This is a genomic window from Ferrimicrobium sp. (assembly GCF_027319265.1).
GTDB lineage: Bacteria > Actinomycetota > Acidimicrobiia > Acidimicrobiales > Acidimicrobiaceae > Ferrimicrobium.
In genome coordinates, this window is record NZ_DAHVNP010000007.1 from 1 (window position 1) to 52,548 (window position 52,548).

The window sequence follows — 52,548 nt, forward strand, 5'->3', positions numbered from 1 at the left end:
TTGAGCCTACAACGTAGCCAGCACCGATTTCGAGGACACCTCCCTGCCCGACCAGATGTGAGAAGGGGACTGCAATCGCATAGCCCAGTGGGAGTAGCGCGGAACTAGCCAGCCAGTCAAAGCTGGTGACTTTCGACATGACCTCGGGTGGAACGTGGTTCTGCATGAGCGTACCCCACAGTGAGGAGAAGTACTCAAGACCCATCCCGGACAGTGCCCCGGCGACGAGAACGTACCCGATCGATAGATGAAAGGCAAGAGCGAGGAGAATTGAGACCGTTGAGAACAGTGCCAGCAAACCAAGCCGCAGGGGTCGACGACTTCTACTCCGAAAGGCCCATAGCCCCCCAGCGACACCACCGACAGCGACGCTTCCCCAGATCAAGCCCCAGCCACCGGGACCGTGATAGTAGCGGATGGCCAGTACCGGTCCCAAGACCACCAACGGCGCATAAGCAACGACGTGCCATAGTGCGAACTGGAGATCGACCGTCCAAATCCAAGTCCGGTGCCAGAACGCACCCCAGCCTTCGACGATATCTTGGCGAAACGTCGAAACGCTTCGTTCCTGATGCGTCAGATCGGGAGGAAGACCTGCAAAGATGACGACCGTGCCGAGTGGCAAAAGACCTGAGAGCAAGAGTGCCCAACCAGGAAAGACCAGTGCTGCAAGAAAGCCGGCGATCGCGGGACCAAGAATGTTGCCGGTGTTCCAGTAGATGCTCCGGAGTGCATTGGCCTGTTGTCGATACTCCATTGGGATGACAGCCTGGAACCATCCCTCAAAGGCTGGAAAGAACAGTGAGTATGCAAACCCTACGATGAGCTGGGCTACCAGGTAAATCCAAAGTTCTTGCAATGCCAAGAGGGCAGCAAGCGCCATTACGATCCGCATCAGCCCAATGATCATGTCCGAGCCCATTACTAAGGGCTTACGCGCAACGCGATCGCCGATCACTCCGGCAAAGAAGAGCACCGCGACTGTGGCTATCGCCTGAGCCCCTAGTACATATCCGTAATCACTGGCCGAGTGAAAACGGTCCAGAATAGTGAAGCTCAACGCCACTGGCAACATGCCGGAACCGAATGAGGCCAGCGAGCGGGCAATGACAAGCCTTCGCACCACGCGATTGCCCCAGACTTCGCGCGCCGACGCCACCTTCACCCCTCATGAATTGTTCAGGAATCCTCAATCTCCAGGCTAGCCATCAAGCCTGACGGTCACGTGCAGCCGAAGCTGTGAAAGGGTGTAGACCAGGGGCGAAATGGCGAATGAGTGGTATCCATCGCGGTACCTCGCGCCCCTCACCAGAATTGTTTGACATAAGGGGAGTTGACTCCTTTCCGTCCAGTTGGCCTTGTCGGTATCTATTCTGGGAGGCTGGTGATGCATCCGCAACTGGGTCAACGGGGGAGTCGCGTGGAGTTCATTAATACTACCGGACGCCCGATTCGTTAGCATGTCGCGCTCACCATGAGAGGTGCGAAGCGGTAGGCAGCCCTCTTCCATGTGACAACGCTCTCCTTGCCCAGCTGCGTTGCGCTTACCAATGCCATACCGGTTTGGTGTCCGCCACTATGCAATTGTTTGTCCGCCACTGCACGGTTGCGCGTGTTTGTCAAGAGCTGCAACCCTATCGTTGCCGAGGCTGCTGGTGTGGATCAACTCTGTCGTCTATCAACCATTCAAACTCTTAAGCGAGCATGTTGTGAAACTGCCTCTTATAATTCCGATAGATGGTCGGATTGCCTTGCTCTAAGGCGGTGCCCCTCATGTTCGGCTTGGTGCTGTGCCGCTGGACGTAGGCAGTGACCCGGTTGGCAGCCAGCCTTCATTGAGTAACGCCAGAAGCTTCCTGTTTCACGGTCGCAGCCATTGGTGTAGCGCGTCGCTCGTGAAGAACACTTCGGGACTTATCGTTGTCGTCATACTCTCTGGGACGGTTCTTGTCGTTTGTGGTCACAGGACGTCGCAGGGGGCGAACTGGCGACAGGGTTCAGTAATGACACACGTTCCAAACCCGCCAGATTCTTGTTCCTTGTCCCTGCCAGAGCTACTCGGGCGGTGGTTGAGGAGATGAAGATGGTGGTGGGTCAGGGGGTTGTGGAGACAGCCTCGCTGAGTAGATGGAGCGTAAGTCGAAGCGCCGCGAGATGAGGGTTGCTCCAACGGCGGCAATGAGGATCGGTGCAGTGATGGCGATCGTGCGCGTGAGTTCGATAGTCATCGCGATACCAGTGAGGGGTGCCTCTATGGCGCCAGCCAGTAGCGCTGCTGCTCCGATCACGGCGAAGGCTGCGACTGATGGTCCTGGCCACATGAGCAACCAAAGGTGGCCAATAAGTGCACCGAAAATTGCGCCGAAGCTCATGGTTGGGGTGAAGAGGCCACCGGACGCTCCGCTGCGCAGACAGGCAGCGGTGGCTACCGGTTTGAGTGCCGCAAGTGCGAGAAGAACCAACAGACCAGCGCTGGCCGAGCCGGTGAAAGCATATTGCGCGAGATCGACACCGTTACCCAGTAGAAGTGGGTACGAGATCGCGACGAAACCTAATGCGGTGAAGACGAGCACTGGTTGGATGAAGAGAAGTCGCCCCTTGGGCCGGTGATCACTCGCCCAGGTGATGATCTTGACATAACCAGCAGACGCAAGACCCATGACTGGTCCAATAACGATGGCGAAGACGATCAGTGAGGTGGTGGGGTTCGCCAGTTTGGGCACGAAGTACACGGTGTGAGCGGGGAGAGTAATCCACGATACAACTACCGCAATTCCTGATGTCAATAAGGCGGGAAGCACAAGTGGCAGCGACATCGTGCCGAGGTAGATCTCGAGCGCAAAGAGTGCTCCGGCGAGGGGGACGTTGTAGACCGCGCCGAGTCCGGCACCTGCTCCACAGGCAATCAGGAGCGATCGTTGTTCTGGGGGGAGTGAGAACCTTCGTGCCAGAAAGCTACCGGTGGCAGCGCCCGTGCGTTGGGGTGCCGCTTCGCGCCCTATGGACCCTCCCATCGCAACGGTGATCTCCGAGAGCACCCCCGTAGCGAGCGTTCGAATGAGCGACAGGTTTCCTGTTCGTGACCATACGACCTCGGTTGGCTCGCCTCCGGTGCTGCCGGTAAAGCGGCGCAGTGCCCACAGCCCGAGGCCGGTGACCATACCACCGATGGCGAGTACAACGACGAGTCGTAAGGCGCTGTGGGCTGCGACGGCGTTTGAGAACTCGCCCGAGTGGTAATCAAACGCGATGTGTTGCACGGTTCGGAGGACTCCCATCATCACCATCGCTCCGATACCTGCCCCGACGCCGGTGAGCAGTACCAACACCCAGAAGCGCGGTGGAAGGTCCGCAAGTCGGGGTGGGACATTCGCCTGTTCGGCTCCTCGTGAATCCGAGTTGTGACCTGTTTGGTTTAGTCGACCAAAGAAGCGGTGAATCAGTCGTTGGAGACGACGGAGTAGATCATTCAACGTGCGAACGACCTTTGATCCATAGCGCGCCATAGGCGGGTATATTGGCATCTCATCAGAGGCAGCGGCTTACCATACCTCTCTCCGAGGGCGGTCAACGCCCTCCTACTGGACCGACGCCACCCGGTGAACTTCTTTACGCGGACTTGATGAGTCATGGTTGAGATAGCTCCGTTCCACGTTGATGATTGGTGAGTCTATCTGGTGCACGTGGGAACGATAGGGGCCTTCCAGCGTTATCCAAGCGTTCGCATCACTCTAACCATGGGGGTATCCATGAAGATAGAGTTTCCTAACGTTGATGGGCAAGGTGCGCAAGGATAGTGCCGGGGCTCTTCCTACCTGGGAAATGCGCGATAGTTCGCTGATGGGTCTCCTTGATGGCGACCAGCTTTCGATGTCAAGGTGATCGTTCTTGGGAAACGCTGATGGAGCAGAACGCGTGATGAGTGATTACTGAAGATGTCGTTGCGCTCTCTTTGGTCACTCGGACATCAGGGTGTGATACGGGTGCCGAGCATCTCGATGCGGAGGAGCTGCGCCGATTGGAGATGAAGGGTGGGCCGCAGGCTCACTGCCCCGTGGCCCTTGCTAGACAAGAGCGCTGTCGATAACGTCCGCCATGGTCTCACGACCGACATACCCAACGCCAACGAGCGGAGTTTATCGTGGTGGTGAGAATACTGGTGATCCAAAGACGCCTGTCGCACTAGATCGGCACAACGAGCGGATCAGCGGTGCGGAGCTGGTGGAGATAGGTTTCAGCACCTGCAAGGAAGATCCAGTTCATCGCTCCTGCAGCGAGTATAAAGGTCAAGATCAGGATAAAGATGAGACCAAATGATTGCATCTGGGTGGCTATGCCGCCGATGATGAAGGTGGCAAAGCTGGCGGCGAATGTTGCAATCGATCCTCCAGTTGAGAGGCGTTGCCCCCATGTCTGGGGTGCACTCCTTGGAAAGTACGCCAATGCCATGAGCACGACGGTGGCGTCTGCTAGCCCGAGGGTGGCGGCAATTGCCCCCGACAGCAGTGCACGCGTGGGGTCCCCGTGGAGAGTGGCCAAAAAGACAGCCACGAAGAGTAGCACGCCGATCGCCACCCACCACAAGGTGAAAAGATAGGCGAAGGTCGTACGCGTTATCGGTGTCACCAGAAGCGGTCGGAAACGGTCAAATCCCCACAGTGCGGCAATGCGTGCGACACCCATTGCCATCTGTGCCCCAAAGAAGAGAAGTAGACCCAGGTTTAAGCCACCCCTGCCAAGGCCTAAGAGGATCAACAGCGGCACGACCGTGGAAAAGATGAGCGTACCGACCAGATTCTCCCGGATCAGGAGGCGCAGCAGGATGCGGCTAAGCGTGATCGCCTCTGACCAGGGACCAGGACTTGGCTGGCGGCGGATCATGGAAAGGCCTGCTGTCCCTTGCCAATCGGAATCCTCGTTCTCCGCTAGTTCCTTGGTTGCTGGTTCTGAGAGTGACGGTGCCGGTAGGTGAGGTGTCAAGGCAACAGCGTTCTGTCGCTTCACAGCACCCTCTTTGCGGGGTTGCGCGACGATCCGCCAACCCCCATAGCCGACCAGACCTGCAACGAGGAGTTCGACGAAGATACCAATCGCGAATGGAACTGGTGCTCGTTGTGTCATTGGGGTGAAGATGCCTCCAGGCAATGCCAGTGCTGCCAGGCGGATCGTCGCTCCAGACGTCATGTGGATGATCGTCCGGCTCAACTGTTGGTGGTCTAAGGTGATTGAGGCAATGACCAGGATAAGAAAAGGGTTCCCCAAGATTGCGATGATCCACTTGTGCACGGAGGTGGGAAGGAATCGCACCATGCCCCCTCCCGCGATCAGCGTCAATCCAATCGCGATGGCCATTGATTCAATCGCTGCGATGATGCAGAGCAGATATTCGATGAAGTTGCCATGAATCAACGAGACGATGAGCAGTTCCATCAGGAACGTTACGACCGCAGCGCTAGCGAACGTAGCGATGTTTGCGGCAACGAAGGAGGTGAGGATATCCGCGCTCTGTCGGACGGGTAGCAGTCTTGCCACTCGTTGGCTACTCTTGCTTGCGAGCACGATCGAGAGGGTCCCAATGCCACCCAAGACTAGAAAGATCGCCAGAAGATTAGCGGCCACAACTAGGAAGGGGATCGTCGCTGTGGCGTTGCCTGGGAAGAACCGATGTTCGGTGCCAACTATGGCCGCAAAGATCACGAGGGTAAAGATCAACATGATCCCGGTGCTCAACATCACCCTTGGCCACACACGCGCGTTTGGTAGGCCCTTATTGGTGACGCGATACCGAGCCTTGATGCTCGCAACAAGGAGGAGCCAGGTAACGGTCCTTGCTCTAGCTGGTTGAGGTCGCATCGGGGTGGTCCTGGTGGTCAGTCAGGGCGAAAAAGACCTCCTCGAGGTCGGCTCCCTCCTGGAGCACTGCCTTTGATCGGAGTTCAGAAAGTGCTCCGGATGCTAGTACGCGTCCATTGGACAGAATGGTAGCTCGTTGCACCACCGATTCCACCAGCTCAAGCAGGTGGCTCGAGAAGATGATGGTCTTGCCCTGGCTGGCCAGTTCGGTGATGAGCTCACGGACACGACGGATCCAGCGCGGATCGAGCCCGACGGTGGGTTCATCGAGGAGGAGTACCAAAGGGTCGGGCACCAGGGCGAGGGCGAGGGCGAAACGTTTTTTCATACCGCGTGAGAATCCGGCCACTCGCTCATCAGCGTGTTCATTCAACCCCACGAGCTCAAGGAGTTCAACGGTTCGCCTGGGTAGTTCCTGCTGATAACCAAAGGCGTGGGCAAAAAGATCAAGGTGTTCACGGGCGGTCAGCTGGGAGAGGAAGATTGGTTCGTCAGCAACGTAACCGATGAGGTTCCTTATGGCAGTGGGGTCCGGCCAGACCGATTTCCCATCGATCAGTACCTGCCCACTCACCGGGGGAACGAGTCCTGCAAGGATGTTGAGAGTAGTCGTCTTGCCTGCACCGTTGGATCCAAGTAGTCCATGCACTTCGCCCATCGGAATTGAGAGAGAGAGGTCAAAAAGCACCTGTCGTTCCCGAAACGCCTGTACCAAGTCGGTCGCAACGAGAATCGGACTGGTCTCAGGCAGAGGATCACTCATAGGATGTCACTGTAGTAGTTATGGATCATTGTTCGGCACCATTTCCCGGATCAATGCCTGATGGATTTGAGCCACAACCGTGCTCACCTGGCGAGTTGGGAGGCGGTGCGTCGGGTCTGCCAAAGGGAGGGCTTCTGGCGGCAATCCTCAGTCAGTCACGGTTTGCCCTGTTGGTGAGTTCTGACATTTGGGTTCAATGTCATGAGGTGGGCGATCTTGGCTACGCGGTGAACAGCGACGATTCGGCCAGGCGTGGCCAGCTTTGAGGCAATGTGTCTCATTGAGGGTCTGTTGCGCCGCACCAGCATCGTGGGCCGCGAAGGCAGGGAGGCTAGCCATGTCTGGGACCCGGTGGTTCGTTGCCGGTGAGTGTTCATTGGACTAGCGCGAGGTAGGTGGATAGGCGGCGGCATCCACCGCTTGGGCACGCCTCTTGTTGGCGGGAAGAATCAGCCACTGCACGCTGGGGTGGACGACGTTGGGCCAGAGATTCACGCTCACGAAGAGGATAACGACAAAGGGAACGAACCCGCCGATTAGGAGGCCGAGAAGACCGTGATTGAAGTGCTGTACCCAGGCCAGTTTGGTGGCGTGGGCGACGAAACCAATGGATATTCGAATGAGTCCCAGAAGTATACCACTGATGAGGATCTGGAGCCAAGGATCGAAGTACCGACGCAGCAACCTCATTGACATAGGGTAGCAGACAGGCGATTGATTTGTCAAACGTTCGGAACAGATCGTCAGACCACGCATGAGCTGCTGAGCTCGACGTGCTGCATGGGTGCTTTGATGATTGGGGGGGTACTCATCGTCTGGTGTCGTTTCTCTTTACGCCCCTGTCGGTACCAGCTTGTGGCTAGAACCATGTCATGCGCTGGCAGTACATCACCACATCGCAAACAAGGAAGCCTTCGTGTGTGATGAGGGATCTGCGTCAAAGTTTTTTAGCAAAATGCTATACAAGCCATCTCTCGAGAGAGTATTCTCGAGAGATGGCTCTTGAGAAAACCGCTGTAAATCCCGAAACAAAGAGATTGACCGACGCTCAGACGATGCGGGCACTGACGCATCCGGTCAGGATTGCTCTCCTCGAGGTGCTCGCTGTCCACCAGAGTTTGACGGCAACGCAGGCGGGTGAGTTGCTCCAAGAGACCCCTACTACGTGCTCCTTTCACCTCAGGCAGCTGGCTAAATACGGGTTTGTAGAGGAGGCCACGCCAGGTAAAGGGAAGGGGCGCCAGCGACCATGGAAGCTGGTGCATATGGGCTTTACGATCCAAGGAGAGGATCTTGATGCCGAGGGTCATATCGCGGCGGATGTGCTGACCCAGATGTTCTTCCGCAGGGCGTTGGGGCGATTTGAACACTGGCAACGTATCCATGGATCCTACCCAGGAGAATGGGACCGAGCGAGTGCGGCTGACCAAACCGGCTTGTTCGTGACGGCGACGGAGCTCGCCGAGGTCAATGCCAAAGTGAGGGAGGTGCTTGCAACCTACCGGGACCGTCTGGTCGATCCAAGCCTGCGACCGAACGACGCTCGGCTGATTGAGGTTCTGTACTTGGCCTACCCAGTGGAGCTTGACGGCACCGTTGCCCAGAACATCGCTTCTGAGGAGCAGTGATGAGATCCCGCAACGCTCTTGCCTACCTGATCGGTACGCTCTTGTCAGGTTTTGGCGATAAAGTGCTCTTCATCGCAGCCGGGATCTGGGTCCGCGAGCTCACGGGATCCAATGCCGCTTCAGGCCTGACGTTCTTCTTCTACATCGCACCCACTATGGTCATTGGACCTCTGGCCGGGTTGATCGTCGATCGTTTTCCTCGGCGCAGGGTCTTGATCGCCGCGAACACCTTGAGTGCACTGTCACTTCTCGGTCTCATCGGCGTGCATAGCGCATCGGGTCTTTGGCGCATCTATCTCGTGATGGTTATCTATGGTGCCTTGGCGACCGTTGGTAGTGCGGCTGACGTCGGGTTGCGTACATCGGTCTTTGATCCAGAGCAGTTTGGATCAGTCAATGGTCTCTTGTCAACGGTGTCAGAGGGCCTTCGTCTTGTGGTCCCGCTCATCGGGGCAGGGCTTTTTGTGCTTGCAGGAGCGATGGCGGTGGTCGGCGTCGACATCGCGACCTACGCACTCGCAATCAGCCTGCTCCTCCTCATCCGCGTGCAAGAACATCATGAGGCGACGTCGCCTCAACACTGGCGAGCCCAGGCCTTGGCTGGCGTTCGACACATCTTTGCTTCGCCGCTTCAGCGTCGGTTGACCTGGGCGTTAACGGTGTTGCTTGGTACGGTCGGCTTTTTTGAGACGGCCATGTTCGCGGTTGCAACGGATGGTCTTCGGCGATCTGCCGCCTTCGTGGGGGTGTTTGTTGCCTTTCAGGGAGTTGGGGCAATTCTCGGAGGCGTCGCGTCAGCATCGCTGATGCGTAGGTTCGGTGAGCTCAAGACCGCAGCGCTTGGCATGGTTGCCATCGCGCTTGGGTCCGCTATTGTGCTGGTCGGTACGCAACCGCACTCGCTCGTCGCCGTGCTCATCGTCTGTGGTGGTATCGTCTTGCTCGGAGTTGGCATCACGCTGCTCTTGGTTGCTGTGAACACGGCCATCCAACGCAGCACTCCCCGTCGGCTGATGGGACGGGTGGATGCTGCCTTTAATGTCATCTTCAACGGGGTTCAGAGCATCTCGATTGCGCTCGGCGCTGGCTTGGTGGCGCTGGTGGGGTTCGATATTCCCATCCTCCTCATCGCGTTGAGTGCACTGATCGGGACCGTCATCCTGGGGTACCGGACGCCCGCAATGGAGTTGGAGTCGGAGGTGGAGTGATGAGTGAAGTCGTATGCCGTCAGGGATAGCCTCGGCCAATGCGTGAGATTGCCTGACGTGTGGTCGATACCCGTCCGTGGGAGTCGTGTCGAGAAGGTTGATGGACCTTGCCCCAACGACAGGGTCGTGCGCAACTGGGCGCTCACGCAAAAGGACTCCAGCCCTTGATCGAAGATGGTGATGAACGGGACCGTCTGTCATCGTGGCGATAACAACGACCCAATCAGCGATGTTCCCCCATGCACCAGAGGAGTTTCACGGTGCGACCCGTGGCCCAACCGACTTGCGGGTTCTCGACCCCGTCAGGTTGGGTGCTTGCGGCCGGGTTAGTGTGAATAAGAGGCCTCGAGGGCGGCGAAAAAGGCCTGTTGGCTAATGATCCCTGAGGTTGGGGCCTTTACGGCTGGGAAGGTCGCTCCGTAGCGCGTCAGATCTACTTGCATCGAGATGGTGACAGGGATGGCGGCAGATCCCTTCTGGATGACGGAGATATCGAGATGGACGAGCTCCTGTCGTAGTAGTCCGTTGGTGCCGATCCAGAACTTGATCATGAGTGGACTATCGAAATTCAGCGCAGACAGCGCCTTGGCGAGGGCCTGCGCGTGAACGGTCGACTCCAACGTGTGGAGGAAGTTGGCCCCGCTGATGTTAGCGGAGTACTCTGTGGTTGCGTGTCCGTTGACGGTGGCGGCTCCGACAGTAGTGATCTGAGTTTTTAGACGTCGCGCGATAGCCGCCAAAACTGAGGTTGGATTCGTTGATCCTGCCTGGCCAAGCGGATTAGTCAGCGCCGTCGATGGTCCTACGAGTGTCGACTGGATCCAGCGCGCACCGCTGAGCGTTGTGAGACCGAGCTCATTACTCGGGATGCCTAGGTAGACGGTGTTGCCAATCACGCGCTCTGTCGAGGAGACGTTCTGGTGACTCGATGGGACAAAACCGTTGTTGGTGAGCTCGGCGTCGATACTGATGGGATTTGAGCCAGTCTGATAGACGTAGCCGCTGGTGCGACTCTGCTGAGAGCCACCTATGGTCGTGATGTTCTCGACCGTTGAGATCGCGAACGACCGTTCCTTCTGGGTGGTTCGATACGCCGTCAACAGTGCACTGTGGCCTCCAAGGTGAACGCTTGGTGCTGATGAGGAACTCGAGGCGCCACAGGCTGCAAGCAGTATGGCAGAGAGCGAGAGTGGAGCAACGACACGGACTCCATGGCGTAATTTTTGCCTTGTGCCAGATAGCATAGCGTACCTCCCGTCTAGACCACAATTCTTATACTAGCACTCGCGATGAGTACCTGCAAGACATGAGTCACTCGAACATGATTGCAAGAAACATTGCGATTGAGTGTCTGATGCAATAATGCAGTTCAGGAGTGGTCTGGTCCTCTACAGGCATTCGCAGTGCATCAGTCGTGCCTTGGGTTCTCTGGTCAGCGTGACGTGATTCCAAGCGATGGAGTAACCAACGGTGTGCTCTAGCGCACAAGGGACCTCAAGAGGGACAAACCCTGTTGCTGGGGGAGCGAGCTCACGTGGTCTCGTTGCGGGGACCTTGCACTGGGCATCGGCACAAAACGTGGCGATCCTGGTGACGGCGCTATGGTGATCCAGCTTCGTGGGCTACGAGGGGATACTGCACGACAACGTTGCTCTGGTCGACGAGAGCTAACCTAGAGGTTGTGCGAGCGTGGTTTCGAGGATTGAGGGACAACCCGTGGTGACCGTAGCTGTACCTTGGCGAGACGATGCCAACTAGGCGGTTAAGTATCACCGTCGAGGATGTTGAGGTAGAGGTGATCCTGAAGGCGATCAAGCACGCGCATATTCGTGTGAGCCCACCTCACGGGACGGTGCATGTCTCCGCACCACTCGGCACCACGGTAGGTGAGGTGCGCAGTATCCTCTTGTCACGATTGGGTTGGATCCGCACGCACCAGGCCCGATTCGCAGCATCGACAACCTTCGTGGCTCCAATGATGAAGACCGGTGAGCTGCATTATTGTTGGGGTCAACCGTATCCACTGCTCGTGCGGGAGGTCGCAAATCGTGCTAGGGCGGAGTTGCGTGATGGGCAGTTGGTGCTTGCAGTACCGGCTGGCTCGTCCAAGGATGAGCGGGAGCGGTTGCTTGACCGGTGGTATCGACGACAGCTACAACTGGCGATTCCCTCAGTTCTGGCACACTGGGAGCCGGTGGTCGGGGTGCAGTCCTCGCAATGGGGAGTGCGCAAGATGCGAACGCTTTGGGGATCCTGTAACATCAAAGCCGCACGGGTATGGTTCAATCTCGACCTGGCCAAGAAACACCCGGAGAGTCTTGACTACGTGGTTGTCCATGAGTTGACCCACCTCCTTGAGCCAAGTCATGGTTCTCGATTTGCGGAGTTGGTGGCGCGCGCCATGCCCGACTGGGAGGGGCGACACGAGCGTATGTCGCAATCGATCTTTGACCCCGGCATCTGGGCCCGCCGCTGAGCAAGGATCCTCTCGCTAGAGATGCTTGCGTCTGCCCAATGGTATGCGTGGTGAACCCAATCCTCCTTGGTTTGCCAAGTGCTCGAGTGTATGATCGCAACATGGTCCATCGAATCCAGGTAATCGAATCCATGCAATCGAATCCAGGCAATCGAGTCCAGATGCTAGGCGTGCCAACTGCTTGCAGGATGAGACAGTAGCCACAAGGAATGAACCAGACTTGCGTTGAGCGCTTTGCATCGCCGCATGATCCGCATCCTGTTTGTCCATGCTCTTGGTGGGGACTAGGGCGGGGCGGAAGGGTTTGTTGGCTGAGCCTATTATCTGGTCGCCATATTTGTTCTATCCATCGCTGATCTCCATGGACTGTTAACAGCGGTGATTACGTGTGGACGGTCGCAAGAGCAATACCTCCTGGCCCCATCCTCGACCCAGGCCGTGTAAAGCGAGTGGACGGGTGATGGTCTAGAGTGAACGGCATGCGGGTAGCGGTGGGCCAAGTCAGTCTGCAGGTGGGGGACCTTGAAGGCAATCGCGCCAGAAGCACCGATGCGATCTTGGCCGCAGCCGCCGATGGTGCCGATCTCGTTGTGCTTCCTGAGTTGAGCGATAGTGGCTACGTTTTTGCCTCGACTGAGGAGGCGAGCTCGCTTGGGGCGCCCATCTTGGGTAACCCAACGCTACAGCGGTGGAGCGAGTTGGCGAATCAGCACCGCATCACGATCGCTGGTGGCTTCTCGGAACTTGGAGAAGATGGAGCACTCTATAACTCTGCTGCGCTGATCGCTCCAGATCAGAATCCTCTTACCTATCGGAAGGTCCATCTCTGGGATGGGGAGAAGGAATTCTTTACACCGGGCGATGCTTTGAGCACCGTTACCGAGATCAACGGCGTGCGAGTCGGTCTCGCAATCTGTTATGACCTTGAGTTTCCAGAGCTCGTACGGGCGCTTGCGATCATGGGTGTGGAGCTCCTGGTGGTGCCCACGAACTGGCCGCTATCGCCATTCCCGCAAGCGGAGCGGCCGATGGAGTTTGTCAAGGCACAAGCGAGTGCAGCGACGAATGGCATCTGGATTGCCATAGCGGATCGTTGCGGCAAGGAGCGAGGTGTTGACTGGGTCGGCTACTCCAGCCTCCTTGATCCAAGTGGTTATCCCACCTTTGCGCCAATTCCCTTCGGAGTTGCCGGGGTGGCAGTAGGGGAGGTCGATCCTGCACGGGCCCGCAACAAGATGATCTCATCCAAGAATCACCTCTTGGATGATCGTCGAAGCGATCTCTATCGGGTGATCGCTCGATCGGTGTCGACGGCGCAGGTTTGGGACAACGGTGATCCGCCTCCCTGGTAGGAGCCACTGGTAGGCCCGAAGTGTCCTTGGCGAATGATCTCAGATTCTGAGGGCAACTCACGTTTCGTTCTCGAATCTCTTCGTGTCGCGGAATGCGCCTGTTCGTGTCCTCAAGACGTTGATCGTGCTCACGAATGACGGAGGTGAGACGTTCGGGTTGGCACGTTCGAAGTTCGGGTACGTCATCTAGACGAAAAGTGCTCAGCCAACCACGCAACCAATTCGCTCTTCACCAATCCCCGACGGAAGGGTGGGGTGTCTGCGGTCGTGTTCGCTCGCCGCACTCTAGCGAGGGCGAGTTGCCAGATCGCCTTGGAATAGACAGCGATGCCGACCATGTCAGGTTGGATGGTAGCTCACAGGATTGGATAGGACCGTGTTCGTTTGCTCCATCGGTGGTGATCGAACGTGGTCGCATTCCTTGCGGTGTAGTGGGAATCTGACGCCGCGAGCACCTTCTCGATGCCCGGCTCGTGTGGTTTGCACGAACTAGCATGAGGCAAAGATATCGGTCGTCGTAGGGCGCCGAGGGTATGGGAGGTGGTTGGTTTGGCGGTTGTTGGTGCCACGCTCCTTTTCGTGCTCGCTCTCGCCGCGGCATTGGTCAGCGGCTCGAATGACGGCGCGACCCTGGTGGCCCTGAACACCAGGACCACGACGATTGCACCACTTCGGGCAGTGGTAATTCTTTCGCTGTTTGTGGCGATTACTCCGATGATCGTCGGGACTGCGGTCGCCTCAACGGTCGCGGATGGTCTGGTCGCCTTTGAAAAGACCGGTGGTGAGTTGGCCTTTCTCGTGGCGATTGCCTGCGCGTTGGCGATCGTCTATCTGTTGAGTCATCACGGACTTCCCACGAGCGTCACCCTTGCGATCACGGGTTCTATCGTCGGCGCCGGCCTAGGGTTCGGATTGCCGGTGTACTGGGTAACGGTGGTGGCGGTCCTTCTCGCCGGTATTGTCGCCCCGTTGGCGGCGGCGGCCGTCGGTTACCTGGTGGCATCCGTCGAGCTGCGGCTGCGACCGCCTGAACTGTCACCACGCCTTCGCAAAGCTGGCGAGTGGGCGGGGTTTCTTGTGCAGTCGTTTGCCTATGGGTCGAATGATGCCGAGAAGCTTGTTGCGATTGTGGCCATTGCTTTGGGGCTGGCGGTACACGGCGTGCAGATCTCGATCCCTGGTCAACTTGCCGTTGGACTGCTATTCGCACCTGGGATTCTGCTCTCGGTGCGGCAGATGGCGGCCCGAGTGTCCGAACGGATTATGCATGTGCGTTCAGATACCGCTATCGAGGTGACTGTGTGTGCGGCAGGCGTTGTCTTACTCTCCTCGTTACTTGGTTACCCGATCTCATCCACCCAGGCGGCCACTGCCGCACTGGTGGGAGTGGGCGCTCGGACCGCTCCGCGGCAACTCCAGTGGGGACAGATCGGTAGAATCGGTGTCGCTTGGCTCGTTACACTGCCGTTAGCGGTAGGGGTCGCGACCGGTGTTGGCCTGATTGTGAGGTTGTTCTAGTGAGCCGCAATCATTCCGGATCCCCGTGGCAGCGGTTGATACATTTCTTCCAGAGCTTTGGGCCGAGGGCTTCGAAGGAGCTGGTAGAGAATCTGGTATCTCACCTCGATGCCGATGCGCGAGGGGTGGGCTTGGTGATCGCGATGCTCCATGGTGAGCTCGCTCATGATCCCTCGATAGCGAAGATGTCCCAGATCGAACACGACGGGGATCAACTACGTACCGAACTTGTCGATACGCTCGCCAAAACACTGGTCACACCGATCGATCGTGAGGATCTCTACCGGTTCTCCCGAGCGATCGATGATCTCTTGGATGAGTTGCGGGACTTCGTGAGGGAGTGGTGGCTACTCCAGGGGGTCGACCCTCAACCCTTGCTCCACGTGTTGGGCGAGCTTGCGCTTGCCATCGACAGCGCGAAGGTGGTGGTTGCCACGATTGGCGAGCCCAAAGCTGGGGGAGCGGCACAACTCGTTGAGGCACTCCGATTGGCGAATCGCGTGCGTTGTATTCATGAGGACGAGATTACTGCTCTGTTTCAGGGAGAGGTGACGATGGAACTTCTCCGTGAACGCGAACTTCTTCATCGACTCGATTCCATCGGCATGCACCTCGTTCAGGGTCTCAACACCATTGCTGATAGCTTTGTCAAGCGGGGGGAGTGACGCTGTACACTCGTGGGATAGGCGGGCTGTAACTTCTGTGGATCGCCATGGTGCCGTGCAGGGGTTGATGGCGTGGCATCGCTGTCTCTATCACGGATGAACTCATGGGAGCATGCGTTCGGACCACTAATGGATTGGCACTAAAGGATTGGCACTAAAGGATTGGATTGTCCTTGAGTTCGACTTCGACAAAGACGGCGTCTTTGCCGCTTTGGTTGATGACGTTGTGGGCGGTGCCCTTGGTGCCAGCATAGGGAGTTCCGGCTTCTTGGTACATGTCGTGGCTCCCACCGGTTGCATCCAGGACGCGGAAGGTGCCGCCGGTCACCGGAATGACGACATAGTCGAAGGCATGTACATGGTCCCCCGTCTCTGCACCATCAGCAAAACTCCAGGTTGTGGTACGGGTGTGGGTGTCATCAATGTGTTGGGTTGCCTTGGCGGTCGTCATGGGGTCTCCTTGTTGTGTAGGTGAAGGTAGTGAGCTCACACGATTAGGACATGTTCGGATGCACCGTACCACGGTGCCAACTCAGTTTCTTGTCTTTTCCTATTGTAGCTGTGGGCTGCGATGGGACGGATGGTGGGCACGAGGAGGACGGTATGGTCGATCCAGGCCCGTTCTCCCAGGCATGTCCAAGAACTCATTAGAATGAACGAACGGTGGACGTTTGTCGCTGCTTCGCGTTCAAGATGCGCTAGACACGAAAGCAAGGGTGTTCGAATGGCGAAAGGGTGTCTGGTGAGGGCCGTGCGGCTGTGACCGAGGGGAGCGGCGAAATCGTTGAGGATCGTCGCGGTTGGCGATTGGTTCTCGTTGGAACTCTTGTCTCGTCCATTGGAAGTGGTCTGACACTCCCGTTTTTGGTCGTCTATCTTCACAGCATTCGGCATATGAGTTTGCCGCTGGCAGGCCTGGTGGTGGCTGCCTCAGGGATCGCCGGACTCGCGACCGGTGCCATCGGTGGGAGCCTCGCTGACCGGTTAGGCGTAGGGCGCTTGCTCTTTGGCGGGCTGCTCATCTCCGGGGTGGCGACGGTTGCGCTTGCTGACGTCCGCACTCCCGTCTTTGCAGCGGTGGTTGTTGCCCTGATTGGAGTAGGGGAGTCGGTCATTTGGCCCACGCTCAATGCGTTGGTAGCGAGCCAACTGGCGAGTCCGAACCGACCGCGCGCCTATGCGCTACGGTTCGGGGTGCTGAACGGTGGTCTAGGGTTGGGAGCCCTGATCGCTGGTTCGGTCGTTTCACTCCATCGCCCGGTGAGCTTCGAGGTGATCTATGTAGTTGACGGACTGACCACGATCGCCTTTGCTGTCATCGTCGGGATTGGTTTGCGCCACCGTCCGGGTTTTCGGACTCACCCAGAGGTGAGCGATAAGCGAGCGATGACGGGAGAAGGCTATCGAGTCGTCCTACGTGATCGGCGCTTTCTCGCTTGGCTCGTCGCATCAGCGCTGTTCGTTTTCTTCGGTTACGCAATGCTCGATGGTGGATGGGCAGCCTATGCAACCGTCATCGTCCATGCGAGCCCAAGGATTGTTGGTATAGGTTTTGCCGTCAATACGGGTGTTATTGTGGTGTCGCAGCTTGGAGTGGCTCATCTCACTCGTCGGTGGCGACGGAGCCGTATGCTCCTCGGGGTAGGTGTGCTCTGGTCGCTTGGCTGGCTCATGGCTGGTCTCGCCGATATCCATGGTCTCGTGCATCTCGAAGTCGATGTTTTGCTCGCACTCTCTCTTGGGATTTTCGGCTTGGGTGAGACGCTGTTGAGTCCAGTGGCCGGTGCCTTGCCCAATGATCTCGCTCCCGAACATCTGCGAGCGCGATATAACGCGCTTGGTTCGACGGTATGGTCTCTCGGTACGATTGCGGGACCCCCGATCGCTGGTTTGTTGCTCGCGAGTTCGTTTCCACTGTCGTGGATAGGGCTAGTCGTCATCGGTTCAGCCGCTGCCGGGTTCGTTGGACTCAACCTAGGGCGACTGCTGCCGCCTGCAATCGATCGTCCACTTGCACCTGATCGGGATGGTCAGGCTAACAACTGAGGGGTGTGAGTGGGTGATTGGTGCCCTTGGGGCTGGCGGGTGACCGATGGTGCCGGTAACCTGATAACCATGATGACACCTGATGATGTAGTAGTGGCTCGGCGCCGTATCAGCCCCTGGGTGCGTGAGACCCCGATTATCAGGTGGGACGATCACCCAGCCCATCCACTGCTCAAGCTCGAGGCACTGCAGGTGACTGGTTCTTTTAAGGCACGGGGTGCCTTTAATCGCGTGCTCGCGGCCAGAGAGGCTGGAACGATCGGCGATGCGGGAGTGATTGGAGCATCGGGTGGTAACGCTGGCTTAGCACTGGCCTATGCTGCACATCGTCTCGGGATCCCTGCGGAGATCGTCGTGCCAAAGACGTCAAGTCCGGTCAAGTTGGAGCGTCTACGAACCTTGGGCGCGACGGTGGTCGCCTGTGGCCAACGCTATGGCGATGCCTATGATTGGGCGTTGGCTCGCCAGCGTGAGAGTGGCGCCCTCTTTGTCCATGCCTATGACCAGGTCGAGGTGGTGGCTGGGCAGGGGACCGTGGGTCTTGAATTTCTTGACCAGGCCGGTCCCCTAGATGTCGTTGTCGTCGCAGCTGGGGGCGGTGGTCTGGTGGCTGGAGTGCGACTGGCGATGCCACACGAGACGCGAGTTATTGCGGTTGAGCCGACACTAGCGCCAACGATCCGACAGGCGCTAGCTGCCGGTGGGCCGGTGGATGTCGAGGTCTCTGGGGTGGCGGCTGACTCGCTCGGCGCTCGACGCTGTGGGGACCTCGCCTATGAGGTGATCTCATCGATGGGGGTAGAGTCTGTGCTCGTCGAAGAGGAGGAGATGGTGGCAGCCAGGCAGCTCCTTTGGGACGAGTTTCGGTTGGTCGGGGAGTATGGTGGGGTCGCAGCGTTGGCTGCGTTGCTCGCAGACAAAGTCAAGACGAGTGGACACGATCGCATCGGTATCATTTTTTGCGGTGCGAATTCGGACCCCTCGGACCTCGTGAAACACGACGAGATCGGATAGAGGGACGGGCGCACTGCTCGAGGCTGTGTGGATCAATCCAGTGGGGGGTTAACCCATTGGGTCCAGCTCGGTGATGTCAGCTCGCTGATGTCAGCTCAGCGCCGGGAACATCCCGGCTCGCGTCAGGAGACCAGGAACCGGGTTCGGTAACTTCTGACTCAGCAGATCAACCACCTCAAAGAGGCGAGCAAAGTCGACACCGAGGTGATAGCCCGAACGTGACAACATATACGCGAGATCTTCGGTGGGAATGTTGCCGGTCGCATTGGGTGCAAACGGACATCCTCCGATGCCTCCGAGGGATGCGTCGAGCACAGTGACGCCCTCTTCGACGGCGGCCATGGCGTTGGCGAGTCCAGTGTTGCGGGTGTTGTGAAAGTGGCAGCGGAGTTGGATCGGACGCGATCCGACGATCTCTCGAACGCCCTGCATCCGTTCGTGTACGTCCCTTGGGACCGCGACACCGATGGTGTCGGCGATGGCAATCTCAAACGGCTCCAGATCGGCGACCTGATCGACGATGGCGTAGAGCTGTTGGGGGGTTACTTCGCCCTCGTAGGGACAGCCGAAGGCAGCGGAGACGGTGATGGAGGTGCGAAGCCCCGCCTCTCTCGCTCGCCGGGTCACGTTGGCCGCCATGGCTAGGTTCTCCTCAACCGAGGCACCTTGATTCTTCTCCGAGAAGGTCTCGGTCACCACCACCACGTAGTTGATCTCCTGTAGTGGGGTTGCGAGCGCACGATCGAGGCCCCGTTCATTGAGGACGAGCCCAATGGCTCCGTCAAAGGCCGCAGGGCTGAGCCGTGCCAAGACCGCCTCCGCGTCGGCCATCTGGGGAACTCTTGCGGGATTGACAAAGCTGGCAACCTCGATCCTTCGCAGACCGGCACCAAGACACCCCTCGATCAACGCTACCTTCTCGTCGGTTGAGAAGGGTGTGGCTTCGTTTTGGAGTCCATCCCGCGGTGACACCTCAACGATCTCGATACTTGGCTGATCCATCGTCGTTCCTCTCTCGATCGCTATCCCCTCTCACTCTAGGCGCTTCAATCTTTTTTCACCAATTCCAAACAAGGCGGCGTCGGCTGTGATATTGTATCCAGAATTGCTGCAAAATGGCGTTGGATTGGGGATGCTTTGGGAGAAATCAGCACAGATGTATACAATCAACTGCGACACGCACTGGTGACCGGTGAGCTCGCCGCTGGGGAATCCCTTCGCGAGGAGTTCTTGGCGGAGCGCTTTGGAGTATCGAGAACACCGGTTCGAGAGGCACTGCGAAGGCTGCAAGTTGAGGGGTACATCGAGATCCTGCCACATCGAGGTGCGCGGGTGCTTGGGTGGAGAGTGGAGGACATCAATGAGGTCTTTGCGCTCCGCGGTGTACTCGAACCGCACGCGGCACGTCAAGCCGCGCTTCGGCTCTCAGAGAGTGATCTGGTCGTCGCCCAAAAGCTCGCCGATGCGATGGAACGACTGGCAACGGAGCGTCCAATTGGTTTTGACGATCAGATCGCGAGCCTCAACAATCAGTTCCATGCCCTGATCGTTGGTGGATCCGGAAACTACCGACTCTCTGAACAAGTACAGTCCATCATGGAGCTGGCTCGGGTCCGAGCAACGTTTCAACGCTACAGTGCGCATGAACTCAACCGTTCGATGTCGCATCATCGAGAACTCTTAGAAGCACTGGCTGTTCGTGACCCTGATTGGGCAGAGGCGGTGATGAAGTGCCATATTTTTGCCGCACGTTCGGTCTATTGCTAGAAGGGAGCCTGAATGGATACCCCCGGTAGCGACGATTCCGAGGAGCGACTGCCGCTCCAAGATCTTCGAGTCATCGAGATGGGGCAGCTCTTGGCCGGGCCATTTTGTGGTCAACTGCTCGCTGACTTTGGAGCCGATGTCATCAAGGTAGAGGATCCAAATCGTGGCGACCCGATGCGCCAATGGGGTCGTGAAAAGCCACATGGGTTGTCACTCTGGTGGCCGGTGGTTGCGCGTGGCAAGCGATCGGTGACGATCGATCTGAGAACTGAAGCTGGCCAAGAACTCGTGCGCTCGTTGGTGGCACAATCCGATATCTTGCTGGAAAACTTTCGCCCTGGCACGCTCGAACGTTGGGGACTCGATTACTCCACGCTCGCTGAGATCAACCCAGGTCTGATCTTGGTCCGCGTGACGGGCTATGGCCAGACAGGACCCTACGCCGCTCGGGCGGGATTTGGCTCGATTGGCGAGGCGATGGGTGGCATCAGATATGTGACCGGTAACCCTGAGGCACCACCTTCGCGAGCTGGTATCTCGATTGGCGATTCGCTCGCTGCCATCTTTGCTGCTCTTGGTGCGCTGGTCGCCGTCCACAACCGTAACGTGACCGGCAAAGGGCAAGTCGTGGATGCAGCGATCTATGAAGCGGTGCTCTCGATGATGGAGTCGCTCATTCCCGAATACACGCTCGGCAACTACATTCGTGAGCGCACCGGAGCGATTTTGCCCAACGTCGCACCCTCCAATATCTATCCGACCAAAGATGGAATGCTCCTGCTCATCGCCGCCAATCAAGACTCAGTCTTTGGGAGACTTGCCTTGGCCATGGGCCAACCCGAACTCGCGGATGATCCGCGCTTTGCGACCCACAGCGCACGAGGTGCAAACCAGGTCGCACTCGATGAACGCATCGCAGCGTGGACGGCCGAGCACGATATCGCTGAACTCGAGGAGCTACTTGAGATCCATGGGGTGCCAGAGGGCAAGATCTATCGGGCGCCGGAGATGCTCGCTGATCCTCACTTCCAGGCGCGCCAGGACATCATCAGCCTGGCACATCCGACGTTCGGGGAGTTTCAGATGCATAATGTCGCTCCTCGCCTCTCGGCAACTCCAGGGAGAGTGAGATGGGTCGGCCCTGAACTCGGTGAGCACACCACCGAGGTTCTCGCTGGCCTACTCGGTCTCTCCGATGAGGAGATTACCTCTCTTCGCCAGCGAGGGGTGATCTGAGCGAGTACGACGATGGTTGATGGGACAAGATGATCGCGATGGATAGGCGACACACGTGGCGTCGTTAGGAAAAATGTTATCAAGTAAGAGAATCAATCAAAGAGTTGAGCGTCGCAGTGAGTCGGTGGGTTCGTTGCGACAGGCACAGATGAGGAGATTGTACTGATGAGTTATCGATTGGGAGTTGATGTAGGAGGAACCTTCACTGACCTCTTGCTGATTGATGAGGTATCAGGGGTGACACATCGTGCGAAGGTTCCCTCCACGCCGGAGGATCCCTCGATTGCAGTACTCCGTGGGATCGAGTTGCTGACTAAGCGCGCTGGGGTCGATCCAAGTGCGGTGAGTCAGGTGATGCACGGAACGACGGTGGCGACGAACGCGGTTCTTGAGGGGAAGGGCGCCAGGGTCGGCCTGGTCGTCACCGAGGGGTATCGTCAGATCCTCCAGGTGGCTCGGTCCTTTGTACCGGGAGGACTCGCTGGTTGGATCGTATGGCCAAAGCCTGAACCATTGGCTCGGCTTGAGGACACTATCGAAGTCAAGGGGAGAATCGATGCACGTGGTCGTGTGATCCGCCCCCTCGATCAGGTGGCACTGCGACAGGAACTAGAACGTCTCGGCTCCCGTGGGATTGAAGCACTGACGATCTCGTTGATGAACTCGTTCACCAACGACGAACACGAGCTTGCGGTTGCACGCCTAGCCGAAGAGATTTTGGGTGATATCCCTATCTCCTTGTCATCGCGCATCTTGCCAGAGATCAAGGAGTATGAACGGACGCTCACCACCGTGGCCAACTCCTACGTACGACCGCGGGCATCGCAGTATTTGCGTAACCTCTCATCTGAGCTAGCGCGACGAACTCCAGGTGCACGTCTACACATTCTTCGTTCTGATGGGGGTTTGATGGGGATGGAGGTCGCCTCCGCTGCCCCGGTGAACATGCTCATGAGTGGACCGGCCGGCGGTGTCTCTGGTGCGGTCTGGATCGCCAGCCAGGCGGGCTATGACGATCTGTTGACCTTTGACATGGGCGGCACGAGTACCGATGTCGCCCTTGTTCAACAGGCAGTCCCGAAGGTGGGGCGGGAGACATCCGTTGGCGATCTGACGATCCGTGCCTCCTCCATCGACGTGCGCACGGTCGGCGCTGGTGGAGGATCGATTGCGCACGTGCCCGCCTTGACCAAGGCGTTGCGCGTTGGTCCCCAGTCTGCCGGGGCCGACCCAGGTCCGGCAGCCTACGGTCGAGGTGGGACCGAACCCACGGTTACCGATGCCAATATGGTGCTTGGTTATCTACCCTCAGGTCTCCTGGATGGAGAGATGCAACTCGATGGCGAGGCTGCGAGACGCTCCATCGAGCCGCTGGCCGAGGCACTGGGCATTGGGGTGGAGCGGGCGGCCGCCGGTGTGATCGACATCGTTAATGAGAACATGTTTGGAGCTCTCCGGCTGGTCTCGGTGCAACAGGGGTATGATCCACGCGACTTTGCCCTCGTGGCCTTCGGTGGTGCTGGACCGCTTCACGCGAATGCCTTGGGACGGTTGATGGGATCGTGGCCGGTGATCGTTCCGCCCTCGCCTGGGGTACTCTGCGCCTTTGGTGATGCCACAACCCGCCTTCGATCGGAGTCCTCGCACACCTATATCCGAAGGTTCTCTGAGGTCTCGAGTGCAGAGGTGGCTGCCGAGCTTGAGGCACTACGAGCAGAGGCAGCAGCTGAGCTCACGGGGCAAGGGGTCGCTCTGGCGGAGCAGGAGATCGGCTATTCGGTCGATGTCCGTTACCACGGACAAGGCTTTGAGGTGACGGTTGATGTCGATGCGACCATGCTCACCGATGAACTGTTAGAGAGTATTCGTGCCCTCTTTGAGGCCGAGCATGAACGGCTCTTCACCTTTGCCCTCGATCAGGAGTGTGAACTGGTACATCTGCGTGCCATCGCCCAGGGTGCACGCCCGAAGGTCGCGGCCCTCCAGATCGAAACCGGGGATGAAGACGCCGCTGACGCAGTGATCGCCACCAAAGAGATTTACGTCGAGGGCGAGGAGGTTGTTGCCAATATCTACGCTCGTGCCCAGCTCAGGGCCAATAACCGAATCGCAGGACCTGCCATCGTCTCCGAGATGGACTCTACTACCCTGGTGTTGCCAGGTCACGAGGCTCGAGTCGACGTCTATGGCAATCTCATCATTAACCCCCTCAGCGATGCCCAGTGACGGGGGTTCTTGCTCGCTAGCTATTCGTCTGTACATTGAAAAAAAGGAGTGGTAATGGCTCAGATTATCGAGACATCGAATACCCAGTTTGCGAACGTCGATGTTGATCTCGTGACAGTGGATATTATTGAAAATGCGTTGCGAAATGCTCGCTACGAGATGGATGCGGTGCTCTTTCGTACGGCAATGAGTCCGGGAATACGAGAGCAACACGATGAGTTTCCCCTCATCGCTGATCATAAGGGTCGCATGGTGGTCGGTCAGTTTGGCTCCTTCATCGGCGGCTTCTTGGACAACTACCAGGGAACGGTCGAGGAGGGCGATATCTTCTTGACCTCGGACCCGTATAGCTGTGATGGTGCGATCAGTCATGCCAATGACTGGCTGGTGCTGATGCCGATCTATCTGGAGGGCCGCATCGTCGGTTGGTCGGCGATGTTCGGACACATGACCGATGTGGGTGGTAAGGTTCCTGGGTCACTACCGACCGATGCCGAGAGCATCTATGAGGAGGGGGTGGTCATCCCCCCCACCAAGATCTACCGACGCGGGGCACTGAACCAAGAGGCTCTCGATCTCATTCTCAACCAGGTGCGGATGAAACAGTGGAACCGAAGCGACTTGAACGCGATCGTCGCTGCCTGCCGCACTGCCGGGCGTCGCGTGGTGGAGCTCTGCGGTCGATTTGGTACCGACGTCTACATCGCTACGCTCGAGTTATTGCTTGAGCGCAACTATCGTGCGATGGAACAGCTGATCCTTCAGACTGTTTCGGAGGAACGACTCTCCTTTACCGACTACATCGATGATGACGGCCTTGGTAACGGCCCGTATCGGATCCACTGCACGATGTGGCGCGAGGGCAACAAAGTCCATCTCGATTTTGAGGGGACTGATCCACAATCGGTAGGGCCGATCAACTTCTTCTTGAACGTCAATATGTTCAAGATGTTCTTTGGGATCTACATGATCATGGTCTTTGACCCCCAGATCCTCTGGAATGACGGTTTCTATCCGTTGGTAGAGGTCCATATTCCAGAGCGATCCCTGCTTCGACCCGCCTATCCGGCGGCGCTCTCCTGTCGCACGCATGCGCTTGGAAGGATTTTTGACATCCTGGGTGGTCTGCTTGGCCAACGCCAGCCGGAGTTTCTCTGTGCAGCAGGCTTCTCCTCTTCTCCACACCTCATGTACTCGGGCACGGACTCCTCGGGCGAATGGTTCCAGCTCTATCAGATTGGCTTTGGAGGAATTCCGGGTCGGCCATTTGGAGATGGACCCGATGGACATTCGCTGTGGCCATCTTTTACCAATGTTCCCAACGAGTTCCTCGAGGCCTACTTCCCTCTCGTGATTGAGAAGTACGAGACGGTAGCGGACTCGGGTGGACCGGGATTCTTTCGAGGGGGTAATGGGATCGATATCGCCTACCGATTTTTGGAGCCCGGTACGATCTCCATCCACGACGATCGCTGGTTGACCTACCCTTGGGGCGTCAACGGTGGCTTGCCCGGAGCGAGAAGTACCAAGTATGTGGTTCGCACGAACGGAGCCACCGAGGTGCTCGCGTCCAAATGTGACCATGTCAAGGTCGCAGTAGGCGACATGTTGCACTACGTCACCTGGGGAGGTGGCGGGTGGGGCGACCCGTTGGATCGCTCGGCCGAGCTCGTTGCGCTCGAGGTTGAGCGTGGACTCGTGACGCGAGAGGGCGCGAAGCGCTACGGTGTCGTTCTCGATGATGACGGTACGGTACTGGCCTCGGCCACGGAAGCACTGCGTGCACAGATGCGCGATCATCGTGGCGCGCTCCCCGTCTTTGATTACGGAGCTCCGATCGCCGATCTGAAGGCGAGGTCACTCGCTGAGACGGGGATTCCGGCCCCTCGCGATCCCGTCTTCGAGACGAGGTAAGCCATGGGGGATCCCTCCGTGGATGCGGATTACCGGAAGGCGGGATTCTCCGGATCGGTGGGCTTTGGAGAGCGGCCTGCGGTGTTGGTGGTGGACTTGGTGCGGGCGTACCTCGATCCTCGCTCGTCGCTCTATTCCGTGCGCTACGAGGGGGTGCTCGAGGCGACGAGTACGTTGGTCGCCACCGCACGTGAGTGGAGGCACCCGGTGGTCTTCACCGGTGTGAGCTACCGCCAAGGAGGCGTTGATGGAGGGTACTTTTGGCAGAAGGTTCCCGCGCTGCGGGTCTTTGAGGAGGGATCGGAGCTCCGTGACTTCGACGAACGACTGATGCCAGCACCCACCGATCTCGTCATCATGAAACAGTACGCCTCTGCCTTTTTTGGCACCTCGCTCGCCTCGGCGCTGCACCATCAGGGGGTGGATACCCTCCTCATCGCCGGAGTCTCCACCTCGGGCTGCGTTCGTGCCAGCGCACTCGACACCCTGCAGTCTGGCTTTCGCCCGATTATCGTGCGCGAGGCGGTTGGTGATCGGACGGAGGAGATCCACCGGGCCAACCTCTTCGATCTTGAGGCAAAGTACGCAGATCTGTCTTCGTTATCAGCGGCATGTACGTATCTAGCGCAGATGACAACGGTACCCGAGGGGCACTAGTGTCGCCGATGTAGTGCAAGGCAACTCGCTTGGAGGACGAATCGCGGTGGGGTGAAGGCGAAGTTAGCCGAGGCGAACTCCGGTAGGGGTTCCAAAGCGGAGATGGAGTTCGTGTTTGATCGCTTTGGGGAAACCAGTGGCGGTCACGCGGTGAAGTTCAGCGATGGCGAGTTGTGCCTGGGCGTCTCCGGCGAGTGCAAGGCGGCAGAGGGCTGGATCGAGGTTAGCGACGGCAAGGATCGCTCCGTTGATGGCGAGGAGACCAGCGAGGGCGAGGAGTACTGGATTGCCGACATAGAGGGCACCCTCAAAGCGACGTACCTCCTCGAGGAGCCTGGAGGCATCACCGCTGGAGTCCTTTACGCCGATCACTGGGAGTGAACAGAGAGCGTCCACCGACAGCCCTGGCGAGGAGGCAGCGGGGAAGTGGTAGGCCAGTATCGGGGCTGTTGGGCATGCCTCGGCGATCGCCTCATAGTAGGGGCGTGGATCCAGGGATCTGGGTGGTGACAGGACAAGGAGTGCGTCGGCGCCGCTGTCGATCGCTCGTTTGGAGGTGTGCACCGCGGCTCGTGCAGAGGGTTGTCCGGTGCCGGCAAAGACGGGTATGGATGAGGGGAGGATGGCACGTAGTTCGCGGATGAGGCGTGCACGCTCATTATCATCGAGAGCACTGGCCTCACCAGTCGTCCCCGCGACCAAGATGCCAGTCACCCCGAGTTCGACGAGACGTGCCCCATGTTCGACGGTCGCCTTGAGGTCCAGCTCTCCCGCATCGTCAAAGAGTGTCACGAGCGCCACCCCGATTCCGCGAAAGAGCGGATCCTGGCTGGCGTCGTCAGAACCGGGGCGGGTCGCGCCCTGTTGTACAGGTTGTTCGGTAGTCATTGGGGCCCAGTGTAGTGGCGAATGCCTCTGTGAACAGGTGAGGCATTGTGCCGTGCCTAGTCAGTCAACCGCGGATAGCGTTGCGTCTATTGTTGGTTCGTCGTCTTCGACACCCTCTGCCTCGATGTGGGGCAGAATCTTGTCGAGCCACTTGGGTATCCACCAGCTCTTCGTACCAAGCAGGGTCATAATCGAGGGGACCAAGAGAAGCCGCACGACGGTTGCATCGATGAGTACGCTGACCCCAAAACCGATGGAGAACATTTTGATGACCACATCAGGTGATCCAGCAAAGGCGAAGAATACGCTTGCCATGATCAACGCGGCGGCAGAGATCACACGACCGGTGGAGGAGAGACCCTCGGAGACTGCCTCGGTGTTGTCATGGGCCCGTATCCAGACCTCCCGTACCTTCGAAAGCAGAAAGACTTCGTAGTCCATCGAGAGGCCAAAGACGACGGCGAAGACGATGAGGGGAACGTAGGCCTCGATCGAGACCTTGTTCGGTACGTCGAGCAGACTCCGCCCCCAACCCCATTGGAAGGTGGTGACTAGCACCCCGTAGGCTGCCCCGATGCTCAGCAGGTTCATGACAACTGCCTTGATGGCGAGTACCAGGCTGCGGAAGGCGGACATGATAATGAAAAAGGCAACCACGAGCACGGCCAGGATGGTGAGTATCAGATGTGAGCCAAGGGTTTGATCGAATTGAATCTGTAGAGCTGTACCTCCGGTGACGTAGCCCTGTGCACCGGTACCAGCGGTGACCTTTGGAATGGTGGTGTTTACCAACGTCGAGTAGAGCGTCGTTGTCTTCTGATTATCCGGCCCCGTCTTTGGCACTACGGTTGAAATAAGGAGCGCCGAGTTCGGTGTCGGCGCAGGTGGAGTGACCGAGGCGATGTCAGGAACCTTGCTGACCTGCTGGTAGAGGTCATTGGCGAGGGTGGTGGGAGAACCGTCGTAGTGGTCGATGTCAAGAACCACAACGAGCGGACCGTTGGCACCTCGGCCAAATGCCTGGGCTACCTCATCATAGGCTCGACGTGAGGTAAAAGAGGTTGGGTAGGAGGAGTCGCCGACGTTTCCGAGCCGCATCGAGAAGAATGGAATGGTGAGGACGCCGAGAAGGATGAGACCCGCAAAGAGGAAGAGGACCGGCCTGCGTTGCAGACTACGGGCATAGCGGTGCCACATGTCATTTCGATCACCCGCTTCGGCCTTGGCAGGTCCAAGATGGAGACGGTCGATGCTGCGTCCAGCGAGACTGAGGCCAGCCGGTACCAGGGTGATCGCGCCAGCAGCTGCGGTGAGGACGCCAAAGAAGGCGGCAAAGCCGAGCTGCCCAAAGAAGGTGATGCCAGAGGCATAGAGTCCAAACAGCGCCACTGATACGCTGGTTGCCGCCACGAGGACAGCGTGCCCGCTGGTCGCAACTGTGCGACCGGCGGCATCAATAGGATCATGGCCGTCCATGATTCGCTGGCGAAAACGGGTACTCAAGAAGACGGCATAATCGATCCCGACTCCAAGGCCGATCATGAGCGCCAACGTCGGCGAAGCCGTAGCGAAGGTGATCACGCTGGCGACCATGCCGAGGATGGAGACACCGATGCCGACACTGAAGACGGCGGTCAGAAGGGGTAGACCGGCAGCGACGAGACTCCCAAAACTCACGAGTAGGACGACGATAGCCACGCCGAAGCCGATGGCCTCCGACGTGGCGTCGCGGGTCGGTGGGTTGACATTGGCATCGAATCCACCGCCATAGTTGACGATAAGGCCCGCGTGCGTCGCGGGCTCCATGGCACGATAGAGCGAGTTCGCGTAGCTGGTCCCGAGTGATGCGGGGAGCACCGAGAGATGCACGGTGATCAGCGCGGTGGTTTGTGACTTCGAGAGTCCTGTCGAGCTGGGGGCGAGTGGATTGCTCACTGAGATCACATCTTTGAGGCGGGCTAGGTTCTGTTCGGCTTGGGTGAGCGCGCCTCCTTGGGATATGAGGTCCTTGCTAGTGACGACGATGAGTCCGGTATAACCAGATGCCTTTGGATCATTCTTGGCCAGCAGTGCCAGCCCGGTAGAGGACTGGGTCCCCGGCAGGTTCACGTTGTTCTGGTAGATACCGGAGATCTCGTGGTGCCCGATGAGCGTTGCGGCCAATACGACAACCCAGATAGCGATCGTTGTGAACGGATGACGAGCGCATGCGCGTCCGACGCTATCAAGTCGATGTGGTTGCTTGTTCATCAATTCCCCCTTCAAACATCTCTGCGCTTTGATCAGATGAGCGAGGTTCTTGGGGATTCCACAGCTGGCGGCGACCGCATGACTACCCTCAGTTCTCGCGTTCGGTGTTCTTGAACTTGGCCTGACATCGTATCCTAACAGATGACAGTACTGCCAAATGCAGGTGCTGCCAAAATGATTTGCCTGAATTGATATCTTCCAAGCCCGGCAGGTAGGCTTATTGAATATGGAGATCAACAAGCCAGTTGGACGCCGTGAGATCAAAAAAGCGGCGACAAGAGAGCGAATCATCGAGGTTGCTCGCCAACTCATCGCCCAGCAGGGCTTTCTTGAAACCACTATCCTCCAGATCACCGATAAGGCGGATGTATCAGAGCGCACCTTCTTTCGGTATTTCGAATCTAAGGATGACCTCTTGCTGCTTGACCTCATCTCATACTTCGATCTTGTCGAAGCAGAGGTGACACGGCGTCCTCGATCTGAGGAGCCACTGCGGGCGCTCCTTGAGGCGATCGTGAGTGGTATTCGTCAACGTATGGATGCGGTGCTTGAAGTACCAATTTTCCGCCCTTATCGTTCTGAGGTAGACCTCACGGGTCAGCTTGTAAGGAACTATCTGAATTTTGAGCTCCGTGTTGCTCAAGCCTTGACGGATCGTCTTGTCGATGAAGGTGTTGACGCGGAGACCGCACGGTTTCGTGCCGATGTTGCCGCAAAACTGGGCGTTAGTACGCTGCGTGCTGCGGTTCGCGAGGTCTTCCAGGAGTTACCGGAGCGGCTTCACCCTGAGACTGACGAGCTCATCGCACGGATCGAGCGAGCGTTTGCGATCGCGGTCGAGGAGTTTCACCTCTTTATCCAAGCCGAAGTGGTGCAGGGCGGGGAGTGAGTTGGGGGATCGGGCTCTCCTAGCCCGGCGATCAGACAGGGAAAAGGCATCGGCAAAGCATCTCGACCGTACCGTTTGGGGGGAATCTGGCCCCTGACGCGGTAAGGCGCCTACGAGCGATTCCCCCACCGATGGGCTCAAAGTGTGGCGCACAAGTTCTCGGTCGTCCTTCTTTGAGGTAGCTAGCATGTCCATCAACTTAGTTGAGCGTACTGCTTTGAAAAGGAGACCGATAATGGACACCGTTGATGAGATGGCTGGTAGTGGAACGCACCAATCGCGACTCGTTCGCATCCTTGCCTTCGTGCCGAGGATCCTGGCATCAAAACCGCACATCATCCTGCTGACACTGCTCGGGGTCTACCTGGTCGTGCTACCGTTGGTATCGGTGCACGTCTCGGCTTTTGCCGAGCTCGTTGGCGGCAACTATACCAACGTTACCAGTGACCTGGGCGCTTGTATCGCGGCGGGCGGCACCATTCACCTCATCAAGTCACACCGGGAGCATCGTAGCCAGCTCACGAAACTCGAGAACTTGGTAACTGACCTTCACCGTCGGCTGGACGAGAGGGGTTAAGAAGTTTCTTGTCTCAGCTCGGCTTCAGTCGATGCCAAGCTTCGCACGGCATGCTGGAAGACGGAGAGCCCCAGGGCTCTCCGACTTTGGTTACGTGATTGGGTGCCTGCCGGTTGGGCTAAAGGAGTTGTATGAAGGTTTCGGCCCCCACGGGCGCGGCGGTTGCACGGACAGATTCGGCGCGATCCCGACGTTCAGGTGAGACTGGTCTGTTGGTTGCCTTGGCGGTTGCAGGCATTGGCCTTGGTGTGATACTCGGATTGCCCTTGGTTGACGGGACGGTGCATGAGATCCACGCGCCAGGCGGTTGGGCGCTCTTCCTTGGATCGGTGACGGGACTGATCGGCACCTACTTCGCTCTGGTGATGGTGTTCATGGCCTCCCGTCTGCCCATGCTTGAACGAGCCTTGGGCAGGGGTGGAGTGATGGGTTGGCACAAAAACCTCTCCATACTCGCGATCTCCTTCATCCTCGCCCACGCCGTGCTCACCACGATGGCCTATGCCGAGATCGCGAAGACAGGATTTACCCATGAGCTCGGTGTGCTGATCAACAGCTACCCCGATATGATCACTGCCTTCATCGCGCTGGGTTTGATGTTGTTGATCGGGTTGGTGTCCCTGCCATGGTTGCGCCAGCGCCTCTCGCGGGAGAACTGGTGGCTCCTACATCTCTTGATCTACGTCGCCCTCGTGCTCTCCTTTGCCCATGAGTTGGCTCTCGGTCCTAGCTTTGTGAACCACCCCATCGCACAATGGGTGTGGGGGCTAGCGTGGATCGGGGCTGGAGTTGCGATCCTCACCTATCGTATTTTCGTACCGCTGCTACGCTCCATGCGCCATGGATTGCGGGTGGCGGCTGTGGAACCTCAAGCCAATGGTGTAACTAAGATCCTTCTTGAGGGCCATTATCTAGAAGACCTCCCGCTTCAGGGAGGCCAGTTCTTCGAGTGGCGCTTTCTCACCCGGGGTCGATGGTGGCAAGCCCACCCGTTCTCGGTGGTCGATCGCCAGGAGGATACCTTGCGCTTGATGGTAAAGCCGATCGGTGACTTTTCAACGAACCTTGCCAAGCTGAAGGTAGGTACCCACGTTTGGTTTGAGGGCCCCTATGGCAATTTTACCGTGGCACAACGGGCCAGAGATCGTGCGCTACTCATCGCTGGTGGAATCGGAGTGACCGCCGTACGGGGCCTGCTCGAGGATCTACCCCGTGAGAGTCGGCCCGCGGTGGTGTTGCGTGTCACCGCCAAGACCGATGTGGTGTTACTCGACGAACTCGAGCGACTGGTCAGCGAGCGTAACGGCAGGGTCTACATCTTGAGTGGGGATCGCACGGAGGTGGATCTGCGTACCATCGCAGGCAACATCAAGGACTACCGAAGTCGGGATATCTTCATCAGTGGGTCTCCCGGTTTTGTTGAGGCGGTTCGAGATGTCTTTGTACAGCTCGGCGTTAAGCGGCGTCAGGTGCATGCAGAGCCTTACACGATTTAACCAATGGAGTGGATAGGTGGATGGCGATGACAAAAATCGTGGAAGGAAGAGCGTATGCGTAGGGCATTGACGGTACTTGGGGCAACGGTCGTGGGGCTCATTGGGGTGCTCACGCTGCACTCTCGGGCCAAGACTCAGCTGAGCGTCAACTCAATCGACAAAGCCCATCGGAGCGCAAAGGCCAACAGGGGCAAAGGTGCGGTACCGACCAACGTGGCGCTCCCAGCTGGACCAACCTCGGTGACCGGACCGTTGACGAACTACGGTTTCGGTGACATTGCGGTGACGGTGGATGTGAAGGCGCACAAGATCGTTGACATCTCCATCGCCAAGTTCCAGGCCCTTGAGGCATACTCGGTCGAGATCGAACAGGCTGCGGTTCCTTCGCTAAGAGCGGAGGCACTCAAAGCCCAAGGACTTCCCATCGCGATCGTTTCGGGTGCTACCTACACCAGTCAGGGATTCGCCTACTCGTTACAGGGTGCTTTGAACAAGTTGCGAGGCAAGTAGTGCTCACCGATATTGTGACCATGGGCACCGTCTTTACCCTTTCGGCAGCTGATCAGATTGACGAGGAAGATGGGAAGCAGATCGAGGTGGGCTGGGAGTCGCTCGTCGAACGTGCGAGGGCCGAGCTTGGACGCATCGACGCTGTATTTAGCACCTACCGGAGTGATAGTGAGGTCAGTCGTCTCCGTCGGGGTGAGCGTGGCGTTCACAGTGATGAACTCGATGAGGTGATCGCCCTCTGCGAGGTTGCTCGGGAGCTCTCAGATGGCTACTTTGACCCGTGGGCGGTCCCTGGTGGGTTTGACCCATCGGGACTGGTGAAGGGTTGGGCGGCTGAGCGCATCCTTGGAATGATGATTAGCGCAGGTGCAACTGAGGCGGTGGTGAACGGTGGTGGCGATATCGCAATCTACAGTGACACCCCGATCAACGTTGGTATTCGCCATCCTCGCCACGCCGATCGGCTGTGTGGGGTGGTCCAGACCAATAGCGCGGTCGCGACCTCAGGACTCTACGAGCGGGGGTGTCATGTCGTCAACCCCTTGGGCGACGAGCTCGGTGCGTTCGCGGCCACAGTTGTTGGGGCACCACTCTATCTTGCCGATGCGCTGGCGACAGCGGTGATCGCCGGAGGGGTGCGAGTCCTCGAGCGGATCGGTCACGAGGGTTCCTTTCGCGGGCTGTTGATCACCGCTGATGGGATCATGCATACACTCCCAGGCACCTTGGCCTCATATACCGAGGCCTAACGCGCGACCATCATGGATGACTAGGGGTCTGCGAGCTGCTCCAAGAGCTCCAGCGATGGACAGAAGAAGAGGGTCCCAGTGATCGCGGTGGAGAAGTCGAGCAGTCGGTCGTAGTTGCCGGGAGGGTCGCCGAGGAACATGTTGGTGAGCATGCGTTCGGTGATGCGGACGTCACTAGCATAGCCGATGAAGTAGGTGCCATAGTGGTGGTCGTGAAGACTTCCAAAAGGCATATTGAGCCGGTAGATTGCCAGCTCTGCGTCGTTGGCGTCGCGGATGTTGTTGAGCGCAACATGGGAGTTGATGGGCTTGGTCGCGTCGTCGAGTTCAACGTTCTCAAGTTTGCGACGACCGACGGCTCGCTCTTGATCTTCGGTGGTAAGTGCCTCCCAAGCGCTGAGATCGTGGAGATACTTCTGGACGATGACATAGCTGCCACCAACAAAGGCAGGTTCGGCCTCGCCGATGATCGCCACTTGGGCTGCCTCGCTCTGGTCAGGGTTCTCGGTCCCGTCCACGAAACCAAGGAGATCGCGTTGATCGAGGTACTTGAAGCCTTGCACCTCGTCAACGATGACCGAGCCGGTGGGCAGCCGGTCTTTGAGGAGACGTGCGAGTTCGAAACACAGGCCGAGTTCCTGTGATCGGAGATGAAAGAAGAGGTCTCCTGGCGTGGATGGCGCGTCGCGTACGACGCCGTGGAGGGGGGTGAAGGGGTGAAGGTGCGCTGGTCGCTCGCTCGGTGAGAGCTGATCCCAGAGGAGCGATCCGATGCCAACCACGCAGCTGAGCCGTGCCTCTGGATAGCGGAACCCCACCGCCTTGGTGAGGCTGTCAACCTCTCCGAGCAGGGAGCGAATCGCGTTCGTGTGATCAGCTGGAACGGTGACGACCAAGAAAATGGCAGCCCCGGTCAGTGGTGTTGCAATTTCTTGAGGTTTCACTTCACCTCCTGGCGGTTAGCGATGGATAGCGATCAGGCACAGGGTGATCGTTGCTTTTGGTTGCTACTTATCGTATGGATCAGGCTAGCTGACGATCTCGAGGAGAAGCCCCCCAAGGATAGCTGCGTTCTTGTAGAACTGGATGCTTTGATTCTTCCGCGCAGCATCGTCCTCTTCACGCCAGAAGGGATGGCCCACAATGGTTGTAGCGGTAATGGAGGTAGCGAGTCCAAACGCAGCGAGCTTGGGTTTGATGCCGAGTGCTAAAGCGATTCCCCCTACCACCATGACCCCTCCGTTCAAGCGCACGAGCTCCTGGCTCGCGGGTAGGCCTGAGCGTTCTAGTGCCTTGTGGCGCATGCCTGGCTCACGTGCGGCACCTAGGCCTCCGTAGATAAGTGGAGAGGCGACCATCGCCCGCCCCAGTTGACGACACGGCTTTCTTGTTCCCTGACTCATAGTGGTAGCTACTTTCTGCGTGTTGGTAGTGGAGTTTTCCTATCCTCAGTCTAGCGGGAGTAACCTCCAGTGGGAGGACAAAGTGTGGTGCCGAGGGCATTGCCATACATGCTGGACCCGCACGAGCTCATCGATTGTTGACCCAACAAGCTAGGCATTGCGTCGTTCTGGTCCTTCTCTACCTGGGAATTCCCGCTATCATCGGACGAAGGTTTATTGGCATTGCAGGGTTGTGGCCGTTGGAACGATTCGAGAGTTGTGTGCATGGCGGATGTGTCATTTGTCTCTTTGTAGAAAATCATGGACCGTGTCCAGCGCATCGTGGAACATGCTACTGGCTTTTCCGTAGCTGGAGATAGGGGTCACTGGGCGCGCAATGCAGTTGTATCTTGTGAGAAGCGTGGTTGTGTCTTGCGATCGCGAGGCGCACTGTCGCTGACGATCGAGTATTCGCGAGCTGGTCAAGTGTGCAGTACCCACTTGGATGCTGGGATCTTTAGGGGCCTTTGCTGGGGATGGCTGGGATTGTCCAACTCAGGGCGGCTATTGCTGTGCATCAGGACGGGGTACGCACACCGGCGATAGACGGAAAGCATGTGGCCAGACTGGTCAGCGATGTATATCATGCCGTGATCGCATGATCGTGGGGATGGGTTGGAATATGAATTGTAACAAATGGTACAGCAAATCCAGTGCATGAAGGATTGATTTTATTGTGCAAATAAGTTGTGAATAATGCAGAAATTGTACCCACGTCCATCTTGGATAGAGTAGTCTCCTTGAAAGTAAGGCAGGTGATCACAGGGTTGTAGGGGGCCGGTTTCGCCGCATGACCTAGTGGCTACGTACTTTCGTTCACAATGGGGTAGGTGGCATGCGATGCTCAAGGAGGAGGCTATGGGGGTAGCGAAAGCACTGCTGATCGAGGAGGATGATCTGATCGCTCGGGGGATGGCTGGGATGCTTGAGGATCTCGGCTGGGAGGTTCCGATACGGGTGCGAGCGCTATGCGAAGTGTCGCGTTCAAGCTTAGAGAGAACGCCGCTGGTGATTGTCGGTTTGACTCCACAAAACGCCGATATAGTCTCGTCCTTGGCTCACGGGAATCACCAGGTGGTTGTGTATTCGAGCTCGGTAGGCTCACGCCACATTGGCGATGCGATCGGTGCCGGTGCTCTGGGTTACGTCGAGCGTCATTCTCTTGATCAGGAGGAGCTCACTCGTCAACTCCACCTCGCCAGCCAAGGGGTCCGTTGTGTGTCGCGAGGGCTGGCTCGCCGGCTCTTAGTTGATATGGAGTCGCGGCCGTTATTGCCAAGTATAGAGATCGATAATACTGCCAGAGCCTATCTCCAGCGCTGGAGCGACCAAGGATGTATCGGTGTCGCAGGTCAACGACAGTGGGAAGAGGCGGGAGTGATTCAGGGTATCTGGAATACCTGGGCAAAGAGGACACAAACCTACCGTCTCAAACTCACGGATCGACAGGTGGAGATCTTGGCAGCCCTTGATCGGGGGTTGAGCGCTGGTGAAATCGCCGAGATGCTGTTTGTCTCGGTAGCGACGGTACGAGCTGACCAGGATCGGGTCAAAGAGCGGGTTGCTGACATCATTGGGACAGAACTCAAACGTGATACGGCGTGTCGTCGAGCGTGGCATCTTATGCATGGAATGTGGCACACAGAATATGAAGTTCGAGACCATAGTGGACAGGGTACGAGTGGCCTTCCAGGGGATACACGCGCCCTGTCATAATTCCGGCAGGTCGCTTCTTTGGGCGCAATAAACACAGCCTTCCACCAGAGAGTCCGATCAGGTGACCACGCATTCGGATATCTATCTGGAGCACGGGGCGGACATCAGGAATGAAGCGAGGTGATCAGCGTATCGGGATGAGTCATCGATGCGATCTGATCTCTGGCGCAGAAGGACTTACTCAAGTCGGAGCTGGCACGCTGCCTGACCCATCTGAATTGGGACTAACGGTTGTCGCATGCAAAGCGCATGTTGCTCAATCTTTGTGTAACGGAGTTGGTTGATAAAAGCTGACTACGGTCGCGGTAAGTGACACGAGGGAGATTGCGAATCGATCACTCGACGGTTGTTGGTTGAGTGGGCGTACTTTCAGTGGCTGAAGACGATGAGGTTTGTTTTGGCTTTCGTGTGAAGGCGAACCAGACGAGTAGGCCGACAGCTAACCCAAGGATTACCTTGCCGATAACGCCGAGTTCAAAGACGAACCACTTCCAGGCATAGGCAGGATGATGGATGAAGAGTTGTGGGAAACCGAGAAATTTAGGAGCGTACACCACTTTTCCGATGATGTCATTCATCCGGAGTGGTGGATCAAAGACATCGGGACGACTAGCTGGGTTGTCACCTTTGGTGACGAGATCACCGTTGGGCTTGATCGCGATCAGACGGTGGGCCCACACCAGGCCGTTGGCATGGAACTCGATGACCTCCCCGACGTGGTAGGAGGGCTCATGTTCGACGAAGATCATTGATCCCGGGGGAATGGTGGGGTACATCGAAGGGGTGTAGACGTAGCTGTGATTGGTCCTTGACAAGACAAACGCCCCTCCCGCAAGGATGAAGGTCGCCCAGAGAACCAGAATGAGTCCAACCGTCCGCCGTAGCTTCGATCGTGTTTGTCGGTCACGCTTCATTGTTTTCGAGTCGCCGGAGTCTTCATTGGAGCTGCATAATTCGGAAGCTTGCGCTGTGTTCACCATTCGTAGTCCTTCTTATCTTGTTCTTGTTATCGCTAAGTGGGGCAGATCACTCCTTTGCCGTGCGCGATCGTAAACCTGCGCAGTGCCCCAATCAAGCGTATGACAAATCTTGATCGGGACACTTTTAGCGACGGTATTTATAAATGCAGGTTAGGGTGCACCCGTCGAGCTTCCGCCCGCCGTCAATTTGGGTGTCTCGCCTTGGGGCTGGGCGCTTTGCTTTGATGGCTCTGCCGTGATGGTGTAGGGAATATCGATGTGAGCCCCATTCCACGCATTGGCTCCTCCCTCTCCAGACCCAGCTGTATAGGGGGCCAACGCAAACGCGACCGTGGCAGTAGTTATGGTTTGTGACGGAACCGTTCCGAGGGCGAATGTTACGGGCTTACCGAGCGTGTATCCGGTGGAAGATTCAGTTGCCTGGTTACTCGGTAGGTTGTTCCCCGAGAATATTTGGTAGTAGTACGTAGTGCCACCTACCGTGTACTCTACCCACAATTGTTCGAGAGCTTGTTGGTTGCCAGCAAAGGCCCTATCGAACACGCTTGAAATGTTGAGGGTGAAGTCTTCGGATACGGAGCCAGTATTGTCGAGTGTTACCGTCTCTGGATTGGTCCAGGTGTAACCCCCCGCCGTAGTAGTACCCGCCGCAGTAGTACCCGCCGCAGATGGGACGAGTTCACTGGCGACAAGGTTTCCGTCTGTGAGTGTCTGAGAGACGGTAGCCCCAGATGCGTTCAGACTTCCGTTCGTTGTTGCGCTAAACTGCGTGTGTACCGGCGTTGCGGCAAAGAGCATTGCGGTTGTTCCTCCCGCCACTGCGAGTGCACTGAGTTTGGCGACTATATGATCCCGATATCCCATTTTTCCTCCTTGTTAGGTTTCGGGTACCGGTTTCGCCACTTGCTCCTCCCAGGGTGAAGCGACCAACAGACCCCCGAAATTCATTGCATTACCCGTCAATTACGCTATGGTGATGGCATGGCCACGACCATAGCAGATTTACTATTCCTCACGGCGCATGGTGGTCCGTCATGCGAGGTCAGTCGGCGGGCAGAAGGAGTTATCCAGGATCGTTTGGTTTATGGCTTGCTGACGAAGGAGAAACGGCCTTGTATGGAAACCATTCGTCCCTGCCAAAACCCGCTGGCCCGTGGGTTGATTGATTCGGAAGGCATCCTTGGGCCCGGTCGAAACCTATGCCGCCAGCCGGAGGCTGCCATCCTGACAAGCCATCATGGGAATGGACGCTGAGACGTGAAGTATGGTAAGAGCAGCGTCGTGATCGTCGTTGCCTATAACCACTTCATTGTCGGCGATCACCTCTTCTGTGTGATCGTATAATGTGAGATCTCAGGTATGGATCATATGATGCAACAGGATCAACTGCGCCACCGCTAAGGGTGCTGATCGTTCGGTGGAGCTGATCCGCCCGAGGCTCTCGGGGATCTCTCCGTCGAGCCCGATCTTTTCCCAAAGCTTCTCCTCGACGAGTCGGCTGGCGGATACCGGAGCGTGCCCATGGACGTGGAGTGCATCCACCGGTTTCCCGTCTTGGTCGCGAATGAGTTTGATGTGGGCGGCCTCTCGAGTGGCTGGGGTCAGAATGTCATGAAGATCTGGGTGTGGCACCGTTGGCCGTAGGAGGATGGTTGCGCTGAGTTCCTTTCGGCCTTCGACCGGTGCGAAGGAGATGACGATGTCTGCGTGCGCCCGTTGGGGCCGGATGAACTTCTCTGACTCGGGTTCACGTTTGTCAAGGTCAGCAAGGACCTGTTCCTCGGTGTAACCACGTTTGGAGACGTCGCGCTGAATCTTCCACTCGCGTCGTATCGGTTCGGGCGGGTCAAGATAGGCGGTGACGTCGAAGGTAGCTCTTGACAGACGTGACCAGAGCGGAAATAGCCCCTCGACGATGACGATCTCGCGAGGGGTGAAGAGTTCGGGTCGACCGAGGGTACCGTCTGTATGATGATACTTAGGTTTGAGGATGGGCTGACCGAGGGTCAGGAGCTGGAGGTGCTGTTCCATGATCTCAAGAAAGTTGCACTCTGGGTTGAGCGGGGTGAAGGGAAGACTCTTGCGCTCCACGCGATCATACCGATGGTAGTCATCGGTGCAGAATGAAGAGATACGGTGCTCGCCGATAGCCTGGACGAGCCCCTTGGTCAGAGTCGTTTTGCCGGAGGCTGAATCCCCCGCGATTGCGAGCAGTGCTACACGTTCAGGGTGAGGCTGGGTCGCCAGGAGTTTCTGGATCGCTGCGATTCGATGGGGCATATGCCCTTCCTTTCTTCGTAAACCTCTCGATGATGATGATGTTGGTGGTTGTAGCTCTGTCTAGGGAACCAGGCGGCGGATGATACCGTAGCGCCCCTCTTGAATCCAGAGACTCTCGAGTTCAGTGAGGTCTCCAACGGCTTTGGGCGGGGCGAGAGGATGCGCTCCTGTTGCCGATGTGGCGACGACGATCGATCCCGCATGAGCGAGGTCGCTCGCCTCGAATTGCATGGTGTCATACTCCGGATAGACAGCCTTGACGATGGCCGCTTCTGCCTCGCTTTGGGGCGCAAATCGGCTCTGCATCTGCCCCGAGAGGGCGAGGGTCGCCGCAGCAGAGATGACTCCTTCGGGGGTGCCCCCGATACCCCATAACATCACCGACCCTGGATCACCGCGCAATACCCGCAGGCTTGCCATGACGTCACCATCGGGTATTTCGATGACAGGTACTCCGTGACTCCGGAGGTTAGCGATCATCGTCTCATGACGCGGTTTAGCCAGGATGACGACAGTGGTCTCGCCGATGCCGAGTCCAAGACGACTCGCCACATTCTTCACGTTTTCAAGCAGCGGACGCGAGATATCGATGACCCCAGCAGCTCGCTCGCCAACGATGAGTTTTTCCAGGTAGTAGCCGGGTAGTGGGGTGAATCCTCCCCCGGGGGCTGCGGCGATGACCGAGATCGCACCCTCTCGACCGGTGGCCGCAAAGTTGGTTCCCTCCAACGGGTCGATCGCGAGATCGATGTCGATGGTGCCGGTACCGAGCTGCTCTCCGACGTAGAGCATGGGGGCATCGTCCTTCTCACCCTCACCCACGATCACGGTAGCAGAGACGGGGAGTCTGCCGAGTTCCTCACGCATGGCCGAGACGGCGGCGGCATCGGCGCGATTCTTATCCCCGAGGCCGATCTCGTTGAGCGTGGCACAGGCCGCAGCCTCGGTCGCGCGAAGGAGGTCGGAGACGAGATGTGAGGGATGTCCCAGGCGGTAGGAGTCGACGACGAGGTCCAGGGCGGCATCGGCAACCTCAGTTGGGGTAAAACCGAAGTGGGCAGCGACCTCGGCCATTGGGGCCGAGATGCCGAAGTCCCGTACGTTGTAGAGGCGATCACCAGGACTCAAGAACTCATGCCAACCGGTACCAACACTTGCCTCAAGAACAAGTCGGGGGGTGCCGGTTGGCGCAAAGGCATCCCGCTCACGTGGATCGATCGCTAAGAACCGTTCCCGCCAGGGCACTGAGACAACTCGTGCATCGACGTCATCTTCGTCTTTGAGGATCTTGGCTGCTGCAATAGCGAGCGCAACCTCTGAGCCAGAGGCGACGAGGACGACCTCAGGAGAGGTTCGAGGATCACCGTAGACGATGCGAGCTCCGGTGTTGGCGAGCCAGTCCGAGTCCTCAGCCGTCGGGATTTGGGGAAGCGGCTGACGGGTAAGGGCAAGGATCGTTGGTCGGTCTCGCTGTGCTAGCGCGAGGTCCCAACTGGCAAAGGTCTCAAAGGCATCGGCGGGGCGGAGCACCGTCGTATTGGGGATGATGCGGAGTGCTTCGAGTTGTTCGATCGGCTGATGGGTTGGCCCATCCTCTCCCACGGCAAATGAGTCGTGTGAGAAGAGATAGATCACCCCAAGCCCCATGAGAGCACTGAGACGCAATGAGGGTCGCAGGTAGTCAGAGAAGACGAGAAAGGTCGAGACATAGGGGGTAAAGCCGTAGAGAGCCAGACCGTTGGCGATGGCAGCCATCGCATGCTCGCGGATTCCAAAGTGGATCGCTGAGCCCGAGAAGTCATCGGGGGTAATCGCTTTGAGCCCAACATTGAGCCCGGTTGACTCCCCAAGGTCGGCTGATCCACCGATCAACCCAGGCGCCGCGTCTGGACCGTTTGCGATTGACTTCAGAAACAGTGCCGAAGCCGCCCTGGTGGCCAGTGGTGCCGTTGGTAGGGGAGGGTTCTGGGACGATTGAGCCTGGGTGTTGGCAGTGTGCCTCCAGGCCTTGTGCTGTTGGCGCCATGCGCTACCTTGGGCTTGCTTGTCGACGACGATGCTTGCCACGTGTTGGCGCACATCCTTGGGAACCCAGAAGGTCGGCTCAGCGGGCCAGCCGTAGGCGGCCTTTGTCGCTGCAAGCTCCTCAGCGCCGAGCGGTGCGCCATGAGCCTTTGAGGTCCCCTGTTTGGTCGGCGCGCCTTTGCCGATGATGGTTGGGACGATGATCAGGCTTGGGCGAGCTTGGTCAGCCATCGCCTCGCGGTAGGTCTGCTCGATCTCATCGAGGTCCTCAGGGTCCATAATCGTGAGGACCTGCCAGCCGTAGCTTTCAAAGCGGGCGACTGGATCGTCAGTACAGGACTGATGTCGTGGGCCATCGATGGTGATGTCATTGGAGTCATAACCCACAATGAGATGACCCAAGCCGAGCATGCCAGCGAGCGATGCGGCCTCATGGCTGAGGCCCTCCATCAGGTCGCCATCAGAGGCGAGGACGAAGGTGTAGTGGTCGATGGGAGAGTCATCCGTCTCGTGCCGCAGTTTTGCCTCACCGATGGCCATGCCCACCGCCGTGGCCAGTCCCTGTCCCAGCGGTCCGGTGGTGGTCTCCACGCCCGGAGTATGTCCGTACTCAGGATGACCAGGGGTTTTTGACGCGATTTGGCGAAAGCGACACAACTCCTCGATGGACAGATTGTATCCGAAGAGATGGAGCAGCGAGTAGAGAAGCGCGGAGCCATGGCCGGCGGAGAGGATGAAACGATCTCGATTGGGCCAAGTGGGATCTGTCGGATCAAAGTTCATCAGTCGTGCAAAGAGCGTGTAGGCGACAGGTGCGAGCCCAAGGGGTAGCCCTGGGTGGCCGGAGTTTGCCGCCTCAACTTGGTCGATAGAGAGCATCCGTACGGTCGTGACGCAACGTTCGTCGATCGGATTCATGAGCTGGCTCCTTTGCAAGGGTCTGGGAGGTGAAGGTGCATTGTATGAGTCATCGTCCTGTCGTGCTTCTCCTAATGAAAGTCCTTGTCACCACGCGGTGCTGATCCCAATGGAATGAAGACTGGAGTACGCGACCTACCCGTTGGGAACCCGGTTGTACCTGGCTGATCCTTGGGATGAGTGCACGAGCGCCCCTATCGTGTAACTGATGCGGAGTCTCACAGGGGGCAAGATCCGCGGAATAGGTTGCGAAAATTGAGGGACACGGTGTCATGGCCGACAAGGAGGTGTGCTCTTTTGTCATGGCATGGGCATGATGCCCGGCGCGAGGACCGCTTTTGTCCGATCTGACGCCCGCTAGGGAGATGTTCACGGCGCCCCGGTCCTTGCCATGTCGTAATGTTGGGAAATTCGAAGAAGATCTTGCGCATCGGCAGGTGGACAAGTGATGAGGTATCATCTCGTTCTGCACCTCCCCTTGGTTGCTGAGCGTTCATGACAACCTAGTTGGTGCGTTGGTTGATCTTCTCCCCAACATGGGTGAGAATGGGGGTGAGGGCGCTCGCTAAGGCTGCCCTACTAGTGGCGTTCCTCGCTCCATCACCTTAGGCGAGTTCCTGCGATTGCTTCGCAGCAGCACGCGCTTGGAGAGGCGGCACCATCTCGGACCTACGGGTGGTTCATTAGTCGTGCATGTCTATTTTGCTCAGTCGCCTCAATAGTGCTTACTGGACGGCATTGGTGGCGATAGGCACCAAGAGGCGCACCAGGGTTCCCTCACCAAGCGTAGAGAAGAGCTCGAGGCGCCCTCCGATGATCCGAGCCCGCTCTCGCATGCCACCGAGGCCAAAGCCGCCGACATGAGTCGTCGTGTCAAAGCCGTCCCCACGATCCCGCACGACGACCACCAGGTCGCCAGCGATTGAGGCGAGCCGGAGCTCGCAGGTGGTTACCCCTGAGTGTTTCCAGGCGTTGTTGATCGCCTCTTGCATAATGCGTAGCACGGCGAGCGCACGTTCGGGGCCAAGGGTAAGGGCGGTGTCGTCGGTTCGATCCTCGATCACGACGGCGAAGTCGGGATAGGAGTTGGCAAGCGTCTCGATCGCCTCGGCGAATCCAAATTCGTCGAGTGCCTGACGTGGCGTGTCCTGGATCAGCCGTCGCATTGCCTGGGTGCTCGCTTTGAGCAGATCAGAGGCGACACAGACATCGCGTGCCTCATGTTCATCAAGACCAGGTGAGGCCTTTACCGCCTCAAGGCGATAGTAGGCGGCGTGAACCTGTTGGAGGACCCCGTCGTGGAGCTCGAGCTGGAGGCGGCGACGTTCCGCCTCCTGGGCTTCGATGAGCTGTTGGGCAAAGCCCTCTAAGGCGCGCTCGTGGGCTCCGAGCTTTGCCACAAGGAGTGTGTGTTCGAATGCGCCGGCGAGAAAACTCGCGACGGTGGTGAGTACCTGTTGTTGATGGAGAAGATCGACGTCCTCGTGCTGCCAGTGGACGTTCAGAACCCCGACAACATTCCCACTTGCGTGGATCATTGGCACCGAGATCAGTATCCGGAAGAGCTCTCCTTGGAGCTCGGGGAGGTAGCGGTAGCGGTGATCGGTCCACTTATCGGGAACGACCGCGACTTGGCCGGTTTGGGCCACCCAGCCAGCGATGCCATCCCCGAGCCCGAGCCATACTTGGTGACGGTAAGAGTCAAAGGGTGGAGTAGCACCGACGAGTTCAAGACGCATGAGCTCGGGGTCCACGAGGTGCACAAAGCAGACGCTTGCACCGACCGCATCGACCACGAGTGCTGCTGTCTTCGCAGCCAGTTGATCGAGTTCGAGGGTCTCCGCAAGCACCTGGGCAAGTTCTCGATATAGCGTGAGTTCTTCGGGTTCAGTATTCATCGGTGGCACGAGCTTCGTTGGTAGGACAAAGGATCTTGGCGGTATCGGTATTCATCGGAACGTCACGTCCCGCAGAGCCACGGCAACCGCCTCGGCTCTTGACTTGACCTTCAATTTACGATAGATCGAGGAGAGGTGACTCTTGACCGTCTCCTCCCCGAGGAAGAGACTCTGAGCGATCGATTTTGTTGACATCCCCTTGACGATGAGTTCGAGAATTTCACTCTCTCGATGGGTGAGCCCAAGATGCGCCCCTGGCCAGAACTCGCCGAGCTGAAGACGAGCGGCGAGGAGTGCCACCCTACCGGCGATGGAGGGATCGATCGTGACCTCGCCATCGACGACTCTTCGTAGGAGTCCCACAAGTTCAGCTCCGGTGGCCTGCTTGAGTAGGTATCCCCTCGCGCCAGCCCGAAGAGCTCGAAAGAGATAGGCCTCGTCGTCGTAGGCGGTGTAGAAGACGACTGGAACCTCGATTGCTCGCGCGGTGATCTGGTCGAGGAGTTCAAATCCAGAGCTCGTCTTCAGTCGTGCGTCGGTGAGGACTATGTCGGGTAGCGGTGGGGTGGCGAGTAGTTCGAGCGCGTCTTCAACGGTCTTTACGGCGGAGACGACCTCCACCTCGTCGACGTGCGTGCGCAACATCGCACGGACTCCGTCGATGATCACCTCATGGTCATCGACCAGCATCAATTGAATCGTCTTCACCAGGGATGCGCTCCTCTGGCAAGTGATGGGAGTCGATGTGACATGCGGCGCTGTCTCTCGTTTGTCGGCGTGAGCGCCCGATCATCCTTGTGCTCATCTGCGAGTGAGTGTAACTGAATAGTGAGGTGATGCTGCCCGCAAGCCTTTCTGGGGTGGAGGTGTCCCTCGTCTGTTGGTTGGATGGCTCCAGTCGTGTTCGTCATGGCGCTACTCCCCACTCTGTGTGACGCTGGCCAAAGCTTACTCGTCAGCTTCGATCGATCGACGCGGGTGTGCTCGGTCTCGGAGCACGAGTCCCCCTTCAATCGGAAGTTACTATGCAGCATCAGCGCGAGACGCTGATCAGGTTGGAACACCAGCACGAGATGCTGATAAGCATCCAACGCGAGTTATGTTACCGGGTTCAACGTCAGACATTCACCAGGTGTCGGGGCCGCAGAACGGAGGCGGTGGTGGTAACACGGTCCATCAGACTTGCCTGGGTGCGTTGGCGATCCTGCCCAGAACTCGCCCAGACCTTCATTGGCGTATCTTGGAGAGCGCGTCCAAAGGAGAAGGTGATTGGCCATGGTAGTGCCTCGATCTCGTTCATGGCAGCCAGATTTGCTGTTGCCATGTCATCGGACTGCCCACCGGAGAGGAGCGCAATCCCCGCAACGGAGGCCGGCACGACGTCACGATAGCACTCGACTGAGGCCTCCCCGATCTCCCTGGCACTTACCGTTGGACCGGTGTTGCCTGGGGTGACCATCGATGGTTTGAGCACCATGCCCGGGAGTAGCACCTCAAAGGAACGGAGCTGGTCAAAGACGGCCGAGAGTACCGTTCCGGCAACTCGTCGGGTGGTCGCGAGGTCATGATCACCCTCCATGAGGATCTCGGGTTCGACGATTGGGACGATGCCTGACTCTTGACAGAGTTTGGCGTAGCGAGCCAGGGCGTGTGCATTGGCCCGGATGCAGATCGCGCTTGGCTTCGCCTGGTCGATTTGGAGTACCGCACGCCATTTGGCAAAACGAGCCCCTCTCGCATAGTAGTCGGCGAGACGAGGGCCGAGGTTGTCTAGTCCCTCAGTCACCAGTTCTCCATCGCTTCCCGCCAGTGGCTTTGCGCCGGTATCAACCTTAATCCCTGGAAGCATGCCGTGCTCAACCAAGAAGTCGGGAAAGGAGAGGCCGTTGGCCGTTGTCTGATGGAAGGTTTCATCGTAGAGAATGACACCGGAGACGTATTCTCCGAGCCCAGGCGAGCTAAAAAGGGTTTCACGCCAGTCTCGGCGAGTTGACTCGGTTGATTCAAGCCCGTGAGCGACAAAGCGTTTGGTGAGGGTGGGGCTACTCTCGTCGGCGGCGAGGATCCCCTTCGGGTACGCTACCATGGCCCCAGCGTGTTCGATCAGTTCCCTTGACATCGGTCCTCCCCACGTGTGTTGGTCTCAACCTAGGCGCTGCGATCCGTGAACCTTCTCACCCAAAGCGTGGGGTGCCGGGGTGAACTCCACCTCACCCATGGACCCTAGATAGTTGGCAAAATGCTCGATACTGCCAACAAGCGCCTCGCCAGTACGGACGGCAAGACACCAGGTTCGACGTTGAGGAAAGGGCTCTACGGTCAAAGAGACGAGTTCGCCAGCGGCTAACTCCTTGGCCACTGACTCAGTTGAGATCACGGCAATGCCAAGACCGAGCTCCACGAGCCGCTTCATGGCAAGGTTCGATCCAACCGAGAGAGTCGCTGGGCTGATCGCGAGTTCACCCAGGAGTTCTTCGGCTGAGGCGCGTGTCCCTGAACCTGGCTCACGAACGAGCCAGGTGTGCTCCCCGATCTGTTGGGCGGTGGGTGAGAGTGAACCGCCGAACCATTCGGTGGCTCGTCGTTCATTGGCGATCAGGGCAAGTTCATGGGCTCGGGTGGCGATGACACGCACGAATTCACTCTGGGTTGGCCTCCCTGAGATGACCAGATCGACTCGATGGTCGTTGAGGAGTTCGAAGAGACTCGTCTTGTTGGCGACCTCGAGGTTGATGGTCGCGTGTGGCACCAACTCGAGGTAACCCTGGAGCCACCGTGGGAGGAGCTCCTCTCCAACGGTGGCAACGGCCCCGATCCTCAGCGTTGGTGCATCGGGACGGCTGGCTTCTCGGCTGCGCACTATCGCCTCCTCCATGGCACCGAGGAGGGTTGCGGCATACCCGGCGAGGACGCTGCCTGCCGGGGTGAGGGTGAGTCCGCGTCCAACGCGCTGGGTCAGGTCTGTGCCCACCTCGCGCGATAGAGCCGCCAAGGTCGAGGAGACGGCGGCCGAACTGACGAAGAGCCGTCGGCTCGCTCCAATGACGGATCCGGTGTCGGCCACCGCCAGCAGGGTTTTGAGTTGTGTATTGGTCATCATGATGATAATAGTTAATGTTTAGGTTAACTATCTGCGGTTTATTCCAAGGTATTGAATGAACTATCGTTTGGACGTTATCGCTACTGTGATCCCATGTCCACGGATCGTGAGGAGTTGCAAAGGTGTCAGAGCTAACTGGAGAGGACCGCTACAAGGCGGGCGTCATTCCCTACAAGCAGATGGGGTATTGGGATGGCGATTATGTCCCAAGCGAGACCGATATCATCGCGCTCTTTCGCATCACCCCTCAACCCGGCGTCGATCCGGAGGAGGCGGCTGCCGCCGTCGCTGGCGAGTCCTCGACCGCGACCTGGACCGTGGTCTGGACCGACCGTCTGACCGCGGCCGATCTCTATCGTGCCAAGGCCTATCGTGTGGATCCGGTACCAGGTCAAGAGGACCAGTTCTTCGCCTATATCGCCTATCATCTTGATCTTTTTGAGCCGGGCTCGATCGCGAACCTTACTGCCTCGATCATCGGTAACGTCTTTGGCTTCAAGGCCGTGAAGGCGCTTCGCCTTGAGGATATGCGGATTCCGGTCGCCTATGTCAAGACCTTTGATGGTCCTCCGACCGGCATCGTGGTCGAGCGTGAGCGATTGGATAAGTTCGGTCGCCCGTTGCTTGGAGCGACTGTCAAGCCCAAACTAGGACTCTCGGGGCGCAACTATGGCAGAGTGGTCTACGAGGCGTTGCGTGGTGGTCTTGATTTCACCAAGGATGACGAGAACATCAACTCTCAGCCCTTTATGCATTGGCGCGATCGATTCCTGTACTGCATGGAGGCGGTGAACAAGGCCCAGAGTACCAGCGGTGAGGTCAAGGGTCACTATCTCAATGTCACGGCAGCGACGATGGAGGATATGTACGAGCGTGCCGAGTTTGCCAAGGAGCTCGGATCGGTCGTGGTCATGATCGACCTGGTGATTGGGTATACTGCGATCCAATCCATGTCCAAGTGGGCACGGAAGAACGATATGGTTCTTCACCTCCACCGCGCAGGTCATGGCACCTACACCCGCCAGAAGAATCACGGGATCTCTTTCCGTGTGATCGCAAAGTGGATGCGACTCGCAGGAGTCGATCACATCCACGCTGGTACCGTGGTCGGTAAACTCGAGGGAGATCCCAACACCGTGCAAGGTATCTATAACGTTCTTCGCGAGTCGCACAACCCGGTCGATCTTCCCAAGGGGATCTTCTTCGACCAGGATTGGGCGGGTCTTCGCAAGGTGTTGCCCGTTGCTTCAGGGGGCATCCACGCCGGGCAAATGCATCAGCTCCTCACCTATCTGGGTGACGATGTGATCTTGCAGTTCGGTGGCGGTACCATCGGTCACCCGATGGGCATCGCGGCAGGCGCCACGGCGAATAGGGTCGCGCTCGAGGCGATGGTGCTTGCGCGCAATGAGGGCCAAGATATCTGGAACAAAGGGCCGGAGATTCTCAACCAGGCGGCAAAGTCGTCGCCGGCGCTGCAAGGTGCACTCGATACCTGGCGTGACATCACTTTCAACTATGCCTCCACCGATACCCCTGACTTTGTTCCTACCGTCAGCGAAACCTACTAACACCAGAAAGAGGAGACTTTCATGCATCTCACCCAGGGCCAATTTTCATTTCTGCCACCACTGACCGACGAGCAGATCTCCGCCCAGATTCGTTGGGCTCTCGATCACGATTGGGCGCTCGGCATCGAGTTCACCGATGACCCACATCCGCGCAATACCTACTGGGATATGTGGGGCATGCCGATGTTTGACCTGCGCGATCCGGCGGCCATTCTCTATGAGATCAACGAGTGTCGTCGGGCGTATCCGAACCGCTATATTCGGGTGACTGCCTTTGATTCAACGAGAGGGTGGGAGGCGCCCCGGATGTCCTATCTGGTCAATCGACCGGAGGAAGAGCCTGGGTTCGGGCTTGTTCGCCAGGAGGGCGAGGGTCGCCACATCACCTACACCACGCATAGCTATGCCACGGAGCAGCCGCCCGGGGAACGCTATTGAACAGCAATGGCTCCATGAGGTGCCTAACGCAGCTGGTCACGCATCATGGGTGACCAGGAGGGGGGCGGGGCCATGTCCGATGGTGTAGATCTTGGAGCCCTGTTTCTCGAGACGAAGATCCAGGAGACGCTCGACGAACTCGATGCGGAGCTTGTCGGTCTTCGACCGGTCAAGACCCGTATTCGTGAGATCGCTGCGCTGCTCCTTGTCGATCGTGCGCGAGCGCAGCTTGATCTCGCGGGGGGTAATCCCAGTCTGCACATGAGTTTCACCGGTAACCCAGGCACTGGAAAAACAACGGTGGCGATGCGCATGGCTGAACTGTTGGCCAAACTTGGCTACGTTCGCCAAGGCCAGCTTGTGGCGGTCACCCGCGATGACCTGGTTGGCCAATATATCGGACACACTGCTCCAAAGACCAAGGAGGTCCTCAAACGAGCTATGGGGGGTGTGCTCTTCATCGATGAGGCGTACTACCTATTCAAGCCCGAGAACGAGCGAGATTATGGCGCCGAGTCGATTGAGATACTCCTGCAGGTGATGGAGAACCAGCGTAACGATCTCGTGGTGATCTTGGCGGGGTACAAGGACCGCATGGATACCTTCTTTAGCTCGAACCCTGGGATGTCGTCACGGATCGCCCATCATATCGATTTTCCTGATTACTCCCTCGATGAGCTGGTCGCGATTGGCAAGCTTATGCTTGCAGCCCAGCAGTATCGGCTCTCCGACGAAGCCGAAGGAGTCTTTCGGCGATATCTTGAACTTCGGATGGCCCAGCCCAACTTTGCCAACGCAAGAAGTGTGCGCAATGCCCTCGATCGGACTCGTCTGCGCCAGGCCAACCGGCTCTTTGAACGACGCGGTGCGCTGGTTACTCGAGTGGATCTCATGACGATAGAGCCGCCTGACATCCTGGCAAGCCGTGTCTTTGACACAGACGCACAAGAGGATAGCCACCAAAAAGAGTGACTGATCTTCCATGCTCACTATAGAGCATGGCCGCTGGTGTGCTTGTGGCCACACTTCGCGGGATCGCCGAAGCATGACGGGGTAGTGGCTCCCGGTGATTCGCCCTTCTCTCATGTCAATACCGGAGCCCATGACACTGCTAGGTTCCGTGGTGATGGGGCGGAGTTATGGGTTCGACGCGAGGGCCCTACGGCGTCGATTGGTCTCGAGGACGCTGATACCTGCGATGCCTAGCCCTAGAAGGCCCCCACCGACCACCATCTCCCAATTGCTACTGCGTGGTGATTGGGGTGGACCGGTGACGAGTCGTACGGGCGCTGGTGCCGAGTTGTGAGATGTAGAGACCGGCGCGGTGACCCGGGGAGTGGTCGATGAGTCGCGAGAGACCGGGACGCGGCTAGTCGTCGGGGCATGGCCAACTACCGGGAGCGTTGTCGGGGGTATCACGCCGAGCGGCGTAGTGGAGGGTCGGCGAGTAGGTGCTGGTGCGCTCTGGCTGGCGACGATCCGATAACTGATCGTCGCCGATTGGCCATTCCAAGCGTTGCCAAAACCCTCTCCGTTGGCTAACTCGACCGCAACGGGTATGGATACCCGCTGGTTTGGAGCGACGCCAGTCGCAATGGGCAGGGTGATACTTTTCAGTGATGACAAGGTGAGCGACGAGGACGGATCAAGACTGTTGGACGCGTTGGGATCGAGATGGTAGGTGATCGTCCCCTTAGAGGTGGTCACCAAAAATTCGAGCTGACCGAGGTCGCTAAAGCGAGCAAGCGTATCGGTGACGCCGGTGAATTGGAGATCGAAGTCTTCCGACGCAGTGCCGGTATTGGTCAGTGTGAAGGGAATCGTGTTGGTCGGTATGCCGGGAAGCAGGTTTGTTGCCCGCAGCGTCCCGTTGGTGAGACTGACACCGACCGATGAACTGACAAACGCGCTTGCCGGAGTCGCAAAGGCACCTTGGCCAGAGAGAGCAAAGGTCGCGACAGAGGCTGAGGCGCCAACGGCGATCACCGTCCAGCCCATACTCGTGAACCGCGGCCATACCCTTCTCTGTCTATGCGTGTAATCCAACGGTATGCCCTTCGATGACGGATGCCTTCGATCGACGAGCATCCAACTTAAAGTCTACGAAGCCCAGTACGGCGTGTAAACCCATCTCATGGATTCGGTTTGCTGATCGGAAACATTTAGCAGAATAGCTATTGCTGACGGTCTTGACAGTCCAGTGCGAATGCTTGGCCCTGTCTCGTATTGGGAAGACAAGCAAAGTCAAGAGGAAGGGTTGCCACTGCCAGCCCGTCATCGATCCTGGTAAGGAAAGCGCCACCGGCCCGGTCGAGAGCTGACATCCATGATGGGTTGTGAGAACGATGGGCTAACCCCAATACCGTTCAGCTAAGCACCAGTACACAGATCTGCGATGGATGCTCGGGTTGAGGCCAGTGATGGTGATGAAGACGTTTGGCCGCCCACTCTAAGAACTTTGCGCTTGACTACCCGAGGGTTAGAACGCAATCGACGTG

44 protein-coding genes are annotated in these 52,548 nt (G+C 58.0%); 23 read left to right on the forward strand and 21 right to left on the reverse strand.

What is annotated here, in order from left to right; all coding sequences use genetic code 11:
• Together M7439_RS00535 and M7439_RS00540 are read right to left on the reverse strand one after the other, a co-directional pair.
• Positions 1–1,159: MFS transporter (locus tag M7439_RS00535; RefSeq protein ID WP_308464341.1), on the reverse strand; the 1,159-nt coding region annotated here is incomplete at its 3' end.
• Positions 1,160–2,054: 895 nt separating this feature from the next.
• On the reverse strand, positions 2,055–3,524 hold the full coding sequence (locus M7439_RS00540) for a chloride channel protein (protein ID WP_298347418.1): 1,470 nt from the start codon (positions 3,522–3,524) through the stop codon (positions 2,055–2,057).
• Positions 3,525–3,922: 398 nt separating this feature from the next.
• Between M7439_RS00540 and M7439_RS00545 the strand changes: the two genes are divergently transcribed.
• Positions 3,923–4,087: a hypothetical protein gene (locus tag M7439_RS00545; protein WP_298347419.1), complete on the forward strand. Its 165-nt coding sequence runs from the start codon at positions 3,923–3,925 to the stop codon at positions 4,085–4,087.
• 95 nt (positions 4,088–4,182) lie between these two features.
• Here M7439_RS00545 and M7439_RS00550 read toward each other — a convergent pair whose 3' ends face one another.
• The 3 genes from M7439_RS00550 to M7439_RS00560 form a co-directional block, all read right to left on the reverse strand.
• Positions 4,183–5,853 carry a hypothetical protein gene (locus tag M7439_RS00550; RefSeq protein ID WP_298347420.1) on the reverse strand — a complete coding sequence of 557 codons (1,671 nt, stop codon included), beginning with the start codon at positions 5,851–5,853 and terminating at the stop codon, positions 4,183–4,185.
• Entirely contained in the window at positions 5,834–6,616 is a 783-nt protein-coding gene (locus tag M7439_RS00555; protein ID WP_298347421.1) for an ABC transporter ATP-binding protein, read from the reverse strand. Before M7439_RS00555 ends, M7439_RS00550 begins: the two co-directional genes overlap by 20 nt.
• A 381-nt stretch (positions 6,617–6,997) precedes the next feature.
• On the reverse strand, positions 6,998–7,306 hold the full coding sequence (locus M7439_RS00560) for a hypothetical protein (RefSeq protein ID WP_298347422.1): 309 nt from the start codon (positions 7,304–7,306) through the stop codon (positions 6,998–7,000).
• Positions 7,307–7,611: 305 nt separating this feature from the next.
• Here M7439_RS00560 and M7439_RS00565 point away from each other — a divergent pair, with 305 nt between their 5' ends.
• A complete protein-coding gene (locus M7439_RS00565) occupies positions 7,612–8,244 on the forward strand; it encodes a helix-turn-helix domain-containing protein (protein ID WP_298347423.1) in 633 nt (210 codons plus the stop codon).
• A complete protein-coding gene (locus M7439_RS00570) occupies positions 8,244–9,452 on the forward strand; it encodes an MFS transporter (RefSeq protein WP_298347424.1) in 1,209 nt (402 codons plus the stop codon). Before M7439_RS00565 ends, M7439_RS00570 begins: the two co-directional genes overlap by 1 nt.
• A gap of 326 nt (positions 9,453–9,778) precedes the next feature.
• Here the strand turns inward: M7439_RS00570 and M7439_RS00575 are convergent, their stop codons facing one another.
• Positions 9,779–10,696 carry a hypothetical protein gene (locus M7439_RS00575; RefSeq protein ID WP_298347425.1) on the reverse strand — a complete coding sequence of 306 codons (918 nt, stop codon included), beginning with the start codon at positions 10,694–10,696 and terminating at the stop codon, positions 9,779–9,781.
• Positions 10,697–11,199: 503 nt separating this feature from the next.
• Here M7439_RS00575 and M7439_RS00580 point away from each other — a divergent pair.
• The 4 genes from M7439_RS00580 (at position 11,200) to M7439_RS00595 (ending at position 15,463) form a co-directional block, all read left to right on the forward strand.
• Positions 11,200–11,928 (forward strand): M48 family metallopeptidase, encoded by a 729-nt coding sequence (locus tag M7439_RS00580; protein ID WP_298347426.1) that lies wholly within the window; start codon positions 11,200–11,202, stop codon positions 11,926–11,928.
• 479 nt (positions 11,929–12,407) lie between these two features.
• Positions 12,408–13,280, forward strand: a complete 873-nt coding sequence (locus M7439_RS00585; RefSeq protein WP_298347427.1) for a nitrilase-related carbon-nitrogen hydrolase — start codon at positions 12,408–12,410, stop codon at positions 13,278–13,280.
• A 549-nt stretch (positions 13,281–13,829) separates the two neighbouring features.
• Complete coding sequence (locus M7439_RS00590) at positions 13,830–14,798, forward strand: inorganic phosphate transporter (protein WP_298347428.1); 969 nt, start codon at positions 13,830–13,832, stop codon at positions 14,796–14,798.
• Positions 14,798–15,463 (forward strand): DUF47 domain-containing protein, encoded by a 666-nt coding sequence (locus tag M7439_RS00595; RefSeq protein ID WP_298347429.1) that lies wholly within the window; start codon positions 14,798–14,800, stop codon positions 15,461–15,463. Before M7439_RS00590 ends, M7439_RS00595 begins: the two co-directional genes overlap by 1 nt.
• A 154-nt stretch (positions 15,464–15,617) precedes the next feature.
• Here M7439_RS00595 and M7439_RS00600 read toward each other — a convergent pair whose 3' ends face one another.
• Positions 15,618–15,914, reverse strand: a complete 297-nt coding sequence (locus M7439_RS00600) for a hypothetical protein (protein ID WP_298347430.1) — start codon at positions 15,912–15,914, stop codon at positions 15,618–15,620.
• A gap of 284 nt (positions 15,915–16,198) precedes the next feature.
• Between M7439_RS00600 and M7439_RS00605 the strand changes: the two genes are divergently transcribed.
• Both M7439_RS00605 and M7439_RS00610 read left to right on the forward strand, forming a co-directional pair.
• Positions 16,199–17,509, forward strand: a complete 1,311-nt coding sequence (locus M7439_RS00605) for an MFS transporter (protein ID WP_298347431.1) — start codon at positions 16,199–16,201, stop codon at positions 17,507–17,509.
• Between the two features lie 69 nt (positions 17,510–17,578).
• Positions 17,579–18,523 carry a serine/threonine dehydratase gene (locus tag M7439_RS00610; protein ID WP_298347432.1) on the forward strand — a complete coding sequence of 315 codons (945 nt, stop codon included), beginning with the start codon at positions 17,579–17,581 and terminating at the stop codon, positions 18,521–18,523.
• 90 nt (positions 18,524–18,613) lie between these two features.
• Here the strand turns inward: M7439_RS00610 and M7439_RS00615 are convergent, their stop codons facing one another.
• Positions 18,614–19,525, reverse strand: a complete 912-nt coding sequence (locus M7439_RS00615; protein ID WP_298347433.1) for a hydroxymethylglutaryl-CoA lyase — start codon at positions 19,523–19,525, stop codon at positions 18,614–18,616.
• Positions 19,526–19,660: 135 nt separating this feature from the next.
• Here M7439_RS00615 and M7439_RS00620 point away from each other — a divergent pair, with 135 nt between their 5' ends.
• From M7439_RS00620 to M7439_RS00640, 5 genes are all read left to right on the forward strand, one after another.
• Positions 19,661–20,290 carry a GntR family transcriptional regulator gene (locus tag M7439_RS00620; protein WP_298347434.1) on the forward strand — a complete coding sequence of 210 codons (630 nt, stop codon included), beginning with the start codon at positions 19,661–19,663 and terminating at the stop codon, positions 20,288–20,290.
• Between the two features lie 12 nt (positions 20,291–20,302).
• A complete protein-coding gene (locus M7439_RS00625; RefSeq protein WP_298347435.1) occupies positions 20,303–21,526 on the forward strand; it encodes a CaiB/BaiF CoA-transferase family protein in 1,224 nt (407 codons plus the stop codon).
• Between the two features lie 165 nt (positions 21,527–21,691).
• Entirely contained in the window at positions 21,692–23,752 is a 2,061-nt protein-coding gene (locus M7439_RS00630; RefSeq protein WP_298347436.1) for a hydantoinase/oxoprolinase family protein, read from the forward strand.
• A gap of 54 nt (positions 23,753–23,806) precedes the next feature.
• Positions 23,807–25,666: a hydantoinase B/oxoprolinase family protein gene (locus M7439_RS00635; protein WP_298347437.1), complete on the forward strand. Its 1,860-nt coding sequence runs from the start codon at positions 23,807–23,809 to the stop codon at positions 25,664–25,666.
• A gap of 3 nt (positions 25,667–25,669) precedes the next feature.
• Complete coding sequence (locus M7439_RS00640; RefSeq protein ID WP_298347438.1) at positions 25,670–26,323, forward strand: isochorismatase family protein; 654 nt, start codon at positions 25,670–25,672, stop codon at positions 26,321–26,323.
• Between the two features lie 63 nt (positions 26,324–26,386).
• On the opposite strand, the gene M7439_RS00645 is transcribed toward M7439_RS00640, so the two are convergent.
• Both M7439_RS00645 and M7439_RS00650 read right to left on the reverse strand, forming a co-directional pair.
• A complete protein-coding gene (locus tag M7439_RS00645; RefSeq protein WP_298347439.1) occupies positions 26,387–27,211 on the reverse strand; it encodes a dihydrodipicolinate synthase family protein in 825 nt (274 codons plus the stop codon).
• 60 nt (positions 27,212–27,271) lie between these two features.
• Positions 27,272–29,461 (reverse strand): MMPL family transporter, encoded by a 2,190-nt coding sequence (locus M7439_RS00650; RefSeq protein ID WP_298347440.1) that lies wholly within the window; start codon positions 29,459–29,461, stop codon positions 27,272–27,274.
• A gap of 226 nt (positions 29,462–29,687) precedes the next feature.
• Between M7439_RS00650 and M7439_RS00655 the strand changes: the two genes are divergently transcribed.
• The 5 genes from M7439_RS00655 (at position 29,688) to M7439_RS00675 (ending at position 33,682) form a co-directional block, all read left to right on the forward strand.
• Positions 29,688–30,350, forward strand: a complete 663-nt coding sequence (locus tag M7439_RS00655) for a TetR/AcrR family transcriptional regulator (protein WP_298347441.1) — start codon at positions 29,688–29,690, stop codon at positions 30,348–30,350.
• Between the two features lie 235 nt (positions 30,351–30,585).
• Positions 30,586–30,927 (forward strand): hypothetical protein, encoded by a 342-nt coding sequence (locus tag M7439_RS00660; RefSeq protein ID WP_298347442.1) that lies wholly within the window; start codon positions 30,586–30,588, stop codon positions 30,925–30,927.
• A gap of 131 nt (positions 30,928–31,058) precedes the next feature.
• Positions 31,059–32,423: a ferredoxin reductase family protein gene (locus tag M7439_RS00665; RefSeq protein WP_298347443.1), complete on the forward strand. Its 1,365-nt coding sequence runs from the start codon at positions 31,059–31,061 to the stop codon at positions 32,421–32,423.
• Between the two features lie 54 nt (positions 32,424–32,477).
• Complete coding sequence (locus M7439_RS00670; RefSeq protein ID WP_298347444.1) at positions 32,478–32,933, forward strand: FMN-binding protein; 456 nt, start codon at positions 32,478–32,480, stop codon at positions 32,931–32,933.
• Positions 32,933–33,682, forward strand: coding sequence for an FAD:protein FMN transferase (locus M7439_RS00675; protein ID WP_298347445.1), 750 nt, complete (start codon positions 32,933–32,935; stop codon positions 33,680–33,682). The genes M7439_RS00670 and M7439_RS00675 overlap by 1 nt, the downstream gene beginning before the upstream one ends.
• A gap of 20 nt (positions 33,683–33,702) precedes the next feature.
• Here M7439_RS00675 and M7439_RS00680 read toward each other — a convergent pair whose 3' ends face one another.
• Positions 33,703–34,626, reverse strand: coding sequence for a Dyp-type peroxidase (locus M7439_RS00680; protein ID WP_298347446.1), 924 nt, complete (start codon positions 34,624–34,626; stop codon positions 33,703–33,705).
• A gap of 84 nt (positions 34,627–34,710) precedes the next feature.
• Positions 34,711–35,085, reverse strand: a complete 375-nt coding sequence (locus tag M7439_RS00685) for a DoxX family protein (protein ID WP_298349428.1) — start codon at positions 35,083–35,085, stop codon at positions 34,711–34,713.
• 897 nt (positions 35,086–35,982) lie between these two features.
• On the opposite strand from M7439_RS00685, the gene M7439_RS00690 reads away from it, so the two are divergent.
• On the forward strand, positions 35,983–36,840 hold the full coding sequence (locus M7439_RS00690) for a LuxR C-terminal-related transcriptional regulator (protein ID WP_298347448.1): 858 nt from the start codon (positions 35,983–35,985) through the stop codon (positions 36,838–36,840).
• A 335-nt stretch (positions 36,841–37,175) separates the two neighbouring features.
• Here M7439_RS00690 and M7439_RS00695 read toward each other — a convergent pair whose 3' ends face one another.
• The 8 genes from M7439_RS00695 to M7439_RS00730 all read right to left on the reverse strand — a co-directional run bounded on the left by M7439_RS00695 (position 37,176) and on the right by M7439_RS00730 (position 48,041).
• Complete coding sequence (locus M7439_RS00695; RefSeq protein WP_298347449.1) at positions 37,176–37,754, reverse strand: S24/S26 family peptidase; 579 nt, start codon at positions 37,752–37,754, stop codon at positions 37,176–37,178.
• 216 nt (positions 37,755–37,970) lie between these two features.
• The gene (locus M7439_RS00700; protein WP_298347450.1) at positions 37,971–38,684 is read right to left on the reverse strand and encodes a hypothetical protein; all 714 of its coding nucleotides are present in this window, start codon (positions 38,682–38,684) and stop codon (positions 37,971–37,973) included.
• Between the two features lie 489 nt (positions 38,685–39,173).
• Entirely contained in the window at positions 39,174–40,100 is a 927-nt protein-coding gene (locus M7439_RS00705) for a phosphoribulokinase (protein WP_298347451.1), read from the reverse strand.
• A gap of 60 nt (positions 40,101–40,160) precedes the next feature.
• On the reverse strand, positions 40,161–43,043 hold the full coding sequence (tkt, locus tag M7439_RS00710) for a transketolase (RefSeq protein ID WP_298347452.1): 2,883 nt from the start codon (positions 43,041–43,043) through the stop codon (positions 40,161–40,163).
• Between the two features lie 725 nt (positions 43,044–43,768).
• Positions 43,769–44,941: a GAF domain-containing protein gene (locus tag M7439_RS00715; protein WP_298347453.1), complete on the reverse strand. Its 1,173-nt coding sequence runs from the start codon at positions 44,939–44,941 to the stop codon at positions 43,769–43,771.
• Between the two features lie 51 nt (positions 44,942–44,992).
• The gene (locus tag M7439_RS00720; protein ID WP_298347454.1) at positions 44,993–45,649 is read right to left on the reverse strand and encodes a response regulator transcription factor; all 657 of its coding nucleotides are present in this window, start codon (positions 45,647–45,649) and stop codon (positions 44,993–44,995) included.
• A 409-nt stretch (positions 45,650–46,058) separates the two neighbouring features.
• A complete protein-coding gene (locus M7439_RS00725; protein WP_298347455.1) occupies positions 46,059–47,060 on the reverse strand; it encodes a class I fructose-bisphosphate aldolase in 1,002 nt (333 codons plus the stop codon).
• A gap of 24 nt (positions 47,061–47,084) precedes the next feature.
• Positions 47,085–48,041 carry a LysR family transcriptional regulator gene (locus M7439_RS00730; RefSeq protein ID WP_298347456.1) on the reverse strand — a complete coding sequence of 319 codons (957 nt, stop codon included), beginning with the start codon at positions 48,039–48,041 and terminating at the stop codon, positions 47,085–47,087.
• Positions 48,042–48,163: 122 nt separating this feature from the next.
• Between M7439_RS00730 and M7439_RS00735 the strand changes: the two genes are divergently transcribed.
• From M7439_RS00735 to cbbX, 3 genes are all read left to right on the forward strand, one after another.
• Positions 48,164–49,612: a form I ribulose bisphosphate carboxylase large subunit gene (locus M7439_RS00735; RefSeq protein ID WP_298347457.1), complete on the forward strand. Its 1,449-nt coding sequence runs from the start codon at positions 48,164–48,166 to the stop codon at positions 49,610–49,612.
• A 21-nt stretch (positions 49,613–49,633) separates the two neighbouring features.
• Positions 49,634–50,050, forward strand: coding sequence for a ribulose bisphosphate carboxylase small subunit (locus tag M7439_RS00740; RefSeq protein WP_298347458.1), 417 nt, complete (start codon positions 49,634–49,636; stop codon positions 50,048–50,050).
• Between the two features lie 72 nt (positions 50,051–50,122).
• Positions 50,123–51,022: a CbbX protein gene (gene cbbX / locus M7439_RS00745; protein ID WP_298347459.1), complete on the forward strand. Its 900-nt coding sequence runs from the start codon at positions 50,123–50,125 to the stop codon at positions 51,020–51,022.
• Between the two features lie 165 nt (positions 51,023–51,187).
• On the opposite strand, the gene M7439_RS00750 is transcribed toward cbbX, so the two are convergent.
• The gene (locus M7439_RS00750) at positions 51,188–52,048 is read right to left on the reverse strand and encodes a hypothetical protein (RefSeq protein WP_298347460.1); all 861 of its coding nucleotides are present in this window, start codon (positions 52,046–52,048) and stop codon (positions 51,188–51,190) included.
• Between the last annotated feature and the right edge of the window lie 500 nt (positions 52,049–52,548).

Excerpts from the sequence above, each read along its gene's own strand:
- M7439_RS00540 (WP_298347418.1), bottom strand. The coding sequence starts at position 3,524 with ATGCCAATATACCCGCCTATGGCGCGCTATGGATCAAAGGTCGTTCGC.
- M7439_RS00580 (WP_298347426.1), top strand. The coding sequence starts at position 11,200 with ATGCCAACTAGGCGGTTAAGTATCACCGTCGAGGATGTTGAGGTAGAG.
- M7439_RS00700 (WP_298347450.1), bottom strand. The coding sequence starts at position 38,684 with ATGGGATATCGGGATCATATAGTCGCCAAACTCAGTGCACTCGCAGTG.
- M7439_RS00655 (WP_298347441.1), top strand. The coding sequence starts at position 29,688 with ATGGAGATCAACAAGCCAGTTGGACGCCGTGAGATCAAAAAAGCGGCG.
- tkt (WP_298347452.1), bottom strand. The coding sequence starts at position 43,043 with ATGAATCCGATCGACGAACGTTGCGTCACGACCGTACGGATGCTCTCT.
- M7439_RS00705 (WP_298347451.1), bottom strand. The coding sequence starts at position 40,100 with ATGCCCCATCGAATCGCAGCGATCCAGAAACTCCTGGCGACCCAGCCT.
- M7439_RS00615 (WP_298347433.1), bottom strand. The coding sequence starts at position 19,525 with ATGGATCAGCCAAGTATCGAGATCGTTGAGGTGTCACCGCGGGATGGA.
- M7439_RS00740 (WP_298347458.1), top strand. The coding sequence starts at position 49,634 with ATGCATCTCACCCAGGGCCAATTTTCATTTCTGCCACCACTGACCGAC.
- M7439_RS00640 (WP_298347438.1), top strand. The coding sequence starts at position 25,670 with ATGGGGGATCCCTCCGTGGATGCGGATTACCGGAAGGCGGGATTCTCC.
- M7439_RS00630 (WP_298347436.1), top strand. The coding sequence starts at position 21,692 with ATGAGTTATCGATTGGGAGTTGATGTAGGAGGAACCTTCACTGACCTC.
- M7439_RS00670 (WP_298347444.1), top strand. The coding sequence starts at position 32,478 with ATGCGTAGGGCATTGACGGTACTTGGGGCAACGGTCGTGGGGCTCATT.
- M7439_RS00570 (WP_298347424.1), top strand. The coding sequence starts at position 8,244 with ATGAGATCCCGCAACGCTCTTGCCTACCTGATCGGTACGCTCTTGTCA.
- M7439_RS00715 (WP_298347453.1), bottom strand. The coding sequence starts at position 44,941 with ATGAATACTGAACCCGAAGAACTCACGCTATATCGAGAACTTGCCCAG.
- M7439_RS00550 (WP_298347420.1), bottom strand. The coding sequence starts at position 5,853 with ATGCGACCTCAACCAGCTAGAGCAAGGACCGTTACCTGGCTCCTCCTT.
- M7439_RS00690 (WP_298347448.1), top strand. The coding sequence starts at position 35,983 with ATGGGGGTAGCGAAAGCACTGCTGATCGAGGAGGATGATCTGATCGCT.
- M7439_RS00635 (WP_298347437.1), top strand. The coding sequence starts at position 23,807 with ATGGCTCAGATTATCGAGACATCGAATACCCAGTTTGCGAACGTCGAT.
- cbbX (WP_298347459.1), top strand. The coding sequence starts at position 50,123 with ATGTCCGATGGTGTAGATCTTGGAGCCCTGTTTCTCGAGACGAAGATC.
- M7439_RS00575 (WP_298347425.1), bottom strand. The coding sequence starts at position 10,696 with ATGCTATCTGGCACAAGGCAAAAATTACGCCATGGAGTCCGTGTCGTT.
- M7439_RS00660 (WP_298347442.1), top strand. The coding sequence starts at position 30,586 with ATGGACACCGTTGATGAGATGGCTGGTAGTGGAACGCACCAATCGCGA.
- M7439_RS00665 (WP_298347443.1), top strand. The coding sequence starts at position 31,059 with ATGAAGGTTTCGGCCCCCACGGGCGCGGCGGTTGCACGGACAGATTCG.
- M7439_RS00610 (WP_298347432.1), top strand. The coding sequence starts at position 17,579 with ATGATGACACCTGATGATGTAGTAGTGGCTCGGCGCCGTATCAGCCCC.
- M7439_RS00650 (WP_298347440.1), bottom strand. The coding sequence starts at position 29,461 with ATGAACAAGCAACCACATCGACTTGATAGCGTCGGACGCGCATGCGCT.
- M7439_RS00730 (WP_298347456.1), bottom strand. The coding sequence starts at position 48,041 with ATGATGACCAATACACAACTCAAAACCCTGCTGGCGGTGGCCGACACC.
- M7439_RS00750 (WP_298347460.1), bottom strand. The coding sequence starts at position 52,048 with ATGGGCTGGACGGTGATCGCCGTTGGCGCCTCAGCCTCTGTCGCGACC.
- M7439_RS00685 (WP_298349428.1), bottom strand. The coding sequence starts at position 35,085 with ATGAGTCAGGGAACAAGAAAGCCGTGTCGTCAACTGGGGCGGGCGATG.
- M7439_RS00565 (WP_298347423.1), top strand. The coding sequence starts at position 7,612 with ATGGCTCTTGAGAAAACCGCTGTAAATCCCGAAACAAAGAGATTGACC.
- M7439_RS00645 (WP_298347439.1), bottom strand. The coding sequence starts at position 27,211 with ATGACTACCGAACAACCTGTACAACAGGGCGCGACCCGCCCCGGTTCT.
- M7439_RS00625 (WP_298347435.1), top strand. The coding sequence starts at position 20,303 with ATGGATACCCCCGGTAGCGACGATTCCGAGGAGCGACTGCCGCTCCAA.
- M7439_RS00725 (WP_298347455.1), bottom strand. The coding sequence starts at position 47,060 with ATGTCAAGGGAACTGATCGAACACGCTGGGGCCATGGTAGCGTACCCG.
- M7439_RS00585 (WP_298347427.1), top strand. The coding sequence starts at position 12,408 with ATGCGGGTAGCGGTGGGCCAAGTCAGTCTGCAGGTGGGGGACCTTGAA.
- M7439_RS00600 (WP_298347430.1), bottom strand. The coding sequence starts at position 15,914 with ATGACGACCGCCAAGGCAACCCAACACATTGATGACACCCACACCCGT.
- M7439_RS00555 (WP_298347421.1), bottom strand. The coding sequence starts at position 6,616 with ATGAGTGATCCTCTGCCTGAGACCAGTCCGATTCTCGTTGCGACCGAC.
- M7439_RS00560 (WP_298347422.1), bottom strand. The coding sequence starts at position 7,306 with ATGAGGTTGCTGCGTCGGTACTTCGATCCTTGGCTCCAGATCCTCATC.
- M7439_RS00695 (WP_298347449.1), bottom strand. The coding sequence starts at position 37,754 with ATGAAGCGTGACCGACAAACACGATCGAAGCTACGGCGGACGGTTGGA.